This is a genomic window from Aliagarivorans marinus DSM 23064 (genome assembly GCF_000429485.1).
Classification (GTDB): domain Bacteria; phylum Pseudomonadota; class Gammaproteobacteria; order Enterobacterales; family Celerinatantimonadaceae; genus Aliagarivorans; species Aliagarivorans marinus.
In genome coordinates this window covers 56075-113353 of sequence record NZ_AUBY01000010.1, presented here as the reverse complement: position 1 = coordinate 113353, position 57279 = coordinate 56075, and the positions used below count along the sequence as shown (strand labels likewise).

53 protein-coding genes and 1 tRNA gene (2 of these 54 only partly in view) are annotated in these 57279 nt (G+C 54.3%); 23 read left to right on the top strand and 31 right to left on the bottom strand.

Translation table 11 applies throughout. The features are described from left to right. Together G461_RS0103710 and G461_RS0103700 are read right to left on the bottom strand one after the other, a co-directional pair. Positions 1 to 966 carry the 5' portion of a family 31 carbohydrate-binding protein gene (locus G461_RS0103710; protein ID WP_157360225.1) on the bottom strand. Its footprint begins 417 nt before the window's first position, so the window shows 966 of its 1383 coding nt (coding positions 1-966); it begins with the start codon at positions 964 to 966; the stop codon falls past the left edge of the window. 526 nt (positions 967 to 1492) lie between these two features. Next, complete coding sequence (locus G461_RS0103700) at positions 1493 to 2770, bottom strand: hypothetical protein (protein WP_026970837.1); 1278 nt, start codon at positions 2768 to 2770, stop codon at positions 1493 to 1495. A gap of 735 nt (positions 2771 to 3505) precedes the next feature. On the opposite strand from G461_RS0103700, the gene G461_RS0103690 reads away from it, so the two are divergent. Then, entirely contained in the window at positions 3506 to 3901 is a 396-nt protein-coding gene (locus G461_RS0103690; RefSeq protein ID WP_026970835.1) for a hypothetical protein, read from the top strand. An 87-nt stretch (positions 3902 to 3988) separates the two neighbouring features. Further along, the gene (locus G461_RS0103685) at positions 3989 to 4315 is read left to right on the top strand and encodes a hypothetical protein (RefSeq protein WP_026970834.1); all 327 of its coding nucleotides are present in this window, start codon (positions 3989 to 3991) and stop codon (positions 4313 to 4315) included. 486 nt (positions 4316 to 4801) lie between these two features. Here the strand turns inward: G461_RS0103685 and rtcA are convergent, their stop codons facing one another. From rtcA to G461_RS0103660, 4 genes are all read right to left on the bottom strand, one after another. After that, positions 4802 to 5890, bottom strand: a complete 1089-nt coding sequence (gene rtcA, locus G461_RS0103675; RefSeq protein ID WP_051333349.1) for an RNA 3'-terminal phosphate cyclase — start codon at positions 5888 to 5890, stop codon at positions 4802 to 4804. A gap of 47 nt (positions 5891 to 5937) precedes the next feature. Next, complete coding sequence (locus tag G461_RS0103670) at positions 5938 to 7176, bottom strand: RtcB family protein (protein WP_026970831.1); 1239 nt, start codon at positions 7174 to 7176, stop codon at positions 5938 to 5940. Positions 7177 to 7283: 107 nt separating this feature from the next. After that, positions 7284 to 8438 carry a slipin family protein gene (locus G461_RS0103665; RefSeq protein WP_026970830.1) on the bottom strand — a complete coding sequence of 385 codons (1155 nt, stop codon included), beginning with the start codon at positions 8436 to 8438 and terminating at the stop codon, positions 7284 to 7286. Between the two features lie 163 nt (positions 8439 to 8601). Further along, positions 8602 to 8668, bottom strand: a tRNA-Arg gene (locus G461_RS0103660). A 316-nt stretch (positions 8669 to 8984) separates the two neighbouring features. Between G461_RS0103660 and rtcR the strand changes: the two genes are divergently transcribed. From rtcR to G461_RS0103640, 4 genes are all read left to right on the top strand, one after another. Then, entirely contained in the window at positions 8985 to 10577 is a 1593-nt protein-coding gene (gene rtcR, locus G461_RS0103655) for an RNA repair transcriptional activator RtcR (RefSeq protein ID WP_026970829.1), read from the top strand. Positions 10578 to 10795: 218 nt separating this feature from the next. After that, entirely contained in the window at positions 10796 to 12217 is a 1422-nt protein-coding gene (locus G461_RS25365) for a hypothetical protein (protein WP_157360224.1), read from the top strand. A gap of 229 nt (positions 12218 to 12446) precedes the next feature. Continuing rightward, positions 12447 to 14237 carry a hypothetical protein gene (locus G461_RS0103645; protein ID WP_026970828.1) on the top strand — a complete coding sequence of 597 codons (1791 nt, stop codon included), beginning with the start codon at positions 12447 to 12449 and terminating at the stop codon, positions 14235 to 14237. 818 nt (positions 14238 to 15055) lie between these two features. Next, positions 15056 to 16969 (top strand): hypothetical protein, encoded by a 1914-nt coding sequence (locus G461_RS0103640; protein ID WP_026970827.1) that lies wholly within the window; start codon positions 15056 to 15058, stop codon positions 16967 to 16969. Positions 16970 to 17034: 65 nt separating this feature from the next. Here G461_RS0103640 and G461_RS0103635 read toward each other — a convergent pair whose 3' ends face one another. Together G461_RS0103635 and G461_RS0103630 are read right to left on the bottom strand one after the other, a co-directional pair. Next, positions 17035 to 17586: a DUF1349 domain-containing protein gene (locus tag G461_RS0103635; protein WP_026970826.1), complete on the bottom strand. Its 552-nt coding sequence runs from the start codon at positions 17584 to 17586 to the stop codon at positions 17035 to 17037. A 23-nt stretch (positions 17587 to 17609) separates the two neighbouring features. After that, positions 17610 to 18638: a B12-binding domain-containing radical SAM protein gene (locus tag G461_RS0103630; protein WP_026970825.1), complete on the bottom strand. Its 1029-nt coding sequence runs from the start codon at positions 18636 to 18638 to the stop codon at positions 17610 to 17612. Between the two features lie 103 nt (positions 18639 to 18741). Here G461_RS0103630 and G461_RS0103625 point away from each other — a divergent pair, with 103 nt between their 5' ends. Beyond that, complete coding sequence (locus tag G461_RS0103625) at positions 18742 to 19680, top strand: LysR family transcriptional regulator (protein WP_026970824.1); 939 nt, start codon at positions 18742 to 18744, stop codon at positions 19678 to 19680. A gap of 57 nt (positions 19681 to 19737) precedes the next feature. Here the strand turns inward: G461_RS0103625 and G461_RS0103620 are convergent, their stop codons facing one another. Next, the gene (locus G461_RS0103620; protein WP_026970823.1) at positions 19738 to 20394 is read right to left on the bottom strand and encodes a nitroreductase family protein; all 657 of its coding nucleotides are present in this window, start codon (positions 20392 to 20394) and stop codon (positions 19738 to 19740) included. Positions 20395 to 20685: 291 nt separating this feature from the next. Between G461_RS0103620 and G461_RS0103615 the strand changes: the two genes are divergently transcribed. After that, positions 20686 to 21939, top strand: a complete 1254-nt coding sequence (locus G461_RS0103615) for a LamG domain-containing protein (protein WP_026970822.1) — start codon at positions 20686 to 20688, stop codon at positions 21937 to 21939. A gap of 75 nt (positions 21940 to 22014) precedes the next feature. Here the strand turns inward: G461_RS0103615 and G461_RS0103610 are convergent, their stop codons facing one another. The 10 genes from G461_RS0103610 to G461_RS0103565 form a co-directional block, all read right to left on the bottom strand. Further along, complete coding sequence (locus G461_RS0103610; protein WP_026970821.1) at positions 22015 to 22794, bottom strand: glycine betaine ABC transporter substrate-binding protein; 780 nt, start codon at positions 22792 to 22794, stop codon at positions 22015 to 22017. An 85-nt stretch (positions 22795 to 22879) separates the two neighbouring features. Then, the gene (locus G461_RS0103605; RefSeq protein WP_035479213.1) at positions 22880 to 23962 is read right to left on the bottom strand and encodes an L-dopachrome tautomerase-related protein; all 1083 of its coding nucleotides are present in this window, start codon (positions 23960 to 23962) and stop codon (positions 22880 to 22882) included. 36 nt (positions 23963 to 23998) lie between these two features. Continuing rightward, a complete protein-coding gene (locus G461_RS0103600) occupies positions 23999 to 24289 on the bottom strand; it encodes a putative quinol monooxygenase (RefSeq protein ID WP_026970819.1) in 291 nt (96 codons plus the stop codon). Between the two features lie 203 nt (positions 24290 to 24492). After that, positions 24493 to 25269 (bottom strand): helix-turn-helix transcriptional regulator, encoded by a 777-nt coding sequence (locus G461_RS0103595; RefSeq protein WP_026970818.1) that lies wholly within the window; start codon positions 25267 to 25269, stop codon positions 24493 to 24495. Positions 25270 to 25353: 84 nt separating this feature from the next. Then, entirely contained in the window at positions 25354 to 25785 is a 432-nt protein-coding gene (locus G461_RS0103590; protein ID WP_245587145.1) for a YbhB/YbcL family Raf kinase inhibitor-like protein, read from the bottom strand. Positions 25786 to 26027: 242 nt separating this feature from the next. Continuing rightward, on the bottom strand, positions 26028 to 26684 hold the full coding sequence (locus tag G461_RS0103585; RefSeq protein ID WP_026970816.1) for a Qnr family pentapeptide repeat protein: 657 nt from the start codon (positions 26682 to 26684) through the stop codon (positions 26028 to 26030). A 268-nt stretch (positions 26685 to 26952) separates the two neighbouring features. Then, a complete protein-coding gene (locus G461_RS0103580) occupies positions 26953 to 27375 on the bottom strand; it encodes a VOC family protein (RefSeq protein ID WP_026970815.1) in 423 nt (140 codons plus the stop codon). A 49-nt stretch (positions 27376 to 27424) separates the two neighbouring features. Continuing rightward, on the bottom strand, positions 27425 to 28189 hold the full coding sequence (locus G461_RS0103575) for a substrate-binding periplasmic protein (protein ID WP_026970814.1): 765 nt from the start codon (positions 28187 to 28189) through the stop codon (positions 27425 to 27427). A gap of 92 nt (positions 28190 to 28281) precedes the next feature. After that, complete coding sequence (locus G461_RS23180) at positions 28282 to 31374, bottom strand: efflux RND transporter permease subunit (RefSeq protein ID WP_035479205.1); 3093 nt, start codon at positions 31372 to 31374, stop codon at positions 28282 to 28284. After that, positions 31371 to 32519: an efflux RND transporter periplasmic adaptor subunit gene (locus tag G461_RS0103565; protein ID WP_026970813.1), complete on the bottom strand. Its 1149-nt coding sequence runs from the start codon at positions 32517 to 32519 to the stop codon at positions 31371 to 31373. Before G461_RS0103565 ends, G461_RS23180 begins: the two co-directional genes overlap by 4 nt. Positions 32520 to 32643: 124 nt before the next feature. Here G461_RS0103565 and G461_RS25360 point away from each other — a divergent pair, with 124 nt between their 5' ends. Further along, positions 32644 to 33228, top strand: coding sequence for a TetR/AcrR family transcriptional regulator (locus tag G461_RS25360; protein ID WP_051333333.1), 585 nt, complete (start codon positions 32644 to 32646; stop codon positions 33226 to 33228). Between the two features lie 71 nt (positions 33229 to 33299). On the opposite strand, the gene G461_RS23170 is transcribed toward G461_RS25360, so the two are convergent. Both G461_RS23170 and G461_RS0103550 read right to left on the bottom strand, forming a co-directional pair. Next, on the bottom strand, positions 33300 to 33887 hold the full coding sequence (locus G461_RS23170; RefSeq protein ID WP_084428978.1) for a nuclear transport factor 2 family protein: 588 nt from the start codon (positions 33885 to 33887) through the stop codon (positions 33300 to 33302). A gap of 9 nt (positions 33888 to 33896) precedes the next feature. Continuing rightward, the gene (locus G461_RS0103550) at positions 33897 to 34928 is read right to left on the bottom strand and encodes an alpha/beta hydrolase (protein WP_281171993.1); all 1032 of its coding nucleotides are present in this window, start codon (positions 34926 to 34928) and stop codon (positions 33897 to 33899) included. A 204-nt stretch (positions 34929 to 35132) separates the two neighbouring features. On the opposite strand from G461_RS0103550, the gene G461_RS0103545 reads away from it, so the two are divergent. The 3 genes from G461_RS0103545 to G461_RS0103535 all read left to right on the top strand — a co-directional run bounded on the left by G461_RS0103545 (position 35133) and on the right by G461_RS0103535 (position 36925). Further along, positions 35133 to 36038: a helix-turn-helix transcriptional regulator gene (locus tag G461_RS0103545; protein WP_026970811.1), complete on the top strand. Its 906-nt coding sequence runs from the start codon at positions 35133 to 35135 to the stop codon at positions 36036 to 36038. An 80-nt stretch (positions 36039 to 36118) separates the two neighbouring features. Beyond that, on the top strand, positions 36119 to 36418 hold the full coding sequence (locus G461_RS0103540) for a hypothetical protein (protein ID WP_026970810.1): 300 nt from the start codon (positions 36119 to 36121) through the stop codon (positions 36416 to 36418). Positions 36419 to 36535: 117 nt separating this feature from the next. Next, a complete protein-coding gene (locus tag G461_RS0103535) occupies positions 36536 to 36925 on the top strand; it encodes a hypothetical protein (protein ID WP_157360223.1) in 390 nt (129 codons plus the stop codon). 23 nt (positions 36926 to 36948) lie between these two features. On the opposite strand, the gene tsaA is transcribed toward G461_RS0103535, so the two are convergent. Further along, positions 36949 to 37386 carry a tRNA (N6-threonylcarbamoyladenosine(37)-N6)-methyltransferase TrmO gene (gene tsaA, locus G461_RS0103530; RefSeq protein WP_051333332.1) on the bottom strand — a complete coding sequence of 146 codons (438 nt, stop codon included), beginning with the start codon at positions 37384 to 37386 and terminating at the stop codon, positions 36949 to 36951. 30 nt (positions 37387 to 37416) lie between these two features. Further along, the gene (locus G461_RS0103525; RefSeq protein ID WP_051333331.1) at positions 37417 to 38319 is read right to left on the bottom strand and encodes a DMT family transporter; all 903 of its coding nucleotides are present in this window, start codon (positions 38317 to 38319) and stop codon (positions 37417 to 37419) included. A 120-nt stretch (positions 38320 to 38439) separates the two neighbouring features. On the opposite strand from G461_RS0103525, the gene G461_RS0103520 reads away from it, so the two are divergent. Beyond that, positions 38440 to 39036: a TetR/AcrR family transcriptional regulator gene (locus tag G461_RS0103520; RefSeq protein ID WP_026970806.1), complete on the top strand. Its 597-nt coding sequence runs from the start codon at positions 38440 to 38442 to the stop codon at positions 39034 to 39036. 41 nt (positions 39037 to 39077) lie between these two features. Here the strand turns inward: G461_RS0103520 and G461_RS0103515 are convergent, their stop codons facing one another. Continuing rightward, a complete protein-coding gene (locus tag G461_RS0103515; RefSeq protein ID WP_026970805.1) occupies positions 39078 to 40652 on the bottom strand; it encodes a methyl-accepting chemotaxis protein in 1575 nt (524 codons plus the stop codon). Between the two features lie 359 nt (positions 40653 to 41011). Between G461_RS0103515 and G461_RS23165 the strand changes: the two genes are divergently transcribed. Beyond that, on the top strand, positions 41012 to 41482 hold the full coding sequence (locus tag G461_RS23165; RefSeq protein ID WP_035479202.1) for a CPCC family cysteine-rich protein: 471 nt from the start codon (positions 41012 to 41014) through the stop codon (positions 41480 to 41482). 18 nt (positions 41483 to 41500) lie between these two features. On the opposite strand, the gene G461_RS0103505 is transcribed toward G461_RS23165, so the two are convergent. After that, complete coding sequence (locus tag G461_RS0103505) at positions 41501 to 42400, bottom strand: NAD(P)H-binding protein (RefSeq protein ID WP_026970804.1); 900 nt, start codon at positions 42398 to 42400, stop codon at positions 41501 to 41503. A gap of 139 nt (positions 42401 to 42539) precedes the next feature. Here G461_RS0103505 and G461_RS0103500 point away from each other — a divergent pair, with 139 nt between their 5' ends. Beyond that, on the top strand, positions 42540 to 43427 hold the full coding sequence (locus tag G461_RS0103500) for a LysR substrate-binding domain-containing protein (RefSeq protein ID WP_026970803.1): 888 nt from the start codon (positions 42540 to 42542) through the stop codon (positions 43425 to 43427). 75 nt (positions 43428 to 43502) lie between these two features. Here G461_RS0103500 and G461_RS0103495 read toward each other — a convergent pair whose 3' ends face one another. Further along, the gene (locus G461_RS0103495; protein ID WP_026970802.1) at positions 43503 to 44387 is read right to left on the bottom strand and encodes a hypothetical protein; all 885 of its coding nucleotides are present in this window, start codon (positions 44385 to 44387) and stop codon (positions 43503 to 43505) included. A gap of 419 nt (positions 44388 to 44806) precedes the next feature. On the opposite strand from G461_RS0103495, the gene G461_RS0103490 reads away from it, so the two are divergent. Further along, positions 44807 to 46699 (top strand): DUF294 nucleotidyltransferase-like domain-containing protein, encoded by a 1893-nt coding sequence (locus G461_RS0103490; RefSeq protein ID WP_026970801.1) that lies wholly within the window; start codon positions 44807 to 44809, stop codon positions 46697 to 46699. Continuing rightward, positions 46699 to 47436 carry a 3'-5' exonuclease gene (locus tag G461_RS23160; protein WP_425393785.1) on the top strand — a complete coding sequence of 246 codons (738 nt, stop codon included), beginning with the start codon at positions 46699 to 46701 and terminating at the stop codon, positions 47434 to 47436. Before G461_RS0103490 ends, G461_RS23160 begins: the two co-directional genes overlap by 1 nt. A gap of 20 nt (positions 47437 to 47456) precedes the next feature. Here G461_RS23160 and G461_RS0103480 read toward each other — a convergent pair whose 3' ends face one another. Beyond that, on the bottom strand, positions 47457 to 49028 hold the full coding sequence (locus G461_RS0103480) for a BCCT family transporter (RefSeq protein WP_026970800.1): 1572 nt from the start codon (positions 49026 to 49028) through the stop codon (positions 47457 to 47459). Between the two features lie 391 nt (positions 49029 to 49419). Between G461_RS0103480 and G461_RS0103475 the strand changes: the two genes are divergently transcribed. The 4 genes from G461_RS0103475 to G461_RS0103460 all read left to right on the top strand — a co-directional run bounded on the left by G461_RS0103475 (position 49420) and on the right by G461_RS0103460 (position 51927). Then, positions 49420 to 49839, top strand: coding sequence for a GFA family protein (locus G461_RS0103475; protein WP_026970799.1), 420 nt, complete (start codon positions 49420 to 49422; stop codon positions 49837 to 49839). A 207-nt stretch (positions 49840 to 50046) separates the two neighbouring features. Beyond that, positions 50047 to 50241, top strand: a complete 195-nt coding sequence (locus G461_RS0103470; protein WP_026970798.1) for a hypothetical protein — start codon at positions 50047 to 50049, stop codon at positions 50239 to 50241. Positions 50242 to 50305: 64 nt separating this feature from the next. Beyond that, positions 50306 to 51472, top strand: coding sequence for an MFS transporter (locus tag G461_RS0103465; RefSeq protein ID WP_245587143.1), 1167 nt, complete (start codon positions 50306 to 50308; stop codon positions 51470 to 51472). 86 nt (positions 51473 to 51558) lie between these two features. Beyond that, a complete protein-coding gene (locus G461_RS0103460) occupies positions 51559 to 51927 on the top strand; it encodes a PH domain-containing protein (protein WP_026970796.1) in 369 nt (122 codons plus the stop codon). An 80-nt stretch (positions 51928 to 52007) separates the two neighbouring features. Here G461_RS0103460 and G461_RS0103455 read toward each other — a convergent pair whose 3' ends face one another. Continuing rightward, positions 52008 to 52598 carry a hypothetical protein gene (locus tag G461_RS0103455; RefSeq protein ID WP_026970795.1) on the bottom strand — a complete coding sequence of 197 codons (591 nt, stop codon included), beginning with the start codon at positions 52596 to 52598 and terminating at the stop codon, positions 52008 to 52010. A gap of 378 nt (positions 52599 to 52976) precedes the next feature. On the opposite strand from G461_RS0103455, the gene G461_RS0103450 reads away from it, so the two are divergent. Both G461_RS0103450 and G461_RS0103445 read left to right on the top strand, forming a co-directional pair. Continuing rightward, complete coding sequence (locus G461_RS0103450) at positions 52977 to 53804, top strand: DUF3626 domain-containing protein (RefSeq protein WP_035479198.1); 828 nt, start codon at positions 52977 to 52979, stop codon at positions 53802 to 53804. 287 nt (positions 53805 to 54091) lie between these two features. Then, on the top strand, positions 54092 to 55708 hold the full coding sequence (locus G461_RS0103445) for a methyl-accepting chemotaxis protein (protein WP_026970793.1): 1617 nt from the start codon (positions 54092 to 54094) through the stop codon (positions 55706 to 55708). Here the strand turns inward: G461_RS0103445 and G461_RS0103440 are convergent. From G461_RS0103440 to G461_RS23155, 3 genes are all read right to left on the bottom strand, one after another. After that, entirely contained in the window at positions 55705 to 56283 is a 579-nt protein-coding gene (locus G461_RS0103440) for a hypothetical protein (RefSeq protein ID WP_026970792.1), read from the bottom strand. The two genes, G461_RS0103445 and G461_RS0103440, sit on opposite strands and share 4 nt — an antisense overlap. A 310-nt stretch (positions 56284 to 56593) precedes the next feature. Beyond that, positions 56594 to 57010, bottom strand: a complete 417-nt coding sequence (locus G461_RS0103435) for a type 2 periplasmic-binding domain-containing protein (protein ID WP_035479268.1) — start codon at positions 57008 to 57010, stop codon at positions 56594 to 56596. Between the two features lie 12 nt (positions 57011 to 57022). Beyond that, positions 57023 to 57279, bottom strand: the 3' portion of a protein-coding gene (locus tag G461_RS23155; protein ID WP_051333330.1) for a hypothetical protein. The gene runs 826 nt beyond the window's last position; the window shows 257 of its 1083 coding nt (coding positions 827-1083); the start codon falls outside the window, past its right edge; the stop codon is at positions 57023 to 57025.

Sequence of the window (57279 nt, the reverse complement as noted above, 5' to 3'; positions counted from 1 at the left end):
GGTCACCGCGCTGTTGTTTTCTACTCGCGAATCCCCCCATATCTCGGCGGGCCAACCGTACTTTGGCCAATCTGAGTTGATGTAAACCAAAGCTTGCACGTCCAATCTCTCGATCACTTCATCAAGGCGACTCAGGTAATCGATAAAACCTGCGGAGCTGCCGTTGGCTGGCGCTTGTGCTGCGGCTTCTGCAATCATCAACGGTTTACCGAGGCTTTGTGCCCAGTCAAACACCAAGGCGATGTTGCCATCGACCCGCTGTCCCTCGCAGTTGCCTGAGCCATTTACTGGTAGGCAAACGTCATGGTTGAACATCGATAGCGCGATCCAATCTACATACTCGCCGCCTGGATAGAGGTTCTTCGCGTCGTTAAACCAGCGTATTGGGTGGTAGACGAAGTCAGCATTGCTTACACCGTTGGTCTCGCGCAGGCGTTTGGCGATGTAGTTATAGGTATTGATGTAGGTTGTGGGGTCTTGAAACAAGTATTCGTTAACTTCGTAGCCGATGCGCACCATAAACTTGAGCTGGTTATGTTGCTTAAGGATTTGGGCAATCGCATCGATCTGGCCGTCATAGTCTCCGTTTAATATTTTTTGCATACCACAGAGTGTGCCACCCGCATCGGGAGCCCCGCAGTTGGCAGCCCAGGTATTGTCTTTGATGCTTAACGCAACTAAAGCGTGAGCTCCGGGGTAGAGGCCGTGGATGTAGCTTAAAAACCGGTTGTTATCGCGGTCGTCACCTTGCTCGATGCGCCCGCTGTAGATGGTGCTGTAGTGGGATGAACCTGAAGGCGTTATCCCAATGCCATTTACGTAATCATCGAATTCGGCTTGGTAGGTCTGGCCAATCAGGAGTAGGGTGTTGCCGGGGCCCGGTGCGTACTGTGCGGCACCCACATTGCTCGCCATGAGCGACCAGAGCAGCATTGCGCCAGCGCAAAGGCCTATTGTTCGTTTCATCTGTCATTCCTTTTGAAGTTAAAACGTTAATTGCCATTTCGTCAGTCGCACGGGTGAGCACACAAGTTATTGTTTATAAGTTATTTAGCTTCTCTGTGTCTTCTATCCAATCCTCTAGAGAAGCGAATATAGTTAGGCACTCGAACAAAAAATTAACAAGTGAGAAATCTTTCAATTGAGAGCTTTGTCAATTAAATGTTGGGTATGTCAATAAGTGTGATGGCGGATTTTTCGATTGTTTATAGGTTGCTGCGTTTGTGTTGGATACCGCTAGGGGCTCACTGCTTATTGTGAGTTGAGCAAGCTTATGCAATTCCAGATTGCTGCGAAGGCCATTGCCAATGGCTTCATTTGCCAGAGAGGCCCTGTCATTGACCTGTGGGAAGCCTTCTTATTCTCGACTCTGTTCGCTGCTTTGTTGCGGTGAGCAGGCGACCCTGATGGCGCACATGGTGATGTCCATGCTGTTTTGCCAAGTCGATGACGGAATCGGTTTGGTGGATGTCCAGCGCCTGCTCACAAGGGCCTATTTACTTTGCTTCGCCAATTCCACGAGAGTTGCAAACGATTGGTATGAACTGCCGAGTTTTTGCTGTGCAGTCTGTACTTGCTCCTTCAATTGGCGCTGGCCAGACAATAGCTGGAATAGTCCAACCCCAGTCCAACCCAAACCCAGTAGCAGCTGAAGCTGAAGCCAAATGCTGGATGAGAGCGCAGGCTCCTCAAACAACGACTGTAGGCTGCCTAGCAGCGGGAAGATGCCTATTGCCAATAGGCACATCGGAGGTCTTAAGTAGGCAAATGGTGCATCGCGGAACTGCTGGGCAGCGTCGAAGTGGCCATCGATTTTCAGCACCTGCGGGCAGACCTCGTCGGCGTTGTTGGTGATTCGGTTGTGCAGGGTTTGCGAAGCGGCGCAGAAGGCAAAACGCACGCGTTGACCCGGCTCAAGGCTATCGACTGGCGTCAGTGTTGGTAGGGTAAAGCGATGTGCGGCATCTTCCGGTGGCTGATCCGCGTCGCCAGTAAACCAGATCTGCTTACCATCACAGCCTGCCAAGGTGCCGCGGGCGATGGTCACTGAGCGATCCGGGCGGTTATTGGTGGGGCGGCCAAATGGGCAGCGAGCGCGAAAGTGCCGCCAGAGAAAGCCAGCCACTGGCAGCGCCAGTAAACCGATAATGCAGTTTATAAACACGTCGCCAAAATCTCGCGACATGCCATAGGCATTGACGGCGCAGAACGTTATCAAAAAGAGGTTGAAGTAGTCTTTGGAGCGCTTTTTTGGGAGTTCTAGCTGCTGGCGTTCATCGGGTTCGATTTCACGATGGCGTTCGATAGCCAAGTTCAGCGCTGGGGCCGGGCCAGGGGTGGCAAACTGCGCTTCCCATTGGGCTGCGTAGAAATCGGTTAGCGCTTGCCCGTTGATGGATACCAACCAAATCCGCCCTTTATGTAGGGCAACCTCAGCGGTGACCTCTTCACCCCATTCGGTCATCTCACCAATAAAGCGCCCGGTTAGTCGGTAAGGGCCAATTAGATACTCATTGGTCATACCGGATTGCGGCTTAGTCGAAAACAACATACCTACTCGCCCCTTGATGCGATAAACCGGCGCATCGGGTACGTAATGGCGATAGACCAGCCAGATAATCTGCTGCTCTTTTAGGGTAAGTCTGCGTAGCGGCGGCTGCGTTGCCAACAACTTAAGCTTCTGGCGACTGCGATACATGCCATAGGGAAGCCTGATAAACAGATAGAAACTAAAAATACAGCCGAAGATGATAATGAGGATATCAAGCATGGGGTTTCCTTAGTGTGGTGCATCTTGCTAGCGGTGTGTACTTATGTGCAGCTGGCTGAACGGAGCGCTGTAAGTGCATGAATGTATAGGATTAATTGTTTGATTTCTATAGTTAGAACAAGAAAGCGTATTCAGTGTAGGGTGCGGCTAGCTGCACTGAATAGAGCTTGCTTATTACTGTCTGGTAATGGCAGTAAGCGTATCCACCAACCTGCTCTATTATTCGTGCAGGCTTAGTGGCTGTAGTTGGTCTAACCATCTGATTGATAGACACTATTGATGATGTTAACTTTAGTGTTATTAAGGGATTTATGGAATTAAATAAACTGGTTAGTCAACTTAAACTCCGTTATCGACTGTTGACCCAGTTGGTTGCAGCTTTGAGTTTTTTTCCGGGTATGCTGGCGGGGTATTTGTGGCTTCCGCTGTTTGAGCATCTCGAGGCACTCTATTCGAGAGGAACTGTTGGCATCTTATTCATCGCGATCTTGGTGCTTCAGTTAGCCTGCAATATCACTCTAGTGTTTTTCTGTTACCGCTACTTGCTTAAGCGAAGTATTGGAATCTCAAACATGGAGTACTGGGAGTTGGCGTGGGGTAGATGGTACCCCGCAACGTGGTATAAGCGGTGATGTCAGTTAGCTTGTTGAACCAGGGCGTTACAAGCAACTCCGTGAGGCTCATTTCACTAGCGCGGGTCGATTCTGTTTCAAACGTCAGTGGACAAGGATAGTCATGAATGAATCCATTTACTTCAGAACGTCCCTCTTTGATGTTACTGAGGAGAAAGAAAATCCAATAAATCCAGTTTATGGGATATCGCTTTTGGAGTGGTTAAGAGCTGGGCTAGCTAATGAACTAGTTATCACAGAACCAGATGCAGAAGATTGGGGCTGGTATAGTGAGTTGGAATATGAGGGTAGCAATTACCTCATTGGGGCATGCGCACTCTATGAGCAAGGCGATGATCCGGCCGTGGAACTAGAGTGGGTGTTCCAAGTCGTCAAGCATCGCAGCTTCAAAGAGAAGCTCTTTGGTAAAAACAAAATGAGTACTTCTGATGCTTGCTTTGTGTTCTTTAAAGAATTGTTTGAAAAACATCCTGATATCAAAGAGGTACAAGTTGGCTAAACCACTAACAAGCAGAGGCCGCATCGTACTGCGGGCTGAACTAGTGCGCGCACCTGCTTTTAGCGTTGCGTGACAACTCGAAAAGTTATGATAAAGCCCAAAATATGGATTGTACTTGCAGCTCTCGCATTAACTGGTGGATTGGTTTTCTTTGGTATTGCTGGGAAGTTCTATCTCTCTTTCTTGTTCGATACAGATGCTAATCCGATGAGACATGAATACCTTATCGGTGTTGCATTGTCTGTTATGCTCTCAATTCCTTTTTGGGTATCTGCATCTGGCTTTATTTATCCGATACGGGCAATGGTGCCAAAGTCGTTGTTTTGGGGAGTTAACATCACGACGATTTTAACTGTTGGAGCTTTTTTTCTTGTGAACATTTTGCCGCTGTTTTTTATGTCATTTGGCAAATAGCAACCGCGCCAGATAAACGGATACAAATTAGTAGACAGTTTCGCTTAGAGCTCCGGTATGACCAACATGTTTTCTCCGATGTTAAGGGCGTTATGACGTAGAGGATACGAATGAGTTGTTTGGTTTGTGGCACTAAATTACCGGCACTCTATAAACTGTTCTTTAAGCCGTCGACTGGCATCGAGTGTCAGAATTGTCATTCAGTGTTGAATCATAAAAAGCGCAGCCTGTTTTTGACGTACCTAGCGCTAGTGGTTTTTATTGGTTTCCTTGTCGCTGCGATGGAGCAAGGAGGATTTTGGTGGGCTGCTGTCGTTATCAATCTTACGGTATTGGTTTTGCTGCAGTATTTAGCTCCCCTGAGGGTCATCTATGAAAACAAGCACCACAAGTAAAGCTATAGCAAGGCGAAACCGCCCTGCATGCTAGACGCGCCAATGCGCGCCTTTGCTTGCGGTGTTAATCCGCGGGGCGAGTCCGCCACTTCTAAGCCCCAACAACACTCACTCTCCACCGCTGTTTACCCGCCGCAGTAACATCCACAGCCACTCCACCAAAGGCCCGAATCACCTCAACATTGGTCGTTGTATGCAGCGACGGCTTGGTGGTGGTAAAGCTGCCGCCACCTGCTAGCACCATGGGCAGTAGTAGTTGATCTGCCAGTTGTTCTTCTACCGCCGCGCCCGATTGCAATAGCTTGTTTAAGCGACCTACTGCACGCTTGGCGACGCTTTCGGCGGAGATGCCGGGTTCGCCGGTGATATCGAATTGGTTGCAGTAGCCGCCTTGGTCGACCTGTAGCATCAGGATATTGCCCGGGCCGGGGGAGGCCACATCGGTAACCGTGGCTGGATGCTCTGGCAGTGATAGCAGCGCTTTAGCTTTGCTGACCTCTCGCTCGGCAATGCTTCGTGGCAGCAGGCTGACCAGCGCGGTGATGCTGAGGTGTTTGGCCAGATTAAGCGGTTTTATCGGGTTCTCGCTTAGGTGAAACGGGCGCAGCGCTTTAGCTGGCGTTAGCTTCAGCGACCAGCGGCCACCACCGGCGGGGTAGAAGCCAAGGCGCTCAATAGCGAGCTCGATACCTACGCCCATCAGCCGCAGGACTGGGAAGTAGGCGTTTTGCAAAAAGCTGAGCGATGGGGCGGCCTTGGCGTGGGTGCCGCCCTCGAAGCTGAGGCTGGATTCGCCTTTGGCTACCGCCAGCACCGGCAATACGGTTTGGCAGACCAAGGCGGTGCTGCCTGCGCTGCCAATGGCGAAGTGGTAGTTGCCAGCCGTCACCTTGCCGGGGGTAAAGATCACTCGCTGCGAGCCGAGCTGGTCGCCCTCGACCGTTGCGCCGCAGACCTGCTGCGCGGCCTTGACGCAGGTGAGGTGCTGGCGCAGCAGGCCGGGCTTATTACGTTTGGCGCGGATGTTGACGATCTCCACGCTTAGCTGTTTGAGCATTGCCAAGGTAAGGGCAGAGCGCAGCACCTGACCGCCGCCTTCGCCCATGGCACCATCGATAAGCACTTTTTCGCGTGTTGCTTGTGTTCCCTGTGTTGCTTGAGCAGCTTGAGTTGCTTGCATTGCGTTCTCGCTATCTTTATTTGGCTTAGTTGTTTTAGCTAGCGGGCTTAGCCCTTTACGCACACCACTTGTTTTAGGGTGTGCACCACTTCTACCAGGTCTTGCTGGGCGGCCATCACCGCGTCGATATCCTTGTAGGCGTGGGGGATTTCATCGATCACCCCTTCGTCGGTGCGACACTCCACCCCTTGGGTGGCGGCGATTTGGTCTTGCACGTTAAAGGCCTTCTTGGCCTGAGTGCGCGACATTACTCGCCCGGCGCCATGGCTGCAGCTATTGAAGCTGTCGGGGTTGCCCAGCCCGCGCACGATAAACGAGCGCGCGCCCATACTGCCGGGAATAATCCCCAGTTCGCCTTTTTGCGCCCGCACTGCGCCCTTACGGGTGACGTAGCAGTCTTTGCCGAAGTGGTGCTCGCGCGACACATAGTTGTGATGGCAGTTCACAGCCAGCTCGGTGGTGCTGAAGTTAACGCCCAGCTCGGCCTTGAGCGCGGCGATGGCGTTGAGCATCATGATCTCGCGGTTTTTGGCGGCGAAGTCCTGGGCCCATTCCACCGCTTCCACGTAGTCGTTGAAGTAGTCGCTGCCTTCGCTGAGGTACGCGAGATCCTGATCCGGTAGCTGGATTTGGTGGCGTTCCATCTCCTTTTTGGCCAGCTCGATAAAGTAGGTTCCGATGCGGTTGCCGACACCGCGGCTACCCGAGTGCAGCATGATCCACACCGCATCGTGCTCATCGAGGCACAGCTCCAGAAAGTGGTTGCCGGTGCCCAGTGTGCCAAGATGGCTGACGTTGTTGGTCTTGCGTAGCACTGGGTGTTTGTCGCAGATCCGCTCAAAGCGGCCCTGTAGCTTAAGCCACTCGGCACCCACGTAGTTGGGGATCTCGCCCCAAGCGCCGTTATCGCGCTTGGAGCGCCCTGCACGGCCCGAAGTACGCCCATGGGGCACGGCGGCCTCAAAGGCGCTGCGTACACCGAAGAGGTTATCGGGCAGATCGGCGGCCTTGAGCGAGGTTTTGGTAGCGACCATGCCACAGCCAATGTCCACGCCCACGGCGGCGGGAATAATCGCTTCCACCGAGGGGATCACACTGCCAATGGTGGCGCCTTTACCCAGATGCACATCGGGCATCACCGCGATATGCGAGTGAACCTGCGGCATGGCGGCGATGTTAGCGAGTTGCTGCTGGGCTTTCTCATCGAAGGGCACGCCCTTGGTCCAGGCTTTAATCGGTGCCTTGCCTGCCGCTTCGATAAGCTGGTAATGGTGGTTGTTACACATGCTGTTGTTCCTGTTTTTCTTGTTGTTTGTTCTTTCTTTTTGATGCGTATCGGTGTCGCGGCGAATAGGGCTGACAGATATCAGCCCCTATTGTGGTGTTAGTGATGCTAAGCGAGTTTCACCGCGCTGTTCATCAGACCTTCCAGGCCACCGTAGACGTTTAGGTTACCGACTTTTTCGGCGACCTTCTCCAGCGCTTCCAGCTCTTTTAGCCGCAGCAGGGTGGGGTTGTTCTCCATTACCTTGGCGGTGTTGTGCAGGCTGCGCGTGGCGGCGGTTTCCTCACGGCGTTTAATTACATTGGCCTCGGCGGCTTTTTGCGCTTCCACCACTTGGTTGAGGATGGCCTTCATCTCGCCGGGCAGGATGATGTCTTTCACACCCACGCTCTCCAGCGCTACGCCCACCGCCGCCAGCGACTGTTGTGCCAGCTCCTTCACGGTGTCGTTGATGTAGAGCTTATCCACCAACAGCTCGTCCAGCGTTTTGGTGCCCACCGCTTCACGCAGAGCTAGCTGCAGGCTTTTGTAGACGAAGTCGTCCACCTTATCGACCTTGTTGGCCGCGAGCTGGGCGTCCGTCACACGAATGTTCGCGCTCAGGTTAATGCGCAGGCTCACGCGGTCCTTGCTCAGGATCTCCTGACCGCCGATCTCCAGCAGCTGGTTGCGCAGGTCGTAGATCTTCACCTCTACCCGCTGATTCAACTGCCAAAAGCCGTAAGGACCGGGCTCGAGCTCTTTAATGAACTGGTTGTCGATGTACAGCAGGCCCTTGTGCTGCTTATCCACCATCACTTCGGCGACAGGCTTAACAGCGGCGCGACCCGGGCTGCGCACCAAGTGGGTGGCCGAGTTCATATCCGACTTGTTCACTTGCTGCAGGAGCGAGTTTGCCAGCTCGATGTTTTGGGCAATGTTGACGTGCTCCAGGCGCGAGTTACCGGCGTCTTTCCACAGGTAAACCTGCTCGCTAGGCGCGATAATGCCCCACAGCATCTCGTTGAAGTAGAGCAGGCCCACCTCATCACTGGCGATGGTCCAGTGTTGAATGTGCTCGGCCAGCTCCGGGTGTTTGTGGAACTGACGCTGCTGGTTCTCCGACTCCAAGAACATATTGTTGATATCGAAGGTGACAAAGCTTAGGTAGCCGAGCGGATCCCACAGCTTGTGAGTGCCCGCGCTCAGCACCTTGTGAAATTTTTGGTCGTTGAGTACCACAACGCGTTGGTTATCGGCGACCGTGATCTTTTTTGAAAACATGGTGTTCTCTCCATATTGGGGCCAACAAGGTTGCAAACGTGAGGGGCAGGGAAGAGCGGCTGGGCCGGATAGGGAGCATCCTACTTGCTACCCGGCGGTACCTCGCTTCTACTGACCGACAGCGGTTGTTAACGTTGCCAGCTGTGTTGCTGTTGATTGTTTTTGGAGCGGGAGTTGAACCCGCGACACACGAATTAGGAGTTCGCTGCTCTAACCAAACTGAGCTATCCAGGGGTTTAAGTTGGGAATCGAACCCAATCGTCAGAACGATCTCTGATGCCCGTCCATAGGCTTAAACGGTGTGATCGGCATACGCAGTCGCAGGGCTCAGCGTACCGGGGTGAGCTAGAGTCACAGCCTTGCATCACACTATTAGCTAGTCAATCAATGTGCCAAAGCGGGAAAATGGCGCTTAATAAATCTGTAAGCTGCTGTTTATTAATGGATAAATTTAAATGTGTCGAGTTGGCTAAGTTGTGCGGTGTGGACTTTTTAGTCAGTAGATGAAATCCTAATGGATAGGTATTTATCTATATGGATATGTCTATGGCGAAGCGAACCATCGCTCTGAGCTTACTGGGTACCCAGTTAGATTTTGGTGGCAAGACCATCGACCGCTGGAATAAATGGCGACCTAACGTCGGCCTGTGTAGCCAGGAGGATCTGGTGATCGACGAGTTGCATCTGCTGCACGACAACCATCGGCAGAACCTGGCGACCACCGTCTCCTACGATATCAACTCAGTGTCGCCGGAGACTAAGGTCATCCTGCATGCGGTGAACTTTGTAAACCCCTGGGACTTTGAGGAGGTCTACGCCAAGCTCTATGACTGGTGCGCCCAGCAACACTTTGATACTGACCACAACGACTACCTGTTCCATATCACCACCGGTACTCACGTTGCGCAGATCTGTGCCTTCCTGCTTACCGAGAGTCGCCATTATCCCGGCCGCTTGATTCAAACCTCGCCCGACACCCATAACAGCAATCGCTCGGTGGGGCGAGTGCAGATCATCGACCTCGACCTATCCAAGTACGATCAGCTAGCCAAGCGCTTCGACAAGGAGCATTTGGAGGGTAAGGACTTCCTGAAAGGCGGTATTCAGACCCGCAATGCGCAGTTTAACCAGCTGATTAGCCAGATAGAGAAGGTGGCGATCCGCTCGCGTGAGCCTATTCTGCTCACCGGGCCAACCGGGGCGGGTAAATCCCAGCTGGCTTCCCGCATCTATCAGCTTAAAAAACGCCGCGCTATGGTGGACGGTGAGTTTGTGGCAGTGAACTGTGCCACCTTACGTGGCGAGAACGCCATGGCGGCGCTGTTTGGCCATACCAAAGGGGCGTTTACCGGGGCGCAAAGGGCTCGCGATGGCTTCTTGCGCACCGCCAATAACGGGGTGTTGTTTCTCGATGAAATCGGCGAGTTGGGTATTGAAGAGCAAGCGATGCTGCTGCACGCCATCGAGAACAAGCGTTTCCACCCGGTGGGCAGCGACAGCACGGTGCACAGCGACTTTCAGCTGATTGCTGGCACCAACCGCAACCTCAAGCAACTGATTGCCGAGGGCAAGTTCCGCGAAGACCTACTGGCGCGGATCAACCTGTGGACCTATCAGCTGCCGGCGCTGCGCCAGCGGCTGGAGGATGTTCCACCAAACATCGATTACGAGCTGGCGCGTTTCACCACCGCCAGCGAGCAGCAGGTGCAGTTCAACAAAGAAGCGCGCCAAGCCTTTGAGCGCTTTGCCCAGTCGCCACAAGCGCTGTGGAGCGGTAATTTCCGCGACTTAGGGGCGGCGGTGACCCGGCTGTGTACCTTGGCTGACTCATCGCGTATCACCACCAAGGATGTGAGTGAGGAGGTTGCCCGTTTACTGCAGCTTTGGCAGCGCGAAGAGGATAGCTTCGCCTGCCTGCATCGCTTCGTTGAGCCATCGCACATCGCCCAACTCGATGAGTTTGACGCCCATCAGCTCGATTATGTGCTGTCGGTATGTGAGCGGCATAAGTCGATGGCCGCAGCTGGGCGAGAGCTGTTTAACGTAAGCCGCGAGAGCAAGGCCAAGGTGAATGACTCCAGCCGCCTGCAAAAATACTTGGCCAAGTTTGGCCTGAGTTGGGGGGATATTGCCGGTTAAACGGGGCAGTGGAGAGTAGGTTGGAGATAATTTTGTCAGTTGCGCTGGTTTCAGGGAAAAATATCGTTACTTGTGATTATGGGTTGTTTTTATTCTTCTTTGGTTGATGTATTTCAACAACTTATTTGTTGGATCATGCAAAGTAAAGGATCTGCTGAAGTTTTATCGGAGCGATGTTTCAAGCTTCGGCGCTAAAGATGTTTTACAAGGAAAATGTAGTGATCAAGTACACCCCTCTAGTTCTTCCCCTCCTTCTCGCTGGTTGTGGCTCTTCAAGCGGCGGAAGCCAAGAAATCACCGGTGCGCTCAGCGGCAAAGTAATCGACGGTTACGTGTCTGGCGCGACTGTGTTTTTAGATCTCAATAACAATGGTGTAATGGATGCCAATGAGCCACGCGCGGTTAGCACCGACGCTGGCGAGTACTACTTGGAGCTAACCGACAACGATCAGGTTTGCTTAAACTATGTGCCAATCATTGTGGATGTGCCCGTGGGCGCGATTGATGAAGATCTGGGCGTAGTCGAGGAAGCCTATCGCTTGGTGCTGCCGCCGGTTATGGCCGATGTGGACCATGACAGCCATATCACACCGCTAACCAGCTTAGCGTGGGATGCCATGACGGTAAGCCTGCCAGATGACTACTTTAAGGTCGGTTGTAGCGGTATTAAAAACAGTACCGAGCTGCACAAGAAGCTGCTCGAAGCCCTTGATAAGTCCACCTATGACTTAGGCCAGATGTACAACCTGAGTCAAGATCAGATCTACGGTGACTTTATCGCAAGTGGCGACCAAGAAGCCCATGAGTTAGCCATGAAGATCGTTCAAGGCTACCAGCGAAGCTTTCGCGAACGCGCAGACCTGATTGCGGATGACTACAACGTGTGGGCCTACCGCTACATGTATATCTCGGGTGTTCCCGGTTATGAGCACTACAACGACTATGGTTATGACTGGATGTTGACTGGCGGTTATGCCAAAGCCTCTTCTGCCAAAACTCATGACACCTTCGCGCTAACCACCTTGTACAGCGCTGACTTCGGCGAAGAGCAGCAGCTTTACTATCGCACGGGGCGCAGTACCGGCGTTGAGCAAGACCCTAACGGCGCGATGCATCAATACGGTACGACACTGAGCTACCAGTTTTCGTCGGGTTATTACTGCGAGCGCGAAGTGAATGTGGAGACGGTCTGGGATGAGGTCGATCGCGACTTTACCCGTTATTACCGCGCCACCGCACCAATGCCAGTGGCAACGCCAGAGGATTGTGTGTATGAGGAGTTTGATGTATCTGAGACCCATACTGAGCTGGCCTATCGAGACCGAAACAACCAAGACTTTCTTATTGCACACTACGAGACCTTCTCTTCGTTGATTAACCTAGAGATGTCCGACTTTCCGGCAATCAAAGCGGAGATTGAGAGCTGGAATATCGGTTGGTATGACAATGATGACTTCGATTACTCGCCTGCTTGGTGGCTAAAAACGCTCCATGAACAAGAAGGTGAGCAGGCCATTCGAACAACCCGTAATCAGGACGGCTATGGCGAGAAGGTGATCACCAATCCAGATGGCACTTACGTGCGGCTTTGTGCGATAGACCCGGCCTATCCTGAGTTCTCTGAAGAAGCCTGCCACTAATCACTTATTCAGGCAAAGCCCGCGGGTATTCCTGCGGGCTTTTTTGTACGCGATTTTCAAGATATATGCATGTTCCGATGTCCGTTAAATAGCTGTAGTAATCAATCACTACTAATCAAAACGCCGTGTATTTGAGGTTTACAAAAGCATGATATTGGCGATGGAAATGATTGAGGTGAAAGCCGCGCTGTAGCTAGGTATATTCCTCCATTTTCTGCCGGTACTACGTATGCCAATCTTGTTCTTACATGCCTTAGCACTGTTGTGGCTGCTTGCCGCTTTGCGTTGGCTTGGTCGCAGCATTATCGTGCTGCGTCAACGTCGCCGTTGTGGGCGCTATCTCAAGCCAGTTGTGACTCTCACACGTGAGCCTACGGCTGAGGAGCAACAGCTACTGCAAGACCTTCAGCCATGGCGCCTACGTGGCTTGCTGTTTCTGCTCGCAGCCGTATTTTATTTTTCCAGATACATCCTGGCTTATCTCGATACCTCCGTGCCGGCGTTGCTGCTGGGCCATGCCAGTGCAAAACTGCTGGCAAGCTTTGCCGTGTGTGGTTTGCTGCAACTGGCGGCGAGTCAATGGCGCAAGTGGCGGATAGCCAAACGCCGCCTTGGTGAGCTTGAGATGAGCCTGACACAGGTGGAGCACAAAGGACGAAACCTGCGCCTGCAGCTACGCCCGCTTGGTGATGAGGCGGTGTTTAGCATGGTGCTGGCAGCAGATGCCGGCGACTTCTTCAATGAGGGCCAGCTTTGCTCGGTGGTGTGCGACCTGCGAAGCGGACTGTTGCTATCGGTCAATCAGCGGCAACGGCCAGCACCGAAGCTGAATGCACGCAGTTTCTCTCGCGCGAGCTGGGCGCTAGGGTTTGCCGCGGGCGCGGCGGTGCTGGCTAACACGCTGTCCTGGCAGGAACTGAGGCCCGTGAGTTTGTCCTACCTTCGTCCGGCGATTGAGTTGGGCGCCGATGATGACTGGCAGAACGTGCCGGTAGCGGTTGGCCAGCAGGTGAGTTTCACTGGCCCGGTTAACTGCCTGATAAACGACAACCATTATTGCCAACGCTTTGCCGAGCCGCTTAGCGAGAAGCTTGCCAGCGGGCGCTTCACGCAGGTGCCCTCTTGGCAATGGCTGGAGCATCAGGGCTTAAATCTGTTTGTGGATAAGGCGCTAATCAGCGACCAGCGCCTAACCCGCCACCCGCAGTGGAGCCGCGAGGCGCGCGAGCTGGAGCATATCGCCTATAACCGCCTGCGCTTGGCCGACAATGCGCGTGCCTTGCAAGCCTTTGCGCCGATCTGCGATGAGTACTGCAGGCTCTACCAGCTCTATCTACTCGAGCTGTGGCGCGAACTCGACCCGAAAACCGTGTTCAAGCTGCAAATCAGCGAGTTCGAGAAATGGCAGGATAACTGCGAGCGAGAGTATCGTCTGGCAATCAAAGACAAGCTGGACGACTACCCCTACGTATGTCCCGATTACCGCCCAGAAGATATGCAGATTAGCGAGCCGCTAAGTGCGCGGATGCTGGCCTTTAAAGGCCCCAATGAGCCCTTACACTTGGCGGTTGAAGAGCGCGATGGCCGCTTGGAACGCTTAATGCGCGGGCTAAGCAAAAACATCAGCCGCCGAATCTACGCCGAGTGGCGAGAGCAGAGTGTCGCACCGGGGCGGGTGTGGGTTGATGCAACATCAGGCGAGCGTAGCAGCGACTACCTTAACCCGCGCTATAAATCAGACTACCTGTTCGAGGAGCAACAGCTAGCCGAGTATAGTCAGCCACTTATTGCCAAGCTACACGCGTTTTTTGTGAGGCTGGAGGGCGGGATGCAAGCCTACGCCCAGCTACCAAGGGCGGGCATTGTCACTGCCATCCATGCCACAGAGCAAGGTGAGGAGATCTGGCTCGATAGCTCGCTGCAAGGGCCGCATCGACTGGCCATTGTGCTGCATGCAGGTTTGCTGTTGCTGATGGTGGCGGGTGTAGCTGTGAGCACGTTGCTGCTGCGACGTCGCTAGCCAGCAGCTGTTGGTAGTGTTAGCAAGCAGCGTTGGTTAGCCGGTTAACAGTCGACCTTTAAGCATCAAATATATCTCCATGATATTAATGATGTTTTTTATTAAGTTAGATATCGCGAGTAGCGTTGTGCTCGCGATATTTTGTTCTGGGTTCGCCCCGCAAAAACTTTTGTGACTACCCTCACGGATGGGTTCCACAGCGATTTACAGTGCGTTCGCTAATCGACTAGTTTGACCTGTGCTTGCAGTGAGCAAGCCCGTTTAGTTCACTTTACCCGATTACCAAGGAGGTATCGCCGCACTTTCACCGACCTTATTGCTTCACACTTGTAACTACAAACAGTTCGACCCATTCAAATAAGCCATACGGCACCTAAAACATATTTACCAACGCTATGTGGGTCTGGTTCATCCATCGGTATCGAGACATACCGCTGAGTTTATTTACTTCATCAAGACTGAGGAGAGGAGGCTAAAGCCCAGCGCTTTGCTTGGGGTTTTGGTTTGGTCTTGATGTGTGCAATCGATACGTATACCCGAGCAACCTCAAGATGCAGGATTCAGAGGAACTCAATGTCCTTAGGGCGAGGCGAAAATGCGAAGGAATGATGGCTCATTTCGAGTGTTTTCAACGAAGAACTATGGGCATTGAGTTCCTCCCGAAGGGCGAGTTTTCCAGCCCCTCATACTGCGTTACTGCTCCTTGATTTAGACCACTAGATCGGCGGATCAGTGCCTTGTCTGAGGAACTGGAAAATCTCGCTGAACAAGCATCTTGGGGTTGTTCGGGTATAGTGATAACTATTGGAGTTGGTAATATGAAACACCTTACGCAGTCGCTGCTTCTAGCGAATGTTGTACTAATGTCTGGCTATGCGCACGCAAGCTCCCAAGTCTTTGTGGATGTGAACGTAGAGCATAGCGTAGGCGGTATCTCAGAGTTTGACCGCAGCAAGTACATTACTGTTCACTCGATGTCGGCCACCACCGACTGGGATGGTGACGAAGACAAGCTCGACTATCTGTTCAATGACATGGATGCCTATTTTGGCCGCGACAACGGCTCGCTTCCTTGGTGGGCAACCCTGGTCGACCAAGACCCTAATCGTCCCGGCTACGCGGATCCCAACAGCATTGCCGAGCTGGGCAAACAGCAGCGCCTGGAGGACTACGGCAAAGACAAGGCCTACCAGCACAAATATGAAGACCGCTTCCATGTGATGGTGGGTGGGCAGATGAACCAGCTATGGCTGGGCAATCACACCGGCAAAGACGGCTGGACCTTTAAAAACACCGATGCCATTGGCGAGTACATGGGCCGTTTCCTTAACGAGTTCTATCGCGACGAGGGCCAAGACCCCACTCAAGGTCATCCGCGTCCGAAATATCTGGAAGTGTTGAACGAGCCACTATGGGAAGTGGTGGATACCCACGGCGGCGACCCGCTTGATGTGTTTGTATTCCACAACGAAGTAGCTGAGGCGATCCGCAAGCATAACGATGATGTGATGATTGGTGGCTACACCACTGCCTTCCCATGGTTCGATGACAAGAAGTTTGCGCACTGGAACGAGCGGATGAAGCTGTTTATCGACACCAGCGCCGAGTACATGGACTTCTTCTCGGTCCACTTTTACGACTTTGGTTACCTCAACAGGGATCGTGGTGTGGCCAACTTCCGCGGCGGCCGAATCGAAGCCACCTTGGATATGATGGAACAATACCAGATGCTCAAGCTCGGTGAGATCAAGCCGCTGCTTATCTCGGAGTACGGTGGACGCGACCATAAGACCGAGCAACGAGTATGGTCGGCGCGCAACGACTGGCAGACCATGAAGTCATTCAGCCCGATGATGCTGCAGTTTATGGCCAAGCCTGATCAAATCGTTAAAGCCATTCCATTTAGCCTAATGAAAGCGGAATGGAGCGGTGACGGCGGCCGTAACTACCCATGGCGACTGATGCGTCATGCTGACGAGAAAGGCGGTGAAGAGGGCGATCACTACGTATTCTCGCACATCATCAAGTTCTACCAGCTGTGGTCTGAGGTAAACGGCACCCGCGTTGATACGCGCTCTGACAATGCCGACCTGTTGGTAGATAGCTACGTGGATGGCGAGAAGGCCTACGTGATTATCAGCAACCTGATTGATGAAGATGCCGAGGTCTCGGTGAATATGGCGAACACGCCGCAGTCGCAACTGGCCGGCGTAACCCTCAAGCACCTGCACTTTGCTAACTGGGAGCCAACCCTTACCGTTAGCGAGCATAGTGACCTGCCTGAGAGCATCACCATCGGCGCGGAAGGCACCGTGGTGATTGAGTACAGCTACAAGCAGCCGCTGGAGACCAACGAGCGCGCCATCGAACGCAAGTACTACGCCGACAGCTACCTGCACGAGATTAAAAAGAACGCGCCGATTAACTTCCAGATCTCGGATGTGAAAACCAATGAGTTTGGCGAGGCGGTATTGCGCTTAAGCTTTGGACGTAAGCATCGCCGCTCTAAGCAGCCCGTGGTTACAGTGAATGGCACTGAAATCGCGGTACCTGAGAACTTCGCTGGCGATATGCAGAAGAAGCGCCCGCAGTTCTTTAGCATGTTGGAGATCCCAGTACCCAATGCGCTGCTAAAAGAGGACAACCAGATCAGCGTAACCTTCCCAGACAAGGGCGGGTTTGTGACAACGGCGACGCTGCAAACCTTCGAGTTTAGTGCGGATATTCGTTAGTAAACTCAGCTAACAGCTAACAGCTAACAGCTAACAGCGGGCACCCAAGAGGTGCCCGCTTCCGTTTAGTAAGCAAACTCAGAAAACTGCGCCGTGTTATCTCCACGACCGGAGCCGCCAAAGGTGTAAAGCATCACGCCTTGGGGCTTACCCGCTAAGCTTTGGGTTTTCCCCAATGTTTGCCACTCTGCGTTGTGTTGCTCGGTGGTTGGGCTGTAGTGTACGCTCACTTCACTGCCTTGTTTGGTAATGCTTAATCTAACCGCCGAATCGTTAAAGTCGGTAATGCCCTCGATGGAAGGTCGGCCCGCAGCTTCGACTACAAATACTAACGACAAGCGGCCATTAAACATCTCTTTGCTTATCTTGATGTAGTTGTTGTCATCCCAATACAAGGCAACACCGGCTTGCTCATAGGAGCGTTGGGGCGTGAGTTCAACGGTAACCTGTGCCGCAATTTCTTCACTTTCTATTGGCAACAGAAACAGGTTGTTGACCGGCGCATTGCCATAACCCCAGATATTTCCCTGCGAGACCTGTACGCTCAGCGTTTGCTCATCAAGTTGCCAGTGGGCGGGGCGCTCGTTCAGTAGCTGCCAGTGCATGATATCGATCATGATTGTTGGTTCCTCAAATAGCCTTAGATCATTCGCTGGCGCAGTTGATAGAACACCTGCTCCAGTTGCTCAGTGCTGTGGTCGGCAAGCTTAGCCAGCTCGCGTTCGATAGCGTCAACGTAGAGTTGATTGCGCATATCATCGAGCTTGCCGTAGTAGTGGATGCGTCGCCCCAAGATAAAGTTGTGCTGCTCGCTCGGCGGCATCGACAAGAAGCGCTCGGTGGTCGCTAAGAAGCGGCTCTTATCCTGTGGTAGTTGGCCGTTTAACTCGGTGAGCAGGTTAATCGAGTGGTAGTTGCCATAGTGGCTGTCGATGCCGCTTAGTTGGCTAATCAGCGCTTGCTGTTCGGCGACCATCTCTACCTCGCTCAGCGGCGTAAAGGTGCCTTGCTGAACCATCTCATCGAGCTCGGTGCCGGGTTTAACCGCCAGTGTCAGTACCCGGAACTCTTCGGGGTTGATCTGGTTAAGCAGCGCAGCCGTTTCGCTGACATGCTGCTCGGACAGCTCTTTGCCACCCAGCCCGATAATGATAAAGGTCATCATCTTCATGCCCGCCTGCTTGGCGTACTCGGCCGACTTGAGGATCGACTTGGGGGTGATGCCCTTTTTCATCTTTTTGAGCACCTCAATGGCGCCGGACTCCATGCCGCAGTAAAGCATGTTCAGGCCCGCATCACAGATCGCCTTCATCTCTTCGGGCGACTTCTTGCTCATGGTTTGGGCGCGGCCGTAGGAGCTGATCTGGTTGAGCTCGGGAAAGGCTTGCTTTAGGGTGCTAAGCACCTCCAACAGATCGGCGGTGTCCATGGCAAAGGAGTCGCCATCTTGCAAGAAGCAGTTGGTGAACACGCGGTCTTTGTAAAAGGCCTTGGCAGCCCAGATATCGCGCTTGATATCCTCAACCGGGCGAATCGAGAAGTCCATTCCCTCAAACAAGGTGCAGAAGCTGCATTTATTCCATGGGCAGCCTTGGGTGGTGCGGATCAGCAAGCTGTCGGCTTCCGAAGGAGGGCGAATGGGCCCTTGTTGGAACTGAAGCTGGTTCATAGCAGTACCTGTGTGTGGAATTGAATGAGCGCATGCTACGCCTTGCTAGCTAAATGAAAAACACTATAGTGATCGATACATTCTCAATTTTGGGTTGAATGATATGCTCCTCAATGACCTGCAAGTGGTGCTCAAAGTGGCCGAGTTTCGCAGTATCACCGCCGCAGCCAATAGCCTTGATATGCAAATGGCCACCGCCAGCGCGGCACTGAAGCGCGTCGAGAAAGCGGTGGGGGTTGAGCTGTTCATCCGTACCACTCGCCAGCTACGGCTATCGCCTGCTGGCGAGCGCTACTTGCCGCAGTGCCAACAGGCGTTGCAGCTGCTGGAGTCGGCCAAGCTGAACGTGCAGGAGGGGCTGGATGCTTTGGGCGGCGAGGTGCGGATCGCACTCTCCTCCGATTTAGGGCGCAATGTGGTCACGCCGTGGCTGGATGATTTTCTGCGCGACCACCCCGAGGTGGAGCTGCGCTCGAACATCAGCGACAGCAACATCGATTTTTACCGGGATGCGGTGGATATGGCGCTGCGTTATGGTTCGCCCACCGATGCCAGTATGTACGGCTTTAAGATCTGCAATGTGCCACGGCTGCTGTGCGCCGCGCCTGAGTACTTGGCTGAGCATGGCAGCCCCAGCCACCCAGAGGAGTTAAAGCAACACAACGGCTTGTTCTATCAGCTGAGCGATATCGTGCAGGATGAGTGGCGTTTTAGCCAAGGGTATCAGAGCTTTAAGGTCAAACTGAAAGGTAACCGCGCCTCCAACGATGGCGACTTAGTGCGCCGCTGGTGCGTGGCAGGGCACGGCTTTGCAGTGAAATCCTGCCTGGATATGGCGGACGATTTGCTGACCGGGCGGCTGGTGAGCGTATTGCCCGAATTTAAACCTACCTCGACCGAGCTATGGCTGGTCTGCCCAAGTCGCCAGTCAATCACCCCGACCTTCCGCTTGCTGCGCGACTACTTTACCGAGCAAACCAAGCAGTTACTGAGTCGCTTGGTGGAAGAAGGATTTTTAGATGAGCAGGTCTTTCAGCGCTAGTAACACACCGCGCCGACCCAACTCAGCGCAGTGCAGTGTTACTAAAAAGTGCCAGCACTACAGGATAGTGATCACCTGTTCGCGGCTTAGGCGCGATTTTGGCAGGGTAGCGTTATAGTCTTCGGTCTGGTGATGGTAGCCCAGCGCCAGCGCCACTTCGCACTTATAGCCGCCCAGCTCTTCAGCAAACACCTCGCCAATCAGCTCACTGTCGACCCCTTCCATGGTGGTGGAGTCGATGTTCAGGCGCGTAAGGGTGTGCAGGGTGTTGCCCAGCGCGATATAGGTTTGTGCCTTGGTCCAGGCTTCGGTGTTGCCGTTGGCGTCGGTGTTTAGCTCGGCAAAGGCGAAGCCGCCAAATGCTGCTTCGCGGTTCTCCGGCTTGGTGCGGCCATCGGCGATACCTTTATCCACCACCTTGGCGTAATCATCACGGGTGTAGGCCGGGTTATGGGCAAACAGGATGATGTGCGATGCAGCCATCACATGGGGCTGGTTGAACTGGTGCTTGTTGGCAAAGGTAGCATCCATCCGCTGTTTGGCTTGCTCGCTCTCAATCACAATAAACTTCCAAGGCTGCGAGTTAATGGACGAGGCCGACAAGCGTAGCGCTTCGTAGATCACTTCCAGCTCGTCTTGCGGGATGCGTTTGCTGGCATCGTAGCGTTTAGCGGTATAGCGCTGTTGCAGGTCTTGGATAATCGGATGGGTCATGGCGAGCTCCTAAGCTGGGTGAATACAGGGACGATTTTAGTCGCTGCTGGACGGGGATAAACCGCTGTGAGATTGAAATATTCTCAAACTGTTATTGATAATTGTGCCTTGTGCGCAGGCCAGTAAATGACGGCGCAGTTACCCGAAATGGTTAAAGGTTAACCTATATGTTGTTTTGGTTCACAACTTCGAGTAATTCATCGGGCAATCCAAGATTCGCAGGCTAATATAGTTTTTTGTCAGTAAATCCAAGCTATTGGCGGAATTTAGCGCCTGAGAATTGAGGAAATCATGAAGAAAACTTTTGCCTTATCTGTTCTAACGCTTTGCTTGTTTGGCTGTGGCTCAAGTAGCAGCAGCGGTGGTGATGGAGGTGCGCAAGGCGGTGTTGCCGTGCCACCTGCCGACCCGGATAGCCGCACCGAGTTGACCAGCTATTCTCGCCTTGGCTATGCCGCCGAAGGCTTGGACCCTGCCGATGTGGCCAACCTGCCGATCCCGGCCAATGCGGGAGAGGGCGCAACCTGGGTTGAGCAACCTGAGTTTACCGACCACTTTAATTACACCTTTGATGCGACCAGCAACCGCTCAGACTTTGGTGAGCGCAACCAGTGGTACAACTTCTACCACCACGAATGGGATGGCCCCGGTGCAACCTACTGGCGTGAAGACCATGTGTCGGTGGCCGATGGCAAACTGACCCTAGTTAACTCACGCAACCCGGAAGATCCTAAACAAGGCCGCGAGCTGGGTGGCGTGTTTGCGGGCTGTATCGCCTCCAATGGCAGCGTGCAGTACCCGGTGTTTGTTGAGGCCAGCGTTAGTTTGGCGAACCTATCGCTGGCTTCAGCGGTATGGCTGCTGACTCCCGATGACACCCAAGAGATCGACATTCTGGAAGCCTACGCCGGCGCTGATAACGGCAATACCTACTTTTCGAAGTTCTTACACCTGAGCCACCACTCGTTTATCCGCGACCCGTTTACCGACTACCAACCGCGTGACTTTAATAGTTGGTGGGAAGACAGCAGTAAGGTGGGCGACACCGGCGCGTTTAGCAGCTGGGGTGAGCACAACTGGAACGGCGGTGACCGCCAGTACATCCAGGTAGGTGCATACTGGGTAAACCCGTATCACTTTGAATACTACGTCGATGGCGAGTTGGTACGGGTACTCTACAACAAGGCCTTCGCCACTAAGCGTAATGGCGTATGGACCTACAGTTACCCCACGGTCGATGAAAACAACGATATCCACAACGATGAATGGGGCTATCAGGCGGTGGCCATCCACGCCACCTCGGATGCTGGCGATGAGTTCGATTTTGCCCAGCTAAAAGGTGCCAGCGAGGCCTCGAGCGTATCGGTGATTGACCCTTACGACTACCAAAACGGTCAGGGCTTCAACAAAGCCGCAGACATCATCATCAACATGGAGCTGCAAAGCTGGTGGACCAACGATCCGACTGATGCGGATCTGGAAGATCCGAATAAGAACACCATGCTGGTTGATTGGATCCGTACCTACAAGCCAGTTGCCGGCTAACCACCTTCAGCCTTACCCAACAGCAAAAGCCAGTATCAACGGATACTGGCTTTTTCGGCTTTACGGCGGGGACGCTTAGGCGTTTTCATCCAACCAGCGTCGGGTCACGCTGTCTAGCGGTTGGCCTTCCCGGCATACCTGATAATCGAGCATGGCGATGATCTCGTTGTCGAATCGCAGTGCGTCGAGGGTTTTAAGCTGTGCATCGCTAAAGCGCGAGGCTTGCGACTCTCGCATCAGCAATACCGCGCGGTCGACGATTCCCAGCAAGCCTTTGGGCTCGGTAAGCTCGCGAATACGGTATTTGTGGTGCAAAAACTGCGGCTTCCACAGCGGTACAATCAGCCATTGCTTATTGGCCACCGCCTGCTCGAACGCGCTGAAACAGGCCTCTTCGGTCCCCGGGTGGAAGCGGTAACCGGCGTCATTCAGGCCGTATTCATCCATCATCTTAATCGAGAAACGGGTTATGCCTGCGCCGGGGTTAATGCCTTGAATATCTGGCTTCATCTTGGCGATGACCTCGGGCTTGAGCAGATCCGCAACGTTAGATACGGCATCTTCTGGTACGTAATCTGGCACGCCCCACAGTGCATAGGGCTGGTAGTGTAGCCCCAGCTCAAGCAGCGACTCGGCCTGTTCGACATCGGCTTTGTACACGCCATGGCTGGAGGGGAGCCAAGCCGAGCTCAGCAGGTCGATGTGCCCGGCTTTGAGCTTGGCAAAGTTCTCTTGGTGGGGGGAGTAAACTCGCTCTACTTCGAAGCCCATATCAGACAGAACATGGCTGACCAAGGATGCGGTAACGCGGTGAAAAGAGAGGTCGGTGACCCCTAGGGTGATTGTATTCGACATGTTCGACTCGCTGGATGATGGTTATGGCTGAAAATAGCCGCGGCGAGCTTGCTGGCTCGCCGCGAGATACGCTTGGCTGACGCTGTTAGTCAATCTTGATGCGCAGTACATGGAAGGGCTTGCTGGCGCCTTCTTCACCCTCGTTCAGCGCTGGGTTTAGGTGCAGTGAGTTCTGGGTGATGTACAGATAACCGCCTTGGATGGAGAAGCCATCGGCCCACGACAGTAGCTTGTCGTCTTGGGCAATCACTTTGTAGCCATCGCTGTTCGCCATGCCGAGGGCGTTCTTTTCAACGTCGCCCACATAGATGTCACCGCTATCAGAGATGATCATACCGTCGCTGGGGCGCTTTTCACTGAAGAACTCGATGCTGTCAGCCAGTGCAGGCTCTGCCATAGTGGCATCGGCCAGTGCTTCGGCGGGAACACGGTAAATGGCGCTGCCGTTAACGGTGCCAAAGTATACCCACTGGTTTGCCGCGTCGATGGTGATGGGGTTGAGGCCCAGGTACAGCGCATCGGAGCTGCCATCTTCGCGTTTAGCGGCCATCAGCGAGCCATCGATCTCCACCTCGTGCAGTGGCGATAATAGTGCGGTGTGCGATTGCAGCACGCGGCGCGCTTTGCCGGTTTCAAGGTCCACCACCACAAAAGCAGGGGCGGGGTCGCCAAACAGGTTGCCTAGACTGGTGTCGGCGATATACATCTGGTTACGCTCAGTATCTAAGGCAAAATCTTGCAAGAACGAGTTGGCTACCATCACATCGGCGCTGATCTCGATGCGTTTGTGCAGTTGCTCGTTAACGCTGTCCCAGGCGATGATTTGCGCCGGCGCGCCTTCACCGCCCATATCGAGGATCCACACCACGCCATCATCGGTGCTGTCGATACCAATCACCGACGACAAGCCAACCTCGCCCAGCTCCGGGCCATTGGCCCAATCTTGGGTTGGGTAGGGGCGGGTTGAGCCATCTTGTAGTAGCTCCACCACCCGGTATTCTGGCCCGTCTAGCGGCTGCATCGACAGGAAGGTGCGGCCCTGCTCGGTCACGGTCAGGTTGCCGGGGCGAGTGCCGTTTAGCTCTGCCACAACTTCGATGTCGGCTGCCAACACGTTGCTGGTTACCAGTGCGCTAGTCAGCGCCAGTACGGTTTTGAACTTGTTCATGGTGATTCTCTCTTCAGCTATTTAACGAAGTCGCGCTTAGGCGATGTGAGTCATTTCGTTCAGGGTGAAGGTGTCTACTGCGCCTTCGGTGGCAGCCATGTAGTCGGCCAGGTGTTGGTTAGCCATGTGGGTTTGCCACAGCTCGCGCGAGGTCCAGTTCTCGTAGAACATAAAGTGTGCTGGGTTCTCGTTGTCCTGATGCAGGTCGTAGTTGATGCAACCTTCTTCAGCGCGGGTGATATCGATAAGCTTCAGTAGCTCTGCTTTTACCAGTTCAATCTGGTCGGCTTTAGCGATGATGTTGGCAACGATAGTTAGCTTTGACATGGTGTGTTCCTCTTTACTCTTGGTTAGCTTTGCTTGTGTGTTGGCTCGCTGCTGCAAGCCGCTTAAGTGGGAGTAATAGTAGTCAGCAATTACCCATGCTTAAACAGGGTAAAATTTCAATTACTATCAATTGAAATTTGATAAAACTTGGCGAGATTGTGCTAGTGAGGATGTGCTTTCAAAAAAAGGATTAGCAGTGCCAGCTAGTTGGGCAGCGTCGCCATATAGCGAGAGACAGAAACACCGAACTGTTTTTCAAAGCGTTGTGAGAAGCGCTGTGGCGATTGGTAGCCACAACGCAGTGCTAAATCGATCAGTTTGCGCTCTCCTTGCTGCATCAGGTAGATGGCGTAGCTCATTCTGACGTCGCTGAGGATATCCCGGAAACGGGTGTTCTCTTGATGCAAGCGGCGCAGCAGCGTTGCCCGGCTCAGGCCAAAGTGCTGACAGGCATCTAATAGACTGTGCGGCTGACCGGGGGCAATCGAGAAGTACTCGGCGAGGGCTTGGCTGGTTGAGCTTTGAGACTCCGGAAACAACCAATGCAGCACACCTTGTTCGGCCAGTTGCTGATAGAGCGCCTTTAGCCAGTAGCTCTGAACCTGCAAGCTAAGTGCGGACAGCTTGAGGGTTTTTAGCAGTTCCAAGGTTTGGACAAGTGGTGGAGTGAGCGTTATCCATGGGCCAGAGCTGGGCTGGGTATGTTGGCTGTAGCGCAGTTGCTGCTCATCGGGTGGCTCAAACAAGCTGATTTGGCAGGACTGAAAGCGATACTGCTCCGGCAGATTTTCAAAGGTGAGGCGGGTACGGCCCGATAACAGCAGCAACTTGCTCGCGTTTAAATCGAGTGTGTCTTCTTTCCAGAACAAGCGCTTGCTGCCGGTGGTGACCCACAACAGGCTGGGAGAGACTAGCGTAACGTTACTCAGTCGTTGGGGGCGCTTCCCCACGTAGTAATCGATACGAAATGCCTGTTGCATATGCTCCCCCTGCCTTTGTTTATGCTTCCGACCATTTAACCAGATCTCGTCGTTAAAAGGTCAGTGTTTCCTATAGATACGTGCTTAGCGGTGATAAGTGGCCGTTAAGGTGGCACTGTCTAGCGCGGTGGCGTTAAGCATGTAACCGACTAGCGCAGCGCTGGGCGCCTCTGGCAAAGATAGCGACTCAGTGGGAAGGGCCCAAATCGTGAAGGCGTAGCGATGCATGCCATGGCCCTCGGGCGGGCAGGCACCGCCGAAGTCAGTGGTGCCATAGTCATTGCGGATCGCTTTTGCGCCATGGGCAAGGGGCGACTCGCCACGCTTCAGCGCTTGGGTATCGGCGGGAATATCCACCACACTCCAATGCCACCAACCGCTGCCTGTTGGCGCATCGGGGTCATACACGGTGATGGCAAAGCTCTTGGTGCCTTGTGGAACATCGCTCCAACTAAGCTGCGGGGACAGGTTTTCGCCGCTGCAGCCAAAGCCATTGAACTCGTGGGCCTTGCCCATGGCTTGTCCTTCACTAATGTCCTGGCTGCTTAGCTCCAAAGCATCGGCTGGTTGTAACACTAGTGAAGACAGTAACAGTGGCGGCAGCAAACGGCTGATTGCTCGATGATAGATGCTCATAGTAACGCTCCTTTCGTGAGTAGGAGCTTTAGGTTAGCGCGGGCGTTACGGTGCCATCCTTACAAGTAGTATCAAACTTGGTTGGAAAGTCGATATTATTGATACTTTTAGGCTAGTGCTCCTTAATCGGGAAAAACCACAATGCCTAAAGTCTCCAGCAACTGTTCTTGTTGCCAGGCGGCGATCTTCACACCTGAGGTATCCACCTTTCGCGGATCCAGGCCATTGAGTTCGGCGTGGCAGAGGTTTGCGCCTTGCAAACTAAACTGGCCCCAAACCTCTTCTGAGAATAGGCTTCTGCTTAGGTCGGAGTCCTTCAACGACGCCCCCGCCAGATGAGCGCCAATCCAACGATTCTCAAACAACTCGCACTTCTCCAGACACACTCGTTCCATGTTTACGTAGGAGAGGTTGCAGCCAGTAATGAATGCTGAGCAAAAGTACATGCGGTTGCTTACCTGATTGGCAAAGTTAGCTCGGCTGAAGTTCGCGCCTTTAAGGTCGCATTCTCGGAACTCGACACCGTAGCAGTTAGCGTTGCTAAAATTCGCCATGGCCAAGCGACAACCCTGAAAGCTGGCTTCACGCATATCGGCAACGCCGAAATGACAGCCCTCGACATCCCCCGCTTCAATAAAGTGACAGTTGATAAAGTTGGTCTCTCGCAGGTTGGCCCGGCGAAAGTCACAGCGGATAAAAGTGCACTGTTTGAAGGTTAATCGACTCAAATCATGGCGTGTGAAATCTTGCTGGTGATAGGTGTGGTTAGTGGTATGCATCTTCTGCCTTTGCAACTGATTTGACGCAAGCCTATCACCGAAGGTTTGTCAAAACACTAAAATAAAATCCTTTAAAATCATAACTTTAAAGAGCGCTTGAATCGGCATTTTAAGGCACCAAAACGGCGCTCTAAGAGCATTTGCTGTTGCTTATGGCACGCGGCCGCAATGAAAAAACTTGCAGAGCAGAATGCGTGACACAGTGAGCTGGTCGCCCCTGTCCATCATTATCTCGTCAGGGGGATTACACCTTGCAAGGGTAGAGTGGCTAGATTCCGCGTGTAGATAAGGGATGGGCTGGATTGAGCTGCAACAGATCCCAGCGGTTGCCATACAAGTCTTCAAACACCGCCACCGTGCCGTAGTCCTGCTCTTTGGGTGGGCGGATAAAGGTGATACCCAATTCCTGCATTCGCTGGTAGTCGCGCCAAAAGTCATCGGTGTTAAGAAACAAAAACACCCGGCCGCCGGCTTGGTTACCGATGAATGGGTATTGCTCAGGTTTCGAGGCCTTGGCGAGTAGCAGGGTAACCCCGTTGGAGCCCGGTGGCGATACCACCACCCAGCGCTTATCCTGCTCGCTTTGGTAACTATCTTCGATAAGCTCGAAGTTGAGTTTACCTACATAGAAATTCAACGCTTCGTCGTAGTCGTTGACCACCAAAGCGATGTGGATGATGGCTTGTTTCATGGCTTTTCCCTGTCGATTGTTTGCGTGCCGTGCCCCGCGTTGCCGAGGATTACTGTGAGTAGGCTTGTACGCGTAAGGCTTCAATCAACCCTTCACGTTTCATCGCTTGCAAGGCCTTAACCAAGCTTGGAGCCAAGGCATGATGGCGGGCGTCCAAGTAGGGATAGATTGCGTCACGCTCCAGTACCCCTGCGGCGACGATATCTTCGTTGAATTCGCTGGAGTTAACAAATGGCCACGCCGACAGCATGGATGCCACAAACACATCGCTCCGGCCAGCCTTTAGTTTGCTCAGGCCTTGCTTTACTGATGTCACAGCACTGAGATGTTGCGCAGCGATGCGTTCTTGCAGGCGTCGCTGTGGCAAGGAAGCGCCTCGCATGTATTCAATCCTAAGTTGTTTGCCGGCCAAGCTGTCCCAACCCTCAAGGGGTGGATAGGGCCAAGGCTTTCGCACGAAGGCGATCATTTCCAGAGGATAGATCGCTTCGGGTACTTGCAGCTGGTGACTACGGTCTTGATAGCTACTAACCCGACCTACCTGCCCGTCTATCTCTCCGGTGTGGGCGTAGACGGTAGAGCGAGCCGCAGGAACATAGCGCACTTCTACATTCATACCGATCCGTGCAAACAGCTCGCGGTAGACCTTGCTCAGCCACTGAGAATAAGGCGAATCGATGGGTTGGTGAGTTGACAATACCAATGTTACCGAGGGCTCAGGCGTGTGGGAGTGAGCAAACACAGGCGCAGCGCAGGCTAGCAATATGACCAAGCCGCCTATGCTCAGTACTCGCCGAATTGCCAAACCGCCCATCGCTGACTCCTTTGTAATCATCATTCACTAATGTAGAACAGCTCCAACAGTTTGCTACGCCAGCAAGCTGGCGAAGGTGCAAATTGCATGAGTTATTTTGCTACTGCGCTATGGGCTACTGGCACACGCCACTGCTTTAGGCTTAGTAGCAGAGGTACCAGTATCAGGGTGATCGGTGTGGCCAGCAGCTCGCCGAACACCAGCGATACTGCCGCCGGTTTCAGGTATTGCGCCTGCTCCGAGCTTTCACTGAGTAGCGGCAGCAGACCACACACGGTGGTGACAGTGGTGAGGAAGATTGCCCGCAGTCGGCTTTTACCGGCGCTCAGCAGGGCTTGCTGTAGCGGCATGCCCTCGCGATGGAGCTGATTGAAGCGGGTCATCAACACCAGCGAGTCATTGATTACCACCCCGGTCATCGCCATCATGCCAAACATCGATAGCAGGCTAACCGGTAGGCCCATCAAGCCATGGCCGTAGATCGCCCCGGCAAAGCCAAAGGGGATCACCGACATAATGATCAGCGGCTGCCAATAGGACTTTAAGGGGATGGCCAGCAGCACATAGATCAGCAGCAAGGTGAGTAGCATGGCTTTCTTAAAGCCCTGCTGCACCGAGCTCATCTCGGCAAACTCACCCACTGCGGCCACCTCGATACCCGGATACTGCTGGCTAAGGGTCGGCAGAATATCGCTTTGCACCTGCTGCCAGACTTGCTCCGGCGAGCTTTGTGAGCGGTCTTGACGCCAGTAAATGGTGACCACTGGTTCGCGGTTGCGCCGGTGCAGCACCTCGGTTTCACGGGTGAAGCTAAAGTCGCTGATTTCGCCAAGGCTGACGTAGTGGTCTTTGCCCAAATACACCGGGGTTTGCTTGAGCTGGGCCAATGTCTTGCGCGCGTGCTCGGGGAAGCGCACCACCACCACGCTCTCTTCGCCTTGGTCCAGTAAACGGTGCAGCTCCAGATCGCCAAAGGCGCCGCCGGCAATCACCGCCAGTCGGCGTTGGTCGATGCCCAGTTGAATCCCCCGCTGATTGAGGGTGAGCTGTAGTTGGCGCTTGCCGCCTTGGCTATCGTCATAGACATCGTGCACCCCGTGCAGCGCTGCCAGTTGCGGTTTGAGTTCTTTGGCCACATGGCGGGCTAGCGCCAGGTCGTCGGCGGATACGGTGAGCGCGGTGCCGCCAGCGGGCTCATCGGCTAGGGCATAGCGCATGCTATAGCTGCCCTCTAAGCTGCCGGTCTGCTGCTGCCATTGCGCTAAAAACTGCTCGCTGGGAATGTTAGCCAACGCCTCTTTACTTAGCTCAAGGGTTAGCTCGATGGAGCGCGCGCCCTCCACCGAGACGATGGATTGGCGGATCGGCGGTGCTTGCAACTGGTAGTCGTGCTGGAGCTGGCGGTTGGCGCGCATGGCTGCATCCTCCAGCGCTTGGCTGTTCAAGTGGGTTAGCTCCAGTGCGGCGTCTTGGTCCATCTCCACCTTTAAAGTGGCGTAACGACCCGGGATCTCGGGGAAGAACACTGCGCGAATGCTGCCATCGAGCAGGGCGGTATAGGCCGCCAGCATCAAGCTTATGAACAGCAGCAAGCTGCTCCAACGCAGCTTTAAGGCCGCCGCGAGCAGCGGTTGGTAGATGCGCTCGCTAAAGCTATCGAGTGCACCAATGCAGTGTTTGCGCAGGTAGGCCAGTAGCGCCGCGATACCGCGGGGTTTGCTTGTTGAAACCGGATAGGCCAAGTGGCTGGGCAGGATAAACTTGCTCTCAATGAGCGAGAAGATCAGCGCGAAGATCACCACCGCAGAGAAGCCTGCGAGTACCTTGGCCAGCTCGTTGTCGATCCACAGCATCGGCGAGAAGGCAGCGATGGTGGTGAGCACCCCGTACACGGTGGCCACCGCAACCGACTCCACGCCCTTTAATGCGGCTTGTTTGGGATCGGCAATCCGCTGTTTGGCGTGGTGGATACTCTCGCCCACCACCACCGCATCGTCCACCAAAATCCCCAGCACCAAGATCATGCCAAACAGGGTGATGTCGTTGATGCTGTAGTCGGTCATCGGCAAGCCCATTAGCGCGACGGCTCCGGCAATGGAGATGAGGATCCCCATGGCTACCCAAAAGGCGAGGCGCATCTCCAAGAACAGCCCCAACACCACAATCACAATCAGCAGGCCCTGCCAGGCGTTGGTGCCCAGCAGGTCTAGCTGGTCTTCGATGTAGGGCTTCATGTCGGCCATCACTGCCAGCTCGATGCCGTTGGGCAGGGTTGGCTCAAGGGCTTTCAATACCTCGCCGGTGGCATCGCTCACCTGTAGCAGGTTGTCCTTTTGACTGGTGGAGAGCATCAGCACCACCGCCTCTTTGCCCATGTAGCGCACTAGTGAATCGGTTTGTTGATGGCTGCGCTCGATGCTGGCGATGTCACCAAGGCGGATTTGGCTATGCTCGGTGACCACAATGGGTAGGTTTTGCAGGGCGCGCAGGTTGTCGGCGTAGGCGTCGCCACGCAGGGTGATCCGCCCCCGGGCTGTATTGAGCTCGCCGCTGCGATACTCAAGCGACCATTGATTGATCTGCTCGGCCAGAGTGATTAGCGAGAGGTCGTACTTTTGCAGGGCATTGAGGTCGGGCGCGATCACCAGCTCGCGTTTACGCTTGCCGAGGTTACTCACCTGCGAGATGGCTGGATGTTTTTGCAGAGCCTTCTGCACCTGAGTGGAGACCGACTGCAGCAAGGTGGGATCGCCGCCGTGCACAATCACAAAGGAGGCGAGGTTACCGAATTCGTCGCGGTAGATCTTAGGCCGCTCCGCCTGTTCGGGAAAGCCGACGATGCTCTCCAGCTGGTTGCGTACGTCCTCCATCAGCTTGTCGAGGTCGGTGGCACTCTTCTTCTCCACCTGAACCAAGGCGTAACCGCTATGTGATTGAGAGACGATGGATTTGATCCCGGCCACCCCACTGATCGCCTCTTCGATGCGCTGGGTGATGCCTTGATCCACCTGACTGGCAGTGCCGCCGGGGTAGCTGACCTCGATGCTCAGGCGCGTGGGGGCGATCTGCGGGAAGATCTCCACCCGCATGCTCTGGTAGGTAAGCAGGCCCGATATCAGGATAAACGCCATCAGCAGATTGGCGGCTACCGGGTTGTCTAGAAACCAACGAGTAAGGCTATTCATGGTTGTAGCTCCTCGTGCTGCTCTGCTTGTGTGCTGCTGACGCTAACCCGCTGGCCTTCGAGCATGCTACTGAGCGGGAAGCGCACCACTTGGCGTGGCTCGGCGGGGGCTTGAATAAAGCGGAAGGTCAGCCGCTGCGGTTGCTCATCCAGCAGCTCTATCGATTCCCGCTTAAGCTCACCGCGTTGGACCGTCCACAGGCTGCCATCTTCGGTGAGCGCCGAGGCCGGGGCATAGGCGATATCACTTAGTTCGCGCCCTAAGAACTCGGCGGTGACAAACTGGCCCGGTAGCAGCGGCTGCTCGTTTGAGTCGGTGGTTAAGGCCTGGTAGGGCTTGGCCACTTCCAAGATCACGCTACGCTGGCGGGTGTGCGGGTCGACATTGGGGCTGAGGTAGCGCACCTTGGCCGGCCAGGCGCTGCCATCGCGGGCGAGAATTTGGGCCGGGCTGCCCACCGCCAGTGCGCCGATCCGCTGCCAGGCCGACCAGGCCAGCTCGACCTCTACATCTAACACCTCGCTGGCAGCCAGTCGGTAGAGTGGGTCGCCCACGTTGAGCCACTGGCCGGGGGTAACATGCTGCTCGATGACCACTGCATCGAAGGGGCTGAGCACCTGTGTGTCTTGCAGCTGTTGGCGGGCGCGGCGCTGCTCGGCTTGGGCGGCCGCCAAGTTGGCTTGAGCCGCTTTTAGGTGCGGCTCAAAGCGACCAAAGGCGCTGAGTTTACTGCCCTGAGAGATTTGCTGCGCCACATATTGCTCGTGCTTTAGGCGCGCCACTTCTAACTCTGCCTGAGCCACTTGGGCGCTGCTGGTGGCTAGCTGGGCCTGATAGGGAACATCGTCGATGGCCAGCAGTAAGGTGCCTTGGGCGGTGAAACTGGCGGGCTGAATCTCCAGTGGAAAATCGCTCACCCGACCACCGACGGCAGCGCTGACCTCGGTGAGCCAGCGCGCCTGAGTCAGGCCGGTTGCGCGGGTGCTGATATGCGCGGGAGCGGGGATCACCGTAACCACACTGACTTGCAATGCGGCCTGCGGGGTAGGGCTTTGTTCGAGCTGCTGCTGCTCGGCTGAGAGCAGCCACAACACCACGCCAATAAACAGTGTCACCACCAATAGCTTCCATGCCAGGGCCTTCATGGGCTTTCTTCCTCTTTGCTTGTAACCACGAATCATGTTGAATTTATGAGACATTAATGTCTCGATATTTTTATGGTACACTAATGTCTCATTTAGTAAAGCCTCGTTACGGAAGAGAGTGCCGATGAGTAAAACCGATGCCCGAGCGACGCGCTCGCGAGAGGCGATTCTGCAGGCCGCGCTGACCCTGCTAAATCAAAATCCGCAGACCCCGTTTATGGAGATCGCCACACACGCCGGGGTAGGACGGGCGACCTTGTATCGCCAGTTTGAAACCAAAGAGGTGCTGATCAGTGCGCTGGCAGTGCACTGCATGGAGCAGATCGATGCTGCCTGTGAGCCGATTGAGAGCGAGGCGACCTCTTCGCTGGATGCGATTCGCTTGCTGTTTCGTTATGTTATGCCCCATGTGCAGGAGCTGCAGTTTTTAGTCAGCCTCGACGGCATGATCGGGATAGATAACGACCCGCGCTTGCGGGCCATTGTTGAGCAGCAGCAGGCTCAGATGGAGCAGTTGATTGAACAGTGTAAAGCCGAGGGCAGCGTAGACGCCAAGCTGCCCAGCTTATGGCTGGTAAATATGATTGAAGGCCTGGTGTATAGCGCGTGGTTAAGTGTTAGTCGCGACCAGATGGCAACCGAGCAGGTGGCGCAGTTGGCCTTTGACAGCTTTGCTCGGGCGGCAAAGAAACGCGGCATGTTTGGTTAGCGGGCTTAGATGAGCAAGCAGCGAGTCGCCTGATGGCCACTCGCTGCGCAGAATCTCTTGAGCTGGCGCGCTTAGTCTAAAGCTACACGCCGCTGCTGGCGCGCTTGATAGTTCGCAGATGCCTGCTCGGGTGCGCTGGCTAAGATATCGCGGCTGCCACTCTCTTGGGTTGCCAGCAAGGTGACCGCATCAATCAACCACTGCCCTTCAAGCTTGCTGAGCGAGAACTGGTAGCTGCCGGCAATCGCCCAGTAGCCTTGCTCTCCCAGCCAGTGGCGGGCAACCACATCCACCGTTGCGCTGGCTTGCTCTCCGGCGACTGACACCTGCAGATTGGAGAGCTGATGATAGGTGGCGTCGAAGCCGGGCAGGAAGGCAGCCCATTGCTGCATCAACGCCTTACGTTCTACCTGCTGGATTTCGCCACCAAACAGTGAGCGATAGTCCAGCGTCAGGCTTGGGGCAAACAGGGCGCCTAAGTATTCAAAGGCGCCTTGATCGGCCAGCACGGCGAAGCTGCTAAGGTTGCTGCGGATCTGCGCTTCATCACGGCTCATGGCGACAATCTCGCTGGCTGGCTGCTGGTCACTGGCTGCAAAGCTGGTGTTGCTGGTCATCATTACCACTCCCATTACTAACAAAGTTAACTTACGAAGCATGACTGACTCCTACAGTTGCTTGGCGAAATGCTCGGTGATTGCTGCTACCGCTTGGCTCACCGCCTGTGGTTGGTCGTAGAAATCGAATTGGCTGATGTCGTCTAGCCATACCGCGTCCACTTGGCTGTTGGGGTTGACGTTGGTGGCATCCAGATACTGGTGAGCACCAGCAGGCAGGGCCATGGCTTCCGAGGCGACCATCAACACCGGCTTATCTTGTGCGGCGGCGCTTTGTTGGGCGTCGTAGTTTAACCAGCCATCCCACGAGGCAACATTGAACTGGTTGTCGTACTCTGGGATCAGACCGCGGTCGGTCTCGGTGTAGTAGGGGGCTTGATACATCAAGGCCTGCTCGTTGGTTAGGCTCGCGGCTTCAATGACTACAGGCTCGGCCGAGTTAGCTGCGTCGGCTGCCAGTGCCAGCAAGCCTTGGGCGCTCTCTTCGCCGCCGTAGATGGCGGTTGCCATGGCTGGATCGTGTAGCCAAGGCGCGACCACGGCTGCGGCGCTGATCTTGTCGTTACCGGCCACCGCATCCAGCATGTAGCCCGCCGAGGCGCAGATACCGAGGCCCGCAATACGGCTGCTGTCGACTTGCGGCAGATCGCCGATGGCGTCAATTACCGCGCGGATATCATCGGTCTTACGGCTGGGATCTTCCAAAAACGGTGTGGCATCGGCCGATTGGCCCCAGCCGCGGAAATCGAAGGTGATGGCAGCGTAACCTTGCTCGGCCAGCGCTTCGGCATAGACCGCAGGCATCTGCTCCTTAACGGTGGTCCAGGCGCCAGTGACGATAACCACCGGTGGATTGGCGACATCGCTGGGCAGATACAGGTTAGCGGCCAGTTTGCCTACTTGGGTGTTCAGTTCGATCTGTTGCATGGTGCTGTCCTCGTTGCGGTGCTGGGTATTGATTGCTTGTTGGTTAAGGTTCGCGCTTGCGTAGTTGCTTGCCGCCAGTGACATGGCTGTTGCAAGGGTGACTAACTTGGCTGTGTTCATGGTGTCCTCTCCTGACGCGTTGCTTAGTTGCCTCACTGGGTATGCCTAGAGATTAGCGAGCGCCGGGTGAACAAGATTGAACATTGCTGCTTCAAGTTTGGTACTTTATTGCGCAGAGCTTATGTCCGAGTAACGTTAAGATGCTTGCTCAGCGAGATAAGACAGGCCCTCAGGTAAGGCACTGCTACGCTGATCTAGTGGTCTAAATTAAGGAGCAGATAAACACATGGACGTAGATAGATGAAATCTCAGCTGCAGTTTTTCGACTTTGAATCCAACGCGCCATCGGATTGTGGCGAGGTGCTGGAGATCGAGTTCTCCAACCATGCGCTGAGCTGGCCGGGAGTGGTCCTGGAAAAGGGCAGCTCTCCACACTTTTATCCCAACAACGTCTATACCCCCTACTTCTACTTCGCCATGGCCTTGGAGCAAGATCTAAACTGGCAGATTGAACGCGAAGGGCATATGGCAGACCTTAAGACCAGCCCGGGTAATATCTGGATCAATCCGCCGCGCACGCCGTTTACCCACGATATCTCCGAGCCCTGCTATTTCATTATTTTGGCCATCGATGAGGCCACCTTTCTGGCGCAAAGCCCGCTCAATCTTGAGGGCATGCAGCTACAGTTTTTGAATAACTACAACGTGCTGGATGAGACCATCAAGGGAATCATCGAGCTGTTTGTGTTGGAAGCCCAAGCCAAAGGGCGCAACGGTTCGGCCTACCTCAATAACCTGCTGGGGCTGTTGGCGTCGCACTATATCCAGAACTACTCCAACTACCTCGACCTAAAGCACAGTCAACAGCAAAACTCCAAATTCGACCAAGCGCAGATCGATAAGGTGGATGACTACATTCAGGACAATCTTGGCCGCAGTATTGCGGTGGATGACTTGGCCGAGCTGCTTGGTTGCAGCAAGTTTTACTTTCTGCGTGAGTTTAAGAAGCTGGTGGGCCTGACACCCTATCAATATCTGATGGACAAACGCTTGGCCCATGCCAAGCAACTGCTGACCCAGCCCAAGGCCAATATCTCGCTGATTGCCTATGAGCTAGGCTTTAATGACCAGTCTCACTTTACCCGGGCCTTTAAGAACCACTTTGGTCTCACGCCGGGGCAGTTTGCCAAAAAGAACACGGACTAGGGTGTGAATTTGTTAACTAAAGCAATGACTTTACTTGTGTTTTTCATACACTAAAGGGTGACACTTCAGGGAGAGCAGTTGTGGACAAGCAGGCATTTATCACGCTATGTCAGAGCCAGTTGATCATGGTCTATCAGTTGGCCAAGGCCGGTAAGCCCGATGACAAGATGAAGCATCGGGTAGAGGGCTTTATGTACGCCGGACAAGTGATGGGCCTGCTCAGTGAACAAGAGTGCCAACAGCTCCTTGAAGACACCCACGTGCAGGTGTTTGGCCAAACCATCGACCAGCGTCAGGCACGCAAAGACTCACTGGAAAAACTCAAGCGTGAAAACCCCAAGGCCTATTTCGCCATTCCCGCCATTGAGCGGCAGGTATAGGTCGGTTTTGTTACTCATGATTGATCGCTCAGCAAGGCTGGATGCGTATTTAGATTGATGAGCTTTGCGTTGACCCTTCCACCTTCGAGCAAAGCCAGCAAGCGACAGGAACTAACCATGCGGGAACACGGCTGGTATGAGCTAGAACAGCATACCCAAGTGATTGTGGTGCGTTTTTTCTCCGATTGGAACAAGCGCACCTCAGAGCATATGTGCCGGGATTTTCTGGAGATCGCCTCGACCATGGCCGATAAGCCTTGGGCCTGCCTTATCGACCTCAGTCAGTGGGGGCTTGGCGGCCCGGATGTATGGGAGCCCATCGTTGAAGCCAACCGCTGGTGCGCCGCTAACAATCAACGCCTCGAGGCGGTGGTGTGCTCCCAAAGCATTCAAAAGCATATCCTCGAAGGCCTGCAGGAAGAGCTGCCCGACACCGAGTCGGCATTCTTTGAGAACGAGGCCGATGCCCGCCAGTGGCTAAGCGACAAGGGCTTTCCTCTAGGCTGACAGGCCCGCTTCTTAGTTAACAGCTAGCCCACTTCTCGATAAATAGCTGGCTTGATATCCACAAGTGGCGTGTTGTCCAAGCAGTCCAGCCCCCTTACTGTTAATCGACCTTGGCTAAGCTGTTCAGTCTTGAGCACCGCCGCGCCTATCGGATTGGGGCGATGGGGGGAGCGTAACGCAAAGCAGCCTTTTTCGGCGTTTTCTGAGGTTGTCTGTGCCAGTGTATTGGCATCTCGCTCAGCCGATCCTAGCCAGTACAAAATCAAGATGTGTTGCCCGACTTCGAGACCGCTTAGGCCTGCTTGAAAAGCATCGAACACTTCAATGGTGCAGGGTGGGCCTGCGGGATCAATGTTGTTCGGACAGGCCGCAATGGCCTGATAAGGCGTGTGAATTTGTCCGATAAACTGTAGCCGGGGGGCTGCAGTGAGAGAGGCCGTAGAGATAGTTTCTGAGAGCATGAGCTTTCCTCTGGGTGAGTTGATTTCAAGTTACTTGTGGGAGCGAAGTTGGCTGAGGGTATAAATCAGCATGGTGCTAATGATTAGTGCGCCGCCAAGCAAGCTGTTCAGCGACGGGCGTTCCGCAAACACCAGGTAGGCCCAAAGCGGCGACAATACAGTTGTCAGCATCATCGATAACGATACCTCTGCCGCCGTGATGTAGCGGGTGGCCACCAAAGAGAGTACCCGCCCCAACGGCGCGGAGAACAAACCCATGGCCGCCATGATTAACCAAGTTTCGAGGCTGTAGCTGGCCGGGTCGGCAAACGGCAACATCAGCAGTGCGATAAACAGTCCGCCCAACCCAACGTTTGCCAGTCGGCTGATCTGCTGGTACTTGCGCATCAAGGTGAACATCAAGCCCAGGCAGAGCACGGATACCAGCGCCACCAGATCGCCCTGCCAGTGGCCGCTCTGGCCATTTGCCAGTGAACCGGATACCACGATGGCAATTCCCAGCATCACCCCAGCCATTGCCAGCCAGGTACTGCGCTTGGCCACCTCTCCCAGTACTAGCCAGCTGATCACAGCGGCCATAGCTGGTGTCGCACCACGGATAAGCGTGGAGTTGGCGATTGAGGTGTGCAACACACTAAACACCATGCTGGAGGCGCTTCCTACCATCAACAGCGCAGTTATTAGCAGCGGCCAACCGCTGGCTTTTACTGCGCCAACTACCCCGCGCTTATCGGTGAATTGCAGCAAGCCGCTCATTGAAAGGGCAGTAAACAAGCCGAACAGGAAGGTCGCATCGGCGCTAGCGACTTCGGCAAAGCGGATAAATAGCGGATCCGCGCTGAGCAATAGGGCGCTGGTGAGTGCAATGGTAAAGCCCACCACGCAGGGGTTGCCGGCAAGGGCAGTGGACAGCGTTGATTGGATAGCATTCATGTCGATTACCTCTGATTAAAAAAATCATACCAATCAGTATGATTGATCGCCATTGCAATCATCGTCAAGAGAAATCATACTCATTGGTATGTTTTTATTTTTAGGTCTGGATGCTCGTCAATGAGCAAGATTGAACAGAACAAGCAGAAAAAGCGCGTCGCCATCTTGGACGCCGCACAGCAGGTGTTTCTATCGGAGGGCTATGGGCTGGCGAGCATGGATAAGATTGCCCACCAAGCGGCGGTGACCAAGCAAACGGTGTATCGCTACTTCCCGTCAAAAATCGAGTTGTTTCAGGCAACCCTTGAGCACATGGGGCGCGACTACAACCAAAGCTATGCCAGCCAACTAGAACGAGAAGACACCCGTGAAGCTTTGTTGGGCTTTGCGGTGGCCTTTATGCACCACCATTTATCCGACACCCACATCGCGACCTTGCGCTTGTTAGTTGCAGAGAGCCCCCACTCCCCGGAGATCGTGCAGCGCTTTATGGCGGCGGGCCGTGATGGTTTAAGAGCGACTCTGCTGCAGTTTTTTAGCGAGCGTTTGGATACAGAGCAGCCTGAGCAACTATTTGGCCTATGGACCGGGATGTTGCTGGCGCCGCGTTCTGGTGTGTTGGTTGGCGTGGAAAAGCCCAGTGATGCGATGATTGAAGAACATGCAAAGTCTGCGACCGATCTGTTGTTGGCCGGCGTCTCGCTTCGTAATCAATAAAGCGTTAACGCTCGGTTAGAAAAACCAAGCGTTAACGCGGACTAACCAAACATCTGCACCATCGCCCCTAATGTCGCCCCTTGTTCGGCGACCTTGTCGTTGTAGCGACCGCTGCTGTTGCAGTGCTCCAGTGTCTGTCGTGACTGCTGGTCGATGGCGTGCAGGTTGTCGTTGATCTCTTTGGAGACCAAGGATTGCTGCTCGGCTGCGGCGGCAATCTGCTCGACCTGCTGGCGGATGGCGCTGGTTTGGTCGCTGATCTGCTCTAGTGCTTGATTGATATGATCGGCCTGCTCAATGCTGCGACCAGCCAGTTGCTGGCCCTCTTTCATCACCGTGCCCGCCTCATTGGCGCGGGCCTGCAGGCTACCAACAATCGATTGGATCTCTTCGGTACTTTGCTGGGTACGTGAGGCCAGGCTGCGCACCTCTTCGGCGACCACGGCAAAGCCACGGCCTTGCTCGCCGGCTCGGGCGGCTTCAATGGCGGCATTCAGCGCCAGCAGGTTGGTGCGCTCGGCGATCTCCTGAATCACTTTGACGAAGTTAGCGATCTTATCGCCTTCTGCAGCTACGTCGTTGACCACGTCCTTGGCGTTATCGAGCTGCTGCGCCAGTTGATGGATCTGCGCCACCGCTTGCGAGACATCTTCGCGGCCAAGCGATACTTGCTGATCGGCTTGCTGGGCTTGATCGGCGCTGACCTGAATACTGCTGGCCACCTCGTTCACTGAGCTGCTCATCTGCTCCATGGCGTGGCTGACTTGGGCCAGCTCGGTGCGCTGTTGCTGCATCTCGTTCTCGACCTGATGGCTAGTGTCGGAGGCGGCATGGGCGGCCTTATCCAGCTCGCCGGCGGCATCGGCCAGTCGCCAGGTAAGGGTGGTGTGCTGGCTGCGCAGGTACTTCTCGCCCAGCGCTAGCTGGCCGATATCGTCACTGCGACCGGTGTAGACCCATTGCGCGATGGGGTCGTCGATATGCTTTCGGCTTTGTTTTGCGAGGGCGCTAATCGGTGCGGCCTGCCTGCTTGCCAGGCCCCAGCCGACCAAGCAGGCCAAGGCCGCTAGAGCGAGTGTGGGCATTAGCGCGAGCGCACCCACGCCGGCCATGCCTGCCAGCAGCAACAGCAGTGGCAGGGCAATGCACAGGGTGAGTTTGCTCTGATAACTCAGGCCTTTTTGCCAGCGGTTAATCGGCGCCTTTCCTTGGTTTAGGTTGGTGTACAGCTGGTCGGCGCGGGCCTTGGCGGTACTGCTCGGTTTCACCCGTACCGATTGATAGCTTTGGATCTTGCCGTGGGCGTCTTTGAGCGGGGTGACCATGGCGTCGACCCAGTAGTTGTCGCCATTCTTGCAGCGGTTGTTAACGATACCGATCCACGGTTTACCGGACTTGATTTGCTCCCACAGCAAGGCAAATGCGGCCTTGGGCATCTCGGGATGACGCACGATGTTGTGGCTATGGCTCACCAGCTCATCATTGCTGTAACCACAGATGTCGATAAAGTCTTGATTAGCGTACTCAATCACGCCGCGCAGATCGGTGGTGGACACAATATGCTGATTCTCGCTTAACATGCGTTCGTGTCCGGTGAGGGTTTTGTCTCTGGCCATGGTTCATCCTGCTCTTCTTGTTGTAACTTCCGTGGAGTCGCGCCGAAAACTTGCCCTCTCCAGCGCGCAAGGCAGCATAAGTGACAACATGCTCGTTAACAAGTCTATTACCTTTGTGTTAATTCGAGGTGTGAATTCATTAGCAAAAACACATAAAGAGTGTGGTTTTATTAACCAGACACCTACGATGGAACGCTTGCAGGGAAGAGACTGAGTGATCAAGAAGGTTGTTCGGGTATGTTACCTCGGGAAAGCTATGTATCATCGGCGATGACTCGCAAACCTGTTGATTGTTTACAAAATTGTCATTTATTGGCGCTAAACTTGGCTTTAGTGGGTTAGCAGAGTAAGGACATGGGATGGTGCTTGCGCATCGGCAGCAGTTTGAGTTGTTGTCAAAAGAGGTGGGGCTTGGGTTGCTGGGGTGGTTTCGGACAGTTAATCGAGTTACCTGTCCCTGCTGTGGCTATCCGACCCTACAGAGCCGAAAGCAGTTTGAGATCTGCTGCCTGTGTGACTGGGAGGATGACGGCCAAGACGATCAAGAAGCGGAACTGATCCTCGGCGGACCTAATGGCGAGTATTCACTGTCACTGGCGCGAGATAACTTCCAACGTTATGCCAGCATGTCGCTGCCGAGCGATGAGCGCTATATCAAGGAACTAAACCATAGCAGAATCAAGCAGCTCAAGATCGAGCTAGCCTCGGAGTTTGACCGGATGCTGCTAGCGTCCCCCCGGCAGCTGCCCGGATTGTGGCGAAATGCACTTCGCATTGAAGACGAAATGGAGAAGCAGCTACTGCAAAATGCCACTCCCCATATTGTTTAGCGTTGTCTGCCAATAGGCTTACGCGCCTTTCGCGATGCTCGCTAAGGCGTCTTTGCGCTGTTCCAGCCATTGAGTAAAGGCCCGTGGTTGACGCCCAGTCAGATTTACATAGTCCTCGCTACTGCCATCTCCGAAGCCACCGCGTGCATGCTGGTCCATGGTGGTCACCATGGCAACCACCCCCTCTGGCAGGCCGAATGAATCCAGCTGTTGTTTGAGGGCCTCATCGCTAAGCGGCATCACGTGAATGTCGGTGCCCACGACTTGATTAATCTTCGCGGCCATCTCATCGGCGCTTAATGCCTCGGGGCCGTTTAAGGTCAGTATTTGCTTGCCCGGTAGCGACTTCACCAGTGACGCTGCTGCAGCCAAGGCTAAATCGTCGCGGCTAAGTTGCGAGGTGCGCCCGTCAGCGGCGGCGCTGAGCCACGTGCCAGTTTGCAAGGTGGCGGCGTTAAACTCCGGCAGGTTCTCGAAGTACCAGTTGTTGCGCAAGATGGTCCAGTTGGCAATGTTGCTGTCGGCGATGGCTTGTTCGCTGGCCTCGTGCTCGTAGGCAAACACCACCGGCGAGGTAGTTGCTGATGGCATCGAGGTATAGCTTAGGTGCTTCACTCCCACTTTGGCAGCGGCAGCCACGGCGTTGGCGTGGGCCTGGCTGCGTTGGCCGATGGTGTCGATGCTAATCAATAGCAGGCTGTCGGCGCCTTGGAAGGCCTGTTCCAGCGATGCTGGTTTAGCGAAGTCGGCCTCGCGTACCTCAATGCCTTGTTCGGCAAGGTGGGCCAGCGAGCTGGCGTTACGGGTGGTGACGATAAGTTGGCTGGGGTCAATGGCGAAGTCATTCAGTAGCGCCTTCACCACTTGCTGTCCTAGTTTGCCTGACGCGCCAGTTACCAATAGTTTTGCTGCAGTCATAATCATTCTCCTCATTGTGAAAGCGAATCCCGGTACTCACCGAGCGATACGATGAAGCTAACTCTACGTCATGGCGTTGGATAAACAATCGGCGATAAAGTAAACTCATAGTTTACTCATGGTAAACAAAAGTGGCCCAATGATTTCCTTGGATGATATGTTGGTGTTTGCCCGCGTCGTCAGCAGCGGCTCGTTTACTCAGGCAGCCCAAGAGCTTGGCTTAGGCAAAGCGCGGGTATCGCAGATCGTGACCCGCTTGGAAAACCAGCTCGGGGCGCGCCTTCTCAATCGAACCACCCGCTCACTGGCCTTGACCGATGCCGGACAGGATTACTATCAGTACTGCTTGCAGATTGGCGAGCTGGCCGAGCAGGCCAACCAAGGCCTGAGCGAGCAAGAGGATGAACCCAGTGGCTTTCTCCGGCTGGCAACACCGCTGGGTGGCAGCCTTACCACCCAACTGCTAAGTGGCTTCTTGCAGCGCTACCCCAAGGTAAGTTTGGATATCGTAGAAAGCGATGGCTATCAAAACCTGATTGAATCTCGCTGTGATTTGGCGATCCGCGCCTCCTCTTCGTTGGAAGACTCCAGCCTTTATGCCACCCAGATTGGCCAGTTCAGCGATATCATCTGTGCCAGCCCAACCTATCTAGACCAAGTGGGCGAGCCAAAGCTGGCCGAAGATCTGCTTTCGCTAGCCTGGATCTCCCACGAAATTGTGCACGGCGATCGCCAGCTTAGCCTGTGTTCACCGCAAGGAGAGCGACGTCGGCTACGGCTGCAGCCACGGGTATTGGTGCGCTCTACTCAAACCTTGTTGGGGTTTCTTAAACAGGGCTTGGGCTTTGGCATTATGCCCAGCTTTGTGGTGGCCAATGAGCTGGCCAGTGGCGAGTTGGTGCAGCTATTGCCGCAGGTGCATCAGGTATCGATACCAGTGTACGCAGTCTATCAGGAAAAGGCCTTGATGCCGCGGCGACTGCGTTGCTTGATTGAGCACTTGAAAACCCAGCAACAGACCTTTTAACGAGAGCGCTTGGTCATTGGTGGCGCGGTGCGTTCCTTGCCCGGCCACCAACACTTTAGAGAAAGAGAGCGGGGATTACTCCACGGTAATAGTCAGTGGATTCGAGCTCTCGGTAAACTCAGCGGTGACATACACCTCGGCCACACCCGGTCCAACCGCTTTAAGCACGCCATTGGCAATGGGAAGCACGACGCTACGGTCGCTGATGCGGTAGCTCACGTCGGCAGGATCGATAGTCACCTGATTCAAGTCGCTGTCAAAAGCGATAATGGTAGGGGTGAACAGTGAGTCCGGCGCCATGGTGGTGGTGCTAGGGGTAACAATCACATCCAGGTAGTCTGCACTGCTGACTTGAACCTGTAGAGGAACACTGCGGGTCTCTTCGTATTGACCAACAATGTAGCCATAGCCTTCGTTTAACGCGATGACCTTACCGTCTTCCACCTTGAAGCTGTTATTACTGGTGGTGACGCTCCAATCAACTTCACCGGTTACTACTTGCTCTTCACCGTTAGAGAGCAGTGCGGTAGCCTCGATCGGCTCTTCGCCACCCAGTTGCAGATTGGTGGTACGCATACTCAGGCTCAGATCTTCCACGCTGGCACCGTCGATGCTAACGGTGGCAGGGGCTGGGCTTTCAAAGCCTTCTACGCTGGCATAGATGTGCGCAACGCCGGTGGATTTGGCAAAGATGGTGCCATTGCTGGAGATTGGAGTGACATCTTCATTGGAGCTTCGCCAGCTCACTTCCAGGTCGCCCTTATTGATGATGGTGCTGTCGTAGCTGCCGTCGCTGTAGACCACGTGCGCGCTCATGGTGCGGGCATCGCCTTCGTTCATGGTTACGTTGTATGGCGAAACCATCACTTCGACCACGGTTTTTTCTTCAGCGCCAACGTGTGCGCTAAACAGCGCCGCGCTAGCCATGCACAGGGGCACTAGTTTGTTAGTTAAACGCATATTTTTGTCCTTGTTATTTATGGTTGAGGGGCTCTTTGGCCACTCTCTTATTTACCGTTTTGCAGAATTGCTGCTGCAAGCAGCACCGATCACAGGATCGGTTTGCGACATAATATGTTGATGACGTGGCTTGTAAAGGCGTAAATAACTGATTTATCTTTAAGTGTTGGCATTTAAATCTAACTCTTTGATCTATATACCAAATGGGCAAACTACCAACATCGCTGCAGTTATGCAGCAAGGCGCAAGTGGGCAATTGCTTACTCAACGACAGGGTGTGCAAGTGTTAAAGAGAAATAGACAAGGACGATCCCAGTATGTGGAACGAACCGGGTGTTTTCGCGCCATCAAACACACTTTGCGTCGTCATATGTTTGAACTCAGGTTACACTCAGACAAAGCCCAAACCGTAGTCCGTTATGCAAGCTGAACAAATTGAAATTGCTGGCTTTCTTAGTCAGTACCCACCCTTTGAACAACTCCCCCAAGAGCGTATTGACGCCCTCGCCCAGATGGTTGAAGTGGCCTATTACCGAGAAGGCGATGAGATCCTGCGCTTTGGCGACCCGATCCACGACTTGTTCGTGGTACGCAGTGGTGTGGTGGAGGTGTATCGGCGCAATGGCGATCTCTATAACCGACTCACCGAAGGTGGCCTGTTCGGCCAGATGGGACTGTTGGTGAAAAACCAGGTGCGCTTTCCGGTACGGGCGGTCGAAGATAGCTTGGTCTACTGCATTCCCGAAGAGAGCTTCGAGCAGCTTTACAACGAGTTTGAAGAGTTCGCCGATTTTGTGGCCATCGAAGACAGCGACCGAATGCGCAATGCGGTGGTGGAGCAGGCCAATCCCAACGACATGACCACCTCTAAGGTGAAAAACCTGATCCAGAGCGAGGCGGTGGTGGCCAACCGTGACATCAGTATTCGTGCTGCCGCCCAGATGATGGATGAGCACGCGGTGTCCTATCTGTTGATTGAAGACCCTGAACTGCAGCTCGAAGAAGACAGCGACGATGGCCGAGTGATCGGTATCGTTACCGACAGCGACCTGCGCTCCAAGGTGCTAGCTGCTGGGCTCGACTATGAAACAGAAGTGGGCGAGGTGATGACCACCGGCTTAAGCGCACTGGACCACAACGCCTATGTCTATGAAGCGATGCTGATGATGCTGCGCAACAACCTGCAGCACCTGCCGATTGTGAAAAGGCAGCGGCCACTTGGGGTGGTGTCCTTGGCGGATATCCTGCACTACGAATCGCAAAGCAGCTTGCTGTTGGTGCAGTCGATCTACCGGGCGCAGAACCGCGAAGAGCTCGCCCTATTGCTGCCGCAGGTGAAAGACTGCTTTGTGCGGATGGTGAATGAGGACGCCAACTCACATATGATTGGCTCGGCCATGTCGGTAATTGGCCGCAGCTTTAAACAGCGTTTATTGGAGCTGGCCGAAGAGCAGTTCGGTGAGCCGCCGATCCCGTATTGTTTTGTGGCATTGGGCTCGATGGCGCGGGATGAGCAGCTGATCGTCACCGACCAAGATAACGCCTTGATCCTCGACGACAGCTATCAAGCTGAGCTTCATCAAGGCTACTTTGAGCAACTGGCAGGCTTTGTTTGTGAGGGCCTCAATGAATGCGGCTACGTGTTATGTAGCGGCGGGATTATGGCCACTAATCCTAAGTGGCGGATGACCCTGAGCGAGTGGGAAGAACGTTTTGGCGAGTGGATTGATAACCCCGACCCGAAGGCCTTGCTTAACAGCAGCATCTTCTTTGATTTAGACGGCGTTTGGGGACGGGTCGATTGGGCCGAGCAACTAAAGAGCTTTGTAGCGCGGCGTGCCCGTCGTAACAATCGCTTCTTGGCCTCCTTGGCGCGTAATGCCTTGAGTCGCACCCCGCCGCTGGGCTTTTTTAAAGACTTTGTGATGGAGAAAGACGGCCGACACAACAACTCGATTAACCTTAAACGCCGCGGCAGTGCGCCACTGAGCGATGTGATCCGGGTACATGCCTTGGCGGTGGGCTCGCGGGCGCAAAACTCCTTCGAACGTCTCGACGAGATTATCGAAGCGGGGATCTTGCCCAAAGGGCGGGGCCAGGATCTACGTGACTCGCTGGAGTTTATCCTGATGGTGCGGATCCGCCATCAGGCGATGGATATCGAGCAAGGTATCGACGCGGACAACAATATCGAGCCCGAGAATATGTCAGAGTTTGAGCGTCGCCATCTCAAAGATGCCTTCCAGATCCTTAGTAATGCCCAGAACTTCCTCAAGTTCCGCTACCACTCGAACCGTGCGGGGCTCTCCTAATGCCAATGAGCAAACTTCCGGGCTTTTTCCCGCTGGCACCACCGGGGCCTCGTTGGTCGCAGCGCTTCGAAGAGTTGGCTGAGAAGGCCAAGGATAAGCCACTCAAGCAGTACTACCAGAACGGTATGATCAGCGGGGAAACGCCGCTCAGTGAGGTGCCCTTTGTGGCGCTCGATCTGGAAACCACTGGCCTCGATAGCAAGCGCGATGACATTGTTAGCGTCGGTTTGGTGCCTTTTGATTTACGCCGGGTTTACTGCCGTCAAGCCAAGCACTGGCTAGTGCGGCCGCTACCGCCACTCAGCAGTGAGTCGGTGGTGATCCATGGCATTACCCACAGCGATATCGCTGATGCGCCCAGCCTGAACCACGTGTTCGAGCCGCTATTGGAGGCGCTAGCGGGCAAGGTTGTGGTGGTTCACTACAAGAGTATTGAGCGTAACTTTTTAGCCCAAGCCTTTAGCAAGCGGCTGCAAGAAGAGTTTCAGTTTCCGCTGGTGGATACCATGGAGATCGAGGCGAATGTGCATCGCCAACTGCGCTGGGGCTGGTGGCAGGAGATGATGGGGAAGAAGCGGGTATCGCTACGCCTATCGGCCAGTCGGCAGCGCTACAGCCTACCGCACTATCAAAGCCACCATGCACAGATCGATGCGCAGGCGACGGCGGAGCTGTTTATTGCTCAGGTGAGGCACCACCTGAAAGAGGATATCGCGATTAACACGCTCTGGCGCTAGCCAGAGCGTGTGCTATGCGCTTAGTACTGCTCGGTTTTAAAGCCTTTAATCAGGCTGACACACATCAGCAGTAGCACGATGGTAAACGGCAGGCCGGTGGAGATAGCACCCGCTTGCAGGGCTTGAATCGCCTCGGTACCGCCAATCCACAGCAGGGCGGCAGCAATTGCGCCTTCGGCGGTGGCCCAGAACACCCGTTGTGGGATGGGCGCATCAATCTTACCGCCAGCAGTAATGCTGTCGATCACCAAAGACCCAGAGTCCGACGAGGTGATAAAGAATACCAGTACCAACACAATCGCAATCACCGAGAGCAGCTTGCTGGCAGGCAGGCTGTCGAACATCTGGAACATCGCCAGCGACACATCGGTCAGGCCTTCGCTAGCCAGTACGCCAACGTTGTTGACCACCTGATCCATGGCGATACCGCCATAGACACCCATCCAGATTACTGTCACCAAAGTTGGTACGATAAGTACTGCAGTCAGGAATTCGCGTACGGTACGACCCTTAGAAACGCGGGCGATAAACATGCCGACAAATGGCGACCAGCTTACCCACCATGCCCAGTAGAACACGGTCCAACCTTGATACCAGGCTTCGTCAGGACGGCCATGCGGGTTGCTTAGTGGGATAAAGTTTTCGATATAAGCGCCCAAGGTTTTCGGAATGGAGCTCACCACCACCGACAGACCGCTTAGCGCCACAATGACCAGTAAGCCCAGCGCGATCAGCATATTAACGTTACTGAGGATCTTCACCCCGCCATCAATCCCGCGTACCACCGAGATAATCGCTAGCAAGGTAACAAAGGCAATCACCGCGATTTGTACGCCAATGCTGCTGCTAATACCAAACACATGTTCGATACCACTGGCGGCTTGCTGCGCACCCAAGCCCAGCGAGGTCGCCAAGCCAAACAAGGTAGCCAGTACCGCGAGGATATCGATGATATGACCCGGCCAGCCCCAGGCGCGATCGCCCAGTAGCGGGTAGAAGATTGAACGGATCGACAGCGGCAGGCCTTTGTTGAAGGCAAAGAATGCCATTGATAGTGCGACCACGCCGTAGATGGCCCAAGGGTGCAGACCCCAATGGTACATGGTGGCGCCAATCGCCAGGTTGGCTGCTTCCGGCGTCATTGGCTCAACCCCCAGCGGGGTTTTGTACCAACCGGTGAGGTAGGCCACCGGCTCGGCCACACTCCAGAACATCAGGCCGATCCCCATACCAGCGGCAAACAGCATTGCCAGCCAAGAAAGGCGCGAGTACTCGGGTTTAGCTTCGCTGCCGCCAAGGCGAATACGGCCGAAGGGCGAGGCGATCAAGACCAGGCAAAACAGCACGAAGATATTACCCGACCACATAAACAACCAATCGAAATTGCCGATCAGCTGCCATTTAAAGCCATCCAGCGTGGCCTTGGCAGTGGCGGTGTCGCTGACCAACACCCCCACCAAAAACAGCAGGATTAACCCGGCGCTAATGCCGAACACTGGGTTGTGGACATCAAAGCCCCAGCGCTGAACGTTGTCTTGACCGACGGTATAGTCGGTATTGTTGATACTGTACTTGTCATGATTATCTGACATGTTCTCTCCAAAATAGCAAAAAGCGACCCTCTCCCTGAGAGTCGCGACAGCATTTGCTTGATCAGGAAACAGGCTTATCGCAATTGGGCCTTGTTTGAGGCAATACATTCCTACTCAAAAGAGAGAAGGCTACTACCTAACCAAGTAAAATACTTTGAGATCTAATCATTCGAACTCAATCATGTCAAACCGACACCCCCAGCCTGCAATAGCATCAACAAGCAAAGGGCAGGTACTGGCTACCAGCGACAAGCTCTGTGGATGAGTTTTTATTTACTATTGATTTGGTTGACAATTACACCCGGTGGTAGTTAAATGCGCGCCTTAATATTAAGCAGCTCAATAACTGGCGAACACATCAGAGGTGCGCCCAAGCCAATCAGGATTAACCATGAGCAGTACAAGCTACCAAGGGCAATGTCTTTGTGGCGGTGTTGGTTTAACCGTACAGCCGCAGGCACAATCGTTTTTCGCATGTCACTGTAATACCTGCCAAACATGGACCGGTGGTCCGCAACTGTCGCTGTCATGCGGGCGGAACGTCGAAATCACCGGCCAAGAGATGGTCACTGAATACAAGTCATCACCCTGGGCGATCCGCGCCTTCTGCAAGCAGTGTGGCACCCACTTATATTTCAAGATGCGCTTTAGCGGCGAGTACAACGTGCCGCTGGGTCTTCTGAATATTCCCAAGCAACAGGCTCTCACAATGGCGATGCAGTATTTCATTGATCTAAAGCCAGACAGCTATGCACTGGACACTGACAGCCCGGCGTTAACCGAGGCGGAAGTCCTGGACATGTTCAGTTAAGCGATTCGCCGAGATCGCTTAGGACTGTAAGCACTCAACCCGACTTATCTAATCGCCATAGAGACAAATGCGCTTTGTGCATGTTGCTCTTGCATAACTTTCATTGGATGCATAAGGTGTTTTTCCCTACACTTGCCGCTCGATTTTCCGGGGGAGCCTTTTTCCGAGCGGACCTTTTTCCGGGATAGTCTGTTTTCCGAGGAACCTATGTTCAAGCAAAGCCTGCGCGCTCAATTAGCTAGGGCGCTGGTGATGTTGTTGCTAACGATTGCTGGAGTGCAACGTTGTGAGCCACTTATGGATGCTTTGGCCGAGCAAGCGATGTCGAGTGGTTGTCATTCCCATGACAGCTACCCCAGTGATCGCCAACACCATGAGCAGCACCACGCGCACCACCATTAGAAGGTAACAACCGAGTATGAGTATTTTTCGTTTTCCAATCCTGGTTTGGCTAGGGATTGGAACCTTGATCATTAGTATGGGGATCCGCCAGTCCTTCGGTATCTTTATGCTGCCGATCAGCGAGCATTTCGAAACGGGCCGCGAGTTCTTCAGCCTGACCATCGCCCTGCAAAACCTGCTATTTGGTCTGTTCCAGCCCTTTGTTGGCATGGCGGCAGACCGCTTCGGAGCAAAACGGGTGATTGCTGGCGGTGCCATAGCCTATGCCCTGGGCCTGTATCTCACCTCCATCACTCAGGCCTCTGGTATGCTGTATCTGTCGTTGGGTGTGCTAGTGGGCTTGGGCCTTAGCGCTACCAGCTATGTGGTGATCTTGGGGGCGGTATCGAAAGTAGTGCCCGCCAAGCACGCCTCTAAAGCCTTTGGTTTCACCTCGGCGGCAGGCTCCTTCGGTATGTTTGCGGTGATCCCCGGCGCGCAGAGCCTGCTAACCCATTTTGATTGGCAGGGCGCGATGCAGGTATTCGCGATGGCCTGTTTTGCCATGCTGGCCTTCTCGGTATTTATGCAGAGCACCCAAGGCGGCTCGGCCAAAGCAGCACTGGAGGTTGAGCGCGAGCAAAGCTTGAAACAAGCGCTGAAGCAGGCCTTTTCTCATAAAGGCTACTTGCTTATCCATATGGGCTTCTTCGTCTGTGGCTTCCATGTGATGTTTATTGCCACCCACCTGCCGAGCTATCTGGCCGACCGCGGCTTGCCGGCCAATGCCGCCGCCATGGCGCTGGCTTATGTGGGGATCTTCAATATCTTTGGCTCCTACTTTTGGGGATTGATGGGTGATTACTACAACAAACGCCATGTGATGAGCGCACTCTATCTGGTTCGTACCCTGGTGATTGCCGGTTTTGTGATGCTGCCTCTTACCACCACCTCTGCGGGCATCTTTGGCGCAGCCATCGGCTTTTGCTGGCTGGGCACTGTGCCGCTTACCTCGGGCTTGGTGCGCCAGATCTTTGGGGCGCGTTACCTGTCGACCCTGTATGGTTTGGTGTTTTGCACCCATCAGATCGGCAGCTTCCTTGGTGCCTGGTTGGGTGGGCGCATCTACGACTACACCGGCAGCTATCAGCCAATCTGGTATTCCACCATCGCCTTAGCCTTGCTGGCGGCACTGGTGCACCTGCCAATTAACGACAAGCCGGTGAATCAGCTACAAGCGCAGCCTGCTTAATCGCAGATGGCCCGCGCGAATGGCTTGCCAGGTCATAGCGCGGGGCTCTATGCTGAGAGCACTTATATGACTACAAGGATGTATACGTGATCGATTTCAGTAACAAGCAGCTGTTCAAGCTCAAGCAAAATGGCGACTATGCCGACAAGGTGGGTGAGTTGCTGCTCCCGGAAGAGTCGGTAATCGATGCCTTCAAATCGATGCGCGATGGGGTGGTGTTCACCGACAAGCGCATCATTGCGGTCAACGTACAGGGCATCACCGGCAGCAAGAAGGACTTTACCTCCCTGCCATACAAGAACATCGTGGCCTACTCGGTAGAGACAGCGGGTACGCTGGATATCGATGCGGAGCTGGAGATCTACTTTTCAGCCCTCGGCCAGGTGCGCTTTGAGTTCTCAGGCTCCACCAATCTGGTGGAGATATCGCGGGCCATTTCCCAGCATGTGCTTTAGGGCACGTTAAGCGCTTGGCGCTGAGCAAAAAAAGAGGAGGCAATGAACCAGCCTCCTCTTTGGTCTTCGCTACTCGGTGATTAGCTAACGCGCTTTCTGGCGAACACGCCGACTAAACCCACCAACAGCAACGCCAAGGTTTGCGGCGCTGGCGCGTAGGCCAAGCGAATGTTATCCATTGCGGGGTCATCGCTGTCGCCGAATACGCGGAACTCAACCGCGCTCAGGCCAGTAAAGCCGGTAAAATCAGTGGTGGCAAAGGCGCCAGTTTGCTCAACCACTTGCGATATCTCACCGCCCGCTTCAAACAAACCATGCACGCTCAGTTTCACCTCACCGGATGGTTCAAACAGCGACGCGAAGTCGACACTCAATAGGTTGAAGGCGCTGCCATCGATCGATGTCAGGCTGATTACTTGGGGGGAATCGGCATCCTGACACTGCCCGCCACACCAACCAAATATGTTTCCGTCACTGCCGGCGGCGAAGCTTGGCCCAAAGATATCGAAGGGTGCCACTGGACCGAAATCGGAGGAGATACGAAAGTCATCCTCGACATAGCTGCCCATCATGCCACCAACGATCGAGCCGGTCTCAAAATCCAATATGGTCGCATTTGCAGACTGGCTCAATAAGCCCGCCGCGGCAATGGCACTTAAGTACTTTTTCACTAGTTGTAACTCCCTGTAATGTTTGCGGATTGAGCAGACCTTTATGTTCTGTTTTGCGAATTCTAGGTCGATGCAGCCCAAGCCATAGCGGGGATGGCCCAAACAAGTTTGGTGCCAGTTTTTAACTTGTTGAATTCAGTAAGTATTTATATAGGTCATTGGTTTTACTGTAAAAAGTGCTGACAGAGGACACCTATAGCTGGTGTCTGTATGATTTTTAAACGCGTTCTTTCTAGAAAGCTTGCAGAGCGGATTAACTTGGTCGATTTATTACAAACGGTCCCCACTGAGCCAAACAGCAATCATGGCGATTGAGTCAGTGGCGTATATATGTATCCTGTCAGCTAATCAGGTTTTTTACTTAAGCGAGCAGTGCCCTTGCTAAAAGCAATTCAAAAACAAGCGCTTGAGCATGCCGCTCAGCAGTCGTGCAATACGCCATTGGGCTCGAAGTGTTCGCTGACCATTAACTTCCACCCCGACCGGACCACCCTCAGCGGCCAACCACTGCTGGCGGTAATGGCGGCGGACGGCCATTTAAAGTCGCAGTTTGAGACGGGCACCAGCAATGGCGGCTTGTCGGCTCACGTAGGTGGTGAGCGCTGGCAATGGGAAGACAAGGCCTTTGGTGGCATCTACAACCACTGTGCAGCTTCTGAGCGGCCGGTGTATGGGGCGTTAAACTACCAGCACCATCCTGCGGGAGCTTGTCCTCGCTTTGGCTCCAGCTACTTTCGTTTGCGGCCAGAGGTGCTAGCGCGCAGCAGTTTTTGCTATCCCGACAGCTACTTTAACCCGCAAGACTACAGCGATATCTCGGGAGTAGGCCACTTGGTTGCGCTGGCCAAGCAAAGCGCAGAGGACGCCTTAGATGTCTATGTTGAGGCGCAGATCCACGGGACTGTCGAGTTGGCCAGAGATGTCGAAGCCCTGGTGCTCGACCCCTGCTTCAAAGACACCGAGGTTGAAGTGCTAGCCCGTCAGCTTCCTTGCCAGCTTGAGTGGCACGCGGGCTTCGCGATTACCACTGAGGCGCTATGGCAATACCCCCACTACCGTGGTCTACAGTACCTGCGTTTAGCCGAGCAAATCGCCGAACAAGGAGTGCTGAATCCGTTAGTGATTGGTGAGGCGCTGGAGCGTTTCGACGCGCAAGATCTTAAAAAGGTGTGGCACTATCTGGCGCGCTTTGGCTATCGGGGTTAGCAATTATCGCTGAGGTTACTAGCGACTCGGTTGCTCTGAGCACATGCAAGCACCAGCTAGGCAGGCGATTGCCCTTATTACTTTGGGTATAGAGCGAAGGAGAGTATTACGGGCAAATTCGCCGAAAATCCGAGTTAGCTCCAAGTTCCGGGGCTTATATGTAACCAAAATGTTACTAACGACTGTGGTTTAGCTATTCTTAATCAAGCTTAGTAGAGCTAAGTGATTGATGAATCAATTAAAGCCTTGGATTTTTAGCAAAAGGCAAACGGCCACAAGGAACGTGAATGAAGCTGCTGACCCTCATCTCTATTTCGCAAAAAATTACCATTCTGATCGTTACGGCAGTGCTTGGCATGCTGCTGATGCTGTTGATTGTAAACCAGAATGTTGGACGCAACTCTGAGCGCCTAGCCGAGCTTAAAGAGGTGCACTACCCGCTACTGCAAATGGCCCAGGCGAACACCATCCGCCTCGACCAGATCGCCAATGAGATCAGCACCGCTGCCATGGTGGGCGAGGCCGAGATGCTCTCGGGTGCCCAGCAGCTGCAACAGCAGATCCTCAGTAGCTTGCAGGACTTTACCTCACTGGGAGTCGAAGGCAGTAAGGTCGACCGACTGAGAAACGCCCTGCAGGCTTACTACGAGCCCGCCTATCAGATGTCCAGTTCGATGATCGATGGCACCTTCGACTTTGCCAATATGGCCAGCCAAGGCGAGCGAGTCAGCCAAGCCCAGGAAAATCTAAAGGCTATCTTGCAGGAGTTTGAAGCCGAGTTCAGTAGCAAGGTGGATGAGGTGGTGGCCGAGGCCGGAGAAACCAGCAACGCCACCGTGACCAACGGTACCCTTATCGGCGCGGTGACCGCGATACTGGTGATAGTACTTGGCTACCTGGTATCGCGCAGTATTGTTCATGCGGTGAATGGGGTGGCCGATTCGCTCAAGGAGATCTCCCAAGGGGAGGGTGATCTGACCGTGCGGCTCACCTATCAAGGTAAGGATGAGCTTGGCCGGATGGTGCGCTACTTCAACGACTTTGTCGAAAAGCTGCAGCACACTATCTCCGAGCTGCGCAACAGTACCCAAGATCTCTATCAAAGCGCCGAGAACCTGTCGCAGGCCAGCGCCAAAACCAACAGCCAGATCACCGCTCAAGGCGGCGCCATCGAGAAAACCACCCATGCCTTGAATGAGCTATTTACCAGCGTGGCGCATATCGCCGAACATGCCGCCAGTGCCTCGGGCTCGGCCGAGGAAGCCAATGAGCAGGCCAATAGTGGAACCGAGGTGGTGCAAACCACTATGCAGGCGATTAGCCAGCTTTCCGAAGAGATTGATGAAACCTCCGAAACGATTACCCAGCTGGAGCAGCACACACGCAACGTGGGCTCGATCCTCGATACCATCCGTGGCATCGCCGAGCAGACCAATTTGTTGGCACTGAATGCCGCCATTGAGGCGGCTCGGGCGGGTGAGCAAGGGCGTGGCTTTGCAGTGGTTGCCGATGAGGTGCGATCGCTGGCATCGCGCACCCAAGACTCGACCCAAGAGATCCAACAAGTGCTGGAAGAACTACAAAGTGCCTCCACTCGCTCGGTTCAGGCGATGTCGCGCGGCACCGCCAAGGCGCGTGAGAGTGTCGAGCAGTCCGGCCAGGCAGGGGATTCGCTTAATATGATCACCGACAAGGTGGGCGGGATTGTGATGATCAACAACCAGATCGCCGCTGCCACCGAAGAGCAGAATCAAACCTCGCAGCTTATCCAGCAATATGTGGCTGAGATCCAAGAGATGGCCCAAGAGGCGGTCACCTCAACCACTGAGCTGGATGTGATCAGCCAGAAGCTGCATGAAGCCAGTGAGAATGTCACCACCGTGACTAACCAGTTTAAGGTCTAGGGCCAGGGGTGAAGCTCGCTGGAGAGGATGGCTAATACTTGCTGATAGCTATGCTGGGTGAGGTAGGGCGCCACCACGATGGCGACAATCAACGCCATACCTGAGCCAATAGTAAGCTTATCTGCGAGGCTCCAGCTACCATTGCTTGCTGGAATTTGCACCGCCTTACTGCCTTTACGCAGTAAGGCTTTAATGACCTGCAGCGCATCGTCGATGGTCAGCATAACTGCCCGAAATATCTTCTCGAACAGCGCAAAGCGCGCACTTAACTGCGCACTGGCGCGCGCCGCTGCGCTGATCCCCACCAAGCCAAACAGCGCATCCATATAGACCGCCAGCCATAGCGCGAATATCACCAGGACGATATCTAGTTTTAGGTGCCACAGCACCGCTCTGAAGCGCAGGGGCTTGCCCGCCAGCGCGAACCACTCGAGTACTCCGTGGGCGAACACCACGGCCGCCAGCCAGAACATCGAGATCAGCATACTCAGTGAGACGGCAGCGCCCACGTAGATGGTGATAAACCACCAACTGTCGTCGTGGTGTGTTATCCAGGTTTTAAGGTTTTGCTTCATGGGTCGAGCGATTGGTCGTTGCAGAGGTGGTTAAAGCGTGTGTTCAGCGAGAGATTATGTCGAAGCGTGTTTTGGAGTCAACATCTACCCGAGCAACCTCAAGATGCAGGATTCAGAGGTGCTCCCAAAGGGCGAGTTTGCCAGTACCTCGTTCTGCGTTACCGCTCCTTGATTTAGACCTCTAGATCGGCGGAGCAGTGCCTTGCCTAAAGGACTGGTAAATCTCGCTGAACAAGCATCTTGAAGTTGCTCGGGTATACCCAATAAAAAGCAGCCCATGGAGGGCTGCTTTTTTAATTAATACAACGGTTTAGTAGGTGGCAATCACCTTTACATCTGCAGTCGCCGATGCAGCATCGATATAGCCAATGGCATCGGCATTCGAGGTGACCCACTGGATAACTGCGGCGTCGTCAGCCAGTTCTTCCGGTGGTTGCCCCTTGCCGGTGAAGATAAGCTTCGACCAGTAACTCTTCATCTGCTGAGGCGACTTGCCCAGCGCTTGGTTGTCGAAGGCTTCGCGCAAGGCGCTGTTGGCCGGCAGGTTCACTGGTGTGGCGGAGCTGCCATCGCTAAATTTTTTCGCCTTGCCTAAGAACAGCTTTTTGATATCGCCCTGATCGATACTGGCACCATTGGCGGAGTTAACAATCACAGCAACCTCGGCATAGCTGATACCGCAGGTTGCCATCATTAGGGAGGCGATTAGTAGTATACGTTTGATCATCATTACACCCTCCTAAAATGCCGCGTCGACTGAGAGACCGAAAACGGTCAGTTCATCTAAACCTTGGGCCAATACGGTGCTGCCGAACCCACCGTCAGTGTTGTTGAAGTCGTAGTAGTGGCTCACATCAAACTTGGCGGCGACGTTGTCATAGAAGTCCCAGCGCAAGCCAGCACTAACACTCTTTCTCTCGAAGTCGAAGGCGGTAGAGAATGGTCCGGCGCGGTCATCATCATCGGTGGTTTCGCTAAAGCCAGCGAAGATGTAGG

Excerpts from the sequence above, each read along its gene's own strand:
- G461_RS0103435 (WP_035479268.1), bottom strand. The coding sequence starts at position 57,010 with ATGATCAAACGTATACTACTAATCGCCTCCCTAATGATGGCAACCTGC.
- G461_RS0103685 (WP_026970834.1), top strand. The coding sequence starts at position 3,989 with ATGATAAAGCCCAAAATATGGATTGTACTTGCAGCTCTCGCATTAACT.
- G461_RS0103445 (WP_026970793.1), top strand. The coding sequence starts at position 54,092 with ATGAAGCTGCTGACCCTCATCTCTATTTCGCAAAAAATTACCATTCTG.
- rtcA (WP_051333349.1), bottom strand. The coding sequence starts at position 5,890 with ATGCAAGCAACTCAAGCTGCTCAAGCAACACAGGGAACACAAGCAACA.
- tsaA (WP_051333332.1), bottom strand. The coding sequence starts at position 37,386 with ATGCTCTCAGAAACTATCTCTACGGCCTCTCTCACTGCAGCCCCCCGG.
- G461_RS0103595 (WP_026970818.1), bottom strand. The coding sequence starts at position 25,269 with ATGCAACAGGCATTTCGTATCGATTACTACGTGGGGAAGCGCCCCCAA.
- G461_RS0103490 (WP_026970801.1), top strand. The coding sequence starts at position 44,807 with ATGCAAGCTGAACAAATTGAAATTGCTGGCTTTCTTAGTCAGTACCCA.
- G461_RS0103700 (WP_026970837.1), bottom strand. The coding sequence starts at position 2,770 with ATGCTTGATATCCTCATTATCATCTTCGGCTGTATTTTTAGTTTCTAT.
- G461_RS0103565 (WP_026970813.1), bottom strand. The coding sequence starts at position 32,519 with ATGAAGGCCCTGGCATGGAAGCTATTGGTGGTGACACTGTTTATTGGC.
- G461_RS0103665 (WP_026970830.1), bottom strand. The coding sequence starts at position 8,438 with ATGTTTTCAAAAAAGATCACGGTCGCCGATAACCAACGCGTTGTGGTA.
- G461_RS0103505 (WP_026970804.1), bottom strand. The coding sequence starts at position 42,400 with ATGACTGCAGCAAAACTATTGGTAACTGGCGCGTCAGGCAAACTAGGA.
- G461_RS0103670 (WP_026970831.1), bottom strand. The coding sequence starts at position 7,176 with ATGTGTAACAACCACCATTACCAGCTTATCGAAGCGGCAGGCAAGGCA.
- G461_RS0103600 (WP_026970819.1), bottom strand. The coding sequence starts at position 24,289 with ATGTCAAAGCTAACTATCGTTGCCAACATCATCGCTAAAGCCGACCAG.
- G461_RS0103620 (WP_026970823.1), bottom strand. The coding sequence starts at position 20,394 with ATGACCCATCCGATTATCCAAGACCTGCAACAGCGCTATACCGCTAAA.
- G461_RS0103580 (WP_026970815.1), bottom strand. The coding sequence starts at position 27,375 with ATGAAACAAGCCATCATCCACATCGCTTTGGTGGTCAACGACTACGAC.
- G461_RS0103645 (WP_026970828.1), top strand. The coding sequence starts at position 12,447 with ATGCCAATCTTGTTCTTACATGCCTTAGCACTGTTGTGGCTGCTTGCC.
- G461_RS0103585 (WP_026970816.1), bottom strand. The coding sequence starts at position 26,684 with ATGCATACCACTAACCACACCTATCACCAGCAAGATTTCACACGCCAT.
- G461_RS0103470 (WP_026970798.1), top strand. The coding sequence starts at position 50,047 with ATGTTCAAGCAAAGCCTGCGCGCTCAATTAGCTAGGGCGCTGGTGATG.
- G461_RS23165 (WP_035479202.1), top strand. The coding sequence starts at position 41,012 with ATGGTGCTTGCGCATCGGCAGCAGTTTGAGTTGTTGTCAAAAGAGGTG.
- G461_RS0103515 (WP_026970805.1), bottom strand. The coding sequence starts at position 40,652 with ATGGCCAGAGACAAAACCCTCACCGGACACGAACGCATGTTAAGCGAG.
- rtcR (WP_026970829.1), top strand. The coding sequence starts at position 8,985 with ATGGCGAAGCGAACCATCGCTCTGAGCTTACTGGGTACCCAGTTAGAT.
- G461_RS25360 (WP_051333333.1), top strand. The coding sequence starts at position 32,644 with ATGAGTAAAACCGATGCCCGAGCGACGCGCTCGCGAGAGGCGATTCTG.
- G461_RS0103690 (WP_026970835.1), top strand. The coding sequence starts at position 3,506 with ATGAATGAATCCATTTACTTCAGAACGTCCCTCTTTGATGTTACTGAG.
- G461_RS23180 (WP_035479205.1), bottom strand. The coding sequence starts at position 31,374 with ATGAATAGCCTTACTCGTTGGTTTCTAGACAACCCGGTAGCCGCCAAT.
- G461_RS0103615 (WP_026970822.1), top strand. The coding sequence starts at position 20,686 with ATGAAGAAAACTTTTGCCTTATCTGTTCTAACGCTTTGCTTGTTTGGC.
- G461_RS23160 (WP_425393785.1), top strand. The coding sequence starts at position 46,699 with ATGCCAATGAGCAAACTTCCGGGCTTTTTCCCGCTGGCACCACCGGGG.
- G461_RS0103640 (WP_026970827.1), top strand. The coding sequence starts at position 15,056 with ATGAAACACCTTACGCAGTCGCTGCTTCTAGCGAATGTTGTACTAATG.
- G461_RS0103630 (WP_026970825.1), bottom strand. The coding sequence starts at position 18,638 with ATGAACCAGCTTCAGTTCCAACAAGGGCCCATTCGCCCTCCTTCGGAA.
- G461_RS0103545 (WP_026970811.1), top strand. The coding sequence starts at position 35,133 with ATGAAATCTCAGCTGCAGTTTTTCGACTTTGAATCCAACGCGCCATCG.
- G461_RS0103525 (WP_051333331.1), bottom strand. The coding sequence starts at position 38,319 with ATGAATGCTATCCAATCAACGCTGTCCACTGCCCTTGCCGGCAACCCC.
- G461_RS0103605 (WP_035479213.1), bottom strand. The coding sequence starts at position 23,962 with ATGAACAAGTTCAAAACCGTACTGGCGCTGACTAGCGCACTGGTAACC.
- G461_RS0103440 (WP_026970792.1), bottom strand. The coding sequence starts at position 56,283 with ATGAAGCAAAACCTTAAAACCTGGATAACACACCACGACGACAGTTGG.
- G461_RS0103625 (WP_026970824.1), top strand. The coding sequence starts at position 18,742 with ATGCTCCTCAATGACCTGCAAGTGGTGCTCAAAGTGGCCGAGTTTCGC.
- G461_RS0103480 (WP_026970800.1), bottom strand. The coding sequence starts at position 49,028 with ATGTCAGATAATCATGACAAGTACAGTATCAACAATACCGACTATACC.
- G461_RS0103495 (WP_026970802.1), bottom strand. The coding sequence starts at position 44,387 with ATGCGTTTAACTAACAAACTAGTGCCCCTGTGCATGGCTAGCGCGGCG.
- G461_RS0103610 (WP_026970821.1), bottom strand. The coding sequence starts at position 22,794 with ATGTCGAATACAATCACCCTAGGGGTCACCGACCTCTCTTTTCACCGC.
- G461_RS0103575 (WP_026970814.1), bottom strand. The coding sequence starts at position 28,189 with ATGGGCGGTTTGGCAATTCGGCGAGTACTGAGCATAGGCGGCTTGGTC.
- G461_RS0103500 (WP_026970803.1), top strand. The coding sequence starts at position 42,540 with ATGATTTCCTTGGATGATATGTTGGTGTTTGCCCGCGTCGTCAGCAGC.
- G461_RS0103590 (WP_245587145.1), bottom strand. The coding sequence starts at position 25,785 with ATGGGCAAGGCCCACGAGTTCAATGGCTTTGGCTGCAGCGGCGAAAAC.
- G461_RS0103475 (WP_026970799.1), top strand. The coding sequence starts at position 49,420 with ATGAGCAGTACAAGCTACCAAGGGCAATGTCTTTGTGGCGGTGTTGGT.
- G461_RS0103635 (WP_026970826.1), bottom strand. The coding sequence starts at position 17,586 with ATGATCGATATCATGCACTGGCAGCTACTGAACGAGCGCCCCGCCCAC.
- G461_RS0103535 (WP_157360223.1), top strand. The coding sequence starts at position 36,536 with ATGCGGGAACACGGCTGGTATGAGCTAGAACAGCATACCCAAGTGATT.
- G461_RS0103520 (WP_026970806.1), top strand. The coding sequence starts at position 38,440 with ATGAGCAAGATTGAACAGAACAAGCAGAAAAAGCGCGTCGCCATCTTG.
- G461_RS23170 (WP_084428978.1), bottom strand. The coding sequence starts at position 33,887 with ATGCTTCGTAAGTTAACTTTGTTAGTAATGGGAGTGGTAATGATGACC.